This is a genomic window from Paenibacillus dendrobii (assembly GCF_009807035.1).
GTDB classification, from domain to species: Bacteria; Bacillota; Bacilli; order Paenibacillales; family Paenibacillaceae; genus Paenibacillus_AQ; species Paenibacillus_AQ dendrobii.
In genome coordinates this window covers 1-57,671 of the sequence record NZ_WUBI01000001.1, presented here as the reverse complement: position 1 = coordinate 57,671, position 57,671 = coordinate 1, and the positions used below count along the sequence as shown (strand labels likewise).

The 57,671-nt window shown below is 48.7% G+C and carries 43 protein-coding genes, 4 pseudogenes and 1 riboswitch (1 of these 48 running past the window's edge); of the genes and pseudogenes, 16 read left to right on the top strand and 31 right to left on the bottom strand.

Annotation, left to right across the window (positions count from 1 at the left end; genetic code table 11):
- The 5 genes from nth to GRF59_RS29575 form a co-directional block, all read right to left on the bottom strand.
- On the bottom strand, nucleotides 1-528 hold the 5' portion of the coding sequence (gene nth, locus GRF59_RS00245; protein ID WP_160495683.1) for an endonuclease III. Its footprint begins 135 nt before the window's first position; the window shows 528 of its 663 coding nt (coding positions 1-528); its start codon is at nucleotides 526-528; its stop codon lies off the left edge, out of view.
- A 90-nt stretch (nucleotides 529-618) separates the two neighbouring features.
- Nucleotides 619-3,348: an S-layer homology domain-containing protein gene (locus GRF59_RS00240; protein ID WP_160495682.1), complete on the bottom strand. Its 2,730-nt coding sequence runs from the start codon at nucleotides 3,346-3,348 to the stop codon at nucleotides 619-621.
- A gap of 213 nt (nucleotides 3,349-3,561) precedes the next feature.
- Entirely contained in the window at nucleotides 3,562-4,230 is a 669-nt protein-coding gene (locus GRF59_RS00235; protein ID WP_160495681.1) for a GerMN domain-containing protein, read from the bottom strand.
- Between the two features lie 30 nt (nucleotides 4,231-4,260).
- Nucleotides 4,261-5,721: an N-acetylmuramoyl-L-alanine amidase family protein gene (locus GRF59_RS00230; protein WP_160495680.1), complete on the bottom strand. Its 1,461-nt coding sequence runs from the start codon at nucleotides 5,719-5,721 to the stop codon at nucleotides 4,261-4,263.
- Nucleotides 5,722-5,995: 274 nt separating this feature from the next.
- On the bottom strand, nucleotides 5,996-11,200 hold the full coding sequence (locus GRF59_RS29575) for a X2-like carbohydrate binding domain-containing protein (protein WP_237391563.1): 5,205 nt from the start codon (nucleotides 11,198-11,200) through the stop codon (nucleotides 5,996-5,998).
- 253 nt (nucleotides 11,201-11,453) lie between these two features.
- Here GRF59_RS29575 and GRF59_RS00200 point away from each other — a divergent pair, with 253 nt between their 5' ends.
- The 4 genes from GRF59_RS00200 to GRF59_RS00185 are packed head-to-tail and all read left to right on the top strand — an operon-like array spanning nucleotide 11,454 to nucleotide 13,541.
- The gene (locus GRF59_RS00200; RefSeq protein ID WP_160495679.1) at nucleotides 11,454-11,933 is read left to right on the top strand and encodes a GNAT family N-acetyltransferase; all 480 of its coding nucleotides are present in this window, start codon (nucleotides 11,454-11,456) and stop codon (nucleotides 11,931-11,933) included.
- Nucleotides 11,934-11,956: 23 nt separating this feature from the next.
- Entirely contained in the window at nucleotides 11,957-12,457 is a 501-nt protein-coding gene (locus tag GRF59_RS00195; RefSeq protein ID WP_160495678.1) for a phage tail protein, read from the top strand.
- Between the two features lie 29 nt (nucleotides 12,458-12,486).
- Nucleotides 12,487-12,981, top strand: coding sequence for a phage tail protein (locus tag GRF59_RS00190; RefSeq protein ID WP_160495677.1), 495 nt, complete (start codon nucleotides 12,487-12,489; stop codon nucleotides 12,979-12,981).
- 17 nt (nucleotides 12,982-12,998) lie between these two features.
- Nucleotides 12,999-13,541, top strand: a complete 543-nt coding sequence (locus GRF59_RS00185) for a phage tail protein (protein ID WP_160495676.1) — start codon at nucleotides 12,999-13,001, stop codon at nucleotides 13,539-13,541.
- 59 nt (nucleotides 13,542-13,600) lie between these two features.
- Here the strand turns inward: GRF59_RS00185 and GRF59_RS00180 are convergent, their stop codons facing one another.
- The 4 genes from GRF59_RS00180 to leuC all read right to left on the bottom strand — a co-directional run bounded on the left by GRF59_RS00180 (nucleotide 13,601) and on the right by leuC (nucleotide 18,055).
- A complete protein-coding gene (locus GRF59_RS00180) occupies nucleotides 13,601-14,245 on the bottom strand; it encodes a GerMN domain-containing protein (RefSeq protein WP_160495675.1) in 645 nt (214 codons plus the stop codon).
- Nucleotides 14,246-14,276: 31 nt separating this feature from the next.
- Nucleotides 14,277-15,788: an N-acetylmuramoyl-L-alanine amidase family protein gene (locus GRF59_RS00175; protein WP_160495674.1), complete on the bottom strand. Its 1,512-nt coding sequence runs from the start codon at nucleotides 15,786-15,788 to the stop codon at nucleotides 14,277-14,279.
- 228 nt (nucleotides 15,789-16,016) lie between these two features.
- Nucleotides 16,017-16,619, bottom strand: coding sequence for a 3-isopropylmalate dehydratase small subunit (leuD, locus tag GRF59_RS00170; RefSeq protein ID WP_160495673.1), 603 nt, complete (start codon nucleotides 16,617-16,619; stop codon nucleotides 16,017-16,019).
- A 14-nt stretch (nucleotides 16,620-16,633) separates the two neighbouring features.
- Nucleotides 16,634-18,055, bottom strand: a complete 1,422-nt coding sequence (leuC, locus tag GRF59_RS00165; protein WP_160495672.1) for a 3-isopropylmalate dehydratase large subunit — start codon at nucleotides 18,053-18,055, stop codon at nucleotides 16,634-16,636.
- Nucleotides 18,056-18,239: 184 nt separating this feature from the next.
- Between leuC and GRF59_RS00160 the strand changes: the two genes are divergently transcribed.
- The gene (locus GRF59_RS00160) at nucleotides 18,240-19,154 is read left to right on the top strand and encodes a LysR family transcriptional regulator (protein ID WP_160495671.1); all 915 of its coding nucleotides are present in this window, start codon (nucleotides 18,240-18,242) and stop codon (nucleotides 19,152-19,154) included.
- A gap of 78 nt (nucleotides 19,155-19,232) precedes the next feature.
- On the opposite strand, the gene GRF59_RS00155 is transcribed toward GRF59_RS00160, so the two are convergent.
- On the bottom strand, nucleotides 19,233-20,048 hold the full coding sequence (locus GRF59_RS00155) for a carbon-nitrogen family hydrolase (protein ID WP_160495670.1): 816 nt from the start codon (nucleotides 20,046-20,048) through the stop codon (nucleotides 19,233-19,235).
- Nucleotides 20,049-20,243: 195 nt separating this feature from the next.
- On the opposite strand from GRF59_RS00155, the gene GRF59_RS00150 reads away from it, so the two are divergent.
- From GRF59_RS00150 to mtnB, 7 genes are all read left to right on the top strand, one after another.
- On the top strand, nucleotides 20,244-21,452 hold the full coding sequence (locus GRF59_RS00150) for a pyridoxal phosphate-dependent aminotransferase (RefSeq protein WP_160495669.1): 1,209 nt from the start codon (nucleotides 20,244-20,246) through the stop codon (nucleotides 21,450-21,452).
- 355 nt (nucleotides 21,453-21,807) lie between these two features.
- Nucleotides 21,808-22,911 carry a glutamate 5-kinase gene (gene proB, locus GRF59_RS00145; RefSeq protein WP_160495668.1) on the top strand — a complete coding sequence of 368 codons (1,104 nt, stop codon included), beginning with the start codon at nucleotides 21,808-21,810 and terminating at the stop codon, nucleotides 22,909-22,911.
- Between the two features lie 37 nt (nucleotides 22,912-22,948).
- Entirely contained in the window at nucleotides 22,949-24,196 is a 1,248-nt protein-coding gene (locus GRF59_RS00140; protein WP_160495667.1) for a glutamate-5-semialdehyde dehydrogenase, read from the top strand.
- A 48-nt stretch (nucleotides 24,197-24,244) separates the two neighbouring features.
- Nucleotides 24,245-25,105, top strand: coding sequence for a pyrroline-5-carboxylate reductase (proC, locus tag GRF59_RS00135; RefSeq protein ID WP_202128455.1), 861 nt, complete (start codon nucleotides 24,245-24,247; stop codon nucleotides 25,103-25,105).
- Nucleotides 25,102-26,325, top strand: coding sequence for a 2,3-diketo-5-methylthiopentyl-1-phosphate enolase (locus GRF59_RS00130; protein ID WP_160495665.1), 1,224 nt, complete (start codon nucleotides 25,102-25,104; stop codon nucleotides 26,323-26,325). The genes proC and GRF59_RS00130 overlap by 4 nt, the downstream gene beginning before the upstream one ends.
- Nucleotides 26,322-26,999, top strand: coding sequence for a 2-hydroxy-3-keto-5-methylthiopentenyl-1-phosphate phosphatase (locus GRF59_RS00125; RefSeq protein WP_160495664.1), 678 nt, complete (start codon nucleotides 26,322-26,324; stop codon nucleotides 26,997-26,999). The genes GRF59_RS00130 and GRF59_RS00125 overlap by 4 nt, the downstream gene beginning before the upstream one ends.
- Before the next feature lie 3 nt (nucleotides 27,000-27,002).
- Nucleotides 27,003-27,680, top strand: coding sequence for a methylthioribulose 1-phosphate dehydratase (gene mtnB, locus GRF59_RS00120; protein WP_160495663.1), 678 nt, complete (start codon nucleotides 27,003-27,005; stop codon nucleotides 27,678-27,680).
- Between the two features lie 60 nt (nucleotides 27,681-27,740).
- On the opposite strand, the gene GRF59_RS00115 is transcribed toward mtnB, so the two are convergent.
- The 8 genes and pseudogenes from GRF59_RS00115 to GRF59_RS29555 all read right to left on the bottom strand — a co-directional run.
- A complete protein-coding gene (locus GRF59_RS00115; protein ID WP_160495662.1) occupies nucleotides 27,741-28,250 on the bottom strand; it encodes an ankyrin repeat domain-containing protein in 510 nt (169 codons plus the stop codon).
- Between the two features lie 169 nt (nucleotides 28,251-28,419).
- Complete coding sequence (locus GRF59_RS00110) at nucleotides 28,420-29,286, bottom strand: helix-turn-helix domain-containing protein (protein ID WP_160495661.1); 867 nt, start codon at nucleotides 29,284-29,286, stop codon at nucleotides 28,420-28,422.
- Between the two features lie 17 nt (nucleotides 29,287-29,303).
- Nucleotides 29,304-29,747 (bottom strand): NUDIX domain-containing protein, encoded by a 444-nt coding sequence (locus GRF59_RS00105; protein ID WP_160495660.1) that lies wholly within the window; start codon nucleotides 29,745-29,747, stop codon nucleotides 29,304-29,306.
- A gap of 220 nt (nucleotides 29,748-29,967) precedes the next feature.
- The gene (locus GRF59_RS00100; protein WP_341479977.1) at nucleotides 29,968-30,882 is read right to left on the bottom strand and encodes a phosphotransferase family protein; all 915 of its coding nucleotides are present in this window, start codon (nucleotides 30,880-30,882) and stop codon (nucleotides 29,968-29,970) included.
- Between the two features lie 5 nt (nucleotides 30,883-30,887).
- A pseudogene (locus GRF59_RS29570) lies at nucleotides 30,888-31,481 on the bottom strand (cyclodeaminase/cyclohydrolase family protein); the annotation flags it as partial.
- 66 nt (nucleotides 31,482-31,547) lie between these two features.
- A pseudogene (locus GRF59_RS29565) lies at nucleotides 31,548-32,384 on the bottom strand (bifunctional 5,10-methylenetetrahydrofolate dehydrogenase/5,10-methenyltetrahydrofolate cyclohydrolase); the annotation flags it as partial.
- Between the two features lie 67 nt (nucleotides 32,385-32,451).
- Nucleotides 32,452-32,533: riboswitch (ZMP/ZTP riboswitch) on the bottom strand.
- 86 nt (nucleotides 32,534-32,619) lie between these two features.
- Nucleotides 32,620-33,210, bottom strand: coding sequence for a GNAT family N-acetyltransferase (locus tag GRF59_RS29560; RefSeq protein ID WP_237391744.1), 591 nt, complete (start codon nucleotides 33,208-33,210; stop codon nucleotides 32,620-32,622).
- 264 nt (nucleotides 33,211-33,474) lie between these two features.
- Nucleotides 33,475-34,017 (bottom strand): annotated as a pseudogene (locus tag GRF59_RS29555) (aminoglycoside phosphotransferase family protein); the annotation flags it as partial.
- A gap of 452 nt (nucleotides 34,018-34,469) precedes the next feature.
- Here GRF59_RS29555 and GRF59_RS00085 point away from each other — a divergent pair.
- Entirely contained in the window at nucleotides 34,470-36,332 is a 1,863-nt protein-coding gene (locus tag GRF59_RS00085; RefSeq protein WP_160495657.1) for a bifunctional metallophosphatase/5'-nucleotidase, read from the top strand.
- A 129-nt stretch (nucleotides 36,333-36,461) separates the two neighbouring features.
- On the opposite strand, the pseudogene GRF59_RS00080 reads toward GRF59_RS00085, so the two are convergent.
- A pseudogene (locus GRF59_RS00080) lies at nucleotides 36,462-37,378 on the bottom strand (alpha/beta hydrolase).
- Nucleotides 37,379-37,548: 170 nt separating this feature from the next.
- Here GRF59_RS00080 and GRF59_RS00075 point away from each other — a divergent pair.
- Together GRF59_RS00075 and GRF59_RS00070 are read left to right on the top strand one after the other, a co-directional pair.
- Nucleotides 37,549-38,115: a TetR/AcrR family transcriptional regulator gene (locus GRF59_RS00075; RefSeq protein ID WP_160495656.1), complete on the top strand. Its 567-nt coding sequence runs from the start codon at nucleotides 37,549-37,551 to the stop codon at nucleotides 38,113-38,115.
- Between the two features lie 101 nt (nucleotides 38,116-38,216).
- On the top strand, nucleotides 38,217-38,972 hold the full coding sequence (locus GRF59_RS00070; protein WP_160495655.1) for an alpha/beta fold hydrolase: 756 nt from the start codon (nucleotides 38,217-38,219) through the stop codon (nucleotides 38,970-38,972).
- A gap of 66 nt (nucleotides 38,973-39,038) precedes the next feature.
- Here the strand turns inward: GRF59_RS00070 and GRF59_RS00065 are convergent, their stop codons facing one another.
- The 5 genes from GRF59_RS00065 to GRF59_RS00045 all read right to left on the bottom strand — a co-directional run bounded on the left by GRF59_RS00065 (nucleotide 39,039) and on the right by GRF59_RS00045 (nucleotide 42,988).
- Nucleotides 39,039-39,236 carry a hypothetical protein gene (locus GRF59_RS00065; RefSeq protein ID WP_237391562.1) on the bottom strand — a complete coding sequence of 66 codons (198 nt, stop codon included), beginning with the start codon at nucleotides 39,234-39,236 and terminating at the stop codon, nucleotides 39,039-39,041.
- Between the two features lie 40 nt (nucleotides 39,237-39,276).
- Nucleotides 39,277-39,654 carry a DUF779 domain-containing protein gene (locus GRF59_RS00060; protein ID WP_160495653.1) on the bottom strand — a complete coding sequence of 126 codons (378 nt, stop codon included), beginning with the start codon at nucleotides 39,652-39,654 and terminating at the stop codon, nucleotides 39,277-39,279.
- A 15-nt stretch (nucleotides 39,655-39,669) separates the two neighbouring features.
- Nucleotides 39,670-41,190, bottom strand: coding sequence for an aldehyde dehydrogenase (gene adh / locus GRF59_RS00055; RefSeq protein ID WP_160495652.1), 1,521 nt, complete (start codon nucleotides 41,188-41,190; stop codon nucleotides 39,670-39,672).
- Between the two features lie 470 nt (nucleotides 41,191-41,660).
- Entirely contained in the window at nucleotides 41,661-42,029 is a 369-nt protein-coding gene (locus tag GRF59_RS00050; protein WP_160495651.1) for a DUF4180 domain-containing protein, read from the bottom strand.
- Nucleotides 42,030-42,070: 41 nt separating this feature from the next.
- On the bottom strand, nucleotides 42,071-42,988 hold the full coding sequence (locus tag GRF59_RS00045; RefSeq protein WP_160495650.1) for a phosphotransferase: 918 nt from the start codon (nucleotides 42,986-42,988) through the stop codon (nucleotides 42,071-42,073).
- 311 nt (nucleotides 42,989-43,299) lie between these two features.
- On the opposite strand from GRF59_RS00045, the gene GRF59_RS00040 reads away from it, so the two are divergent.
- A complete protein-coding gene (locus GRF59_RS00040; RefSeq protein ID WP_160498041.1) occupies nucleotides 43,300-44,955 on the top strand; it encodes a histidine kinase N-terminal 7TM domain-containing diguanylate cyclase in 1,656 nt (551 codons plus the stop codon).
- Nucleotides 44,956-45,174: 219 nt separating this feature from the next.
- On the opposite strand, the gene GRF59_RS00035 is transcribed toward GRF59_RS00040, so the two are convergent.
- The 7 genes from GRF59_RS00035 to GRF59_RS00005 all read right to left on the bottom strand — a co-directional run.
- Entirely contained in the window at nucleotides 45,175-45,690 is a 516-nt protein-coding gene (locus GRF59_RS00035; protein WP_160495649.1) for an SRPBCC domain-containing protein, read from the bottom strand.
- A 28-nt stretch (nucleotides 45,691-45,718) separates the two neighbouring features.
- The gene (locus tag GRF59_RS00030) at nucleotides 45,719-46,057 is read right to left on the bottom strand and encodes an ArsR/SmtB family transcription factor (protein WP_160495648.1); all 339 of its coding nucleotides are present in this window, start codon (nucleotides 46,055-46,057) and stop codon (nucleotides 45,719-45,721) included.
- Between the two features lie 542 nt (nucleotides 46,058-46,599).
- Nucleotides 46,600-46,902 (bottom strand): thioesterase II family protein, encoded by a 303-nt coding sequence (locus GRF59_RS00025; RefSeq protein ID WP_160495647.1) that lies wholly within the window; start codon nucleotides 46,900-46,902, stop codon nucleotides 46,600-46,602.
- Between the two features lie 34 nt (nucleotides 46,903-46,936).
- Nucleotides 46,937-48,208: an MDR family MFS transporter gene (locus tag GRF59_RS00020; RefSeq protein ID WP_160495646.1), complete on the bottom strand. Its 1,272-nt coding sequence runs from the start codon at nucleotides 48,206-48,208 to the stop codon at nucleotides 46,937-46,939.
- Between the two features lie 20 nt (nucleotides 48,209-48,228).
- A complete protein-coding gene (sbnA, locus tag GRF59_RS00015) occupies nucleotides 48,229-49,224 on the bottom strand; it encodes a 2,3-diaminopropionate biosynthesis protein SbnA (protein WP_160495645.1) in 996 nt (331 codons plus the stop codon).
- A 21-nt stretch (nucleotides 49,225-49,245) separates the two neighbouring features.
- Nucleotides 49,246-53,517 carry a type I polyketide synthase gene (locus tag GRF59_RS00010; protein WP_160495644.1) on the bottom strand — a complete coding sequence of 1,424 codons (4,272 nt, stop codon included), beginning with the start codon at nucleotides 53,515-53,517 and terminating at the stop codon, nucleotides 49,246-49,248.
- Between the two features lie 21 nt (nucleotides 53,518-53,538).
- Nucleotides 53,539-57,671, bottom strand: a 4,133-nt coding sequence (locus GRF59_RS00005) for a non-ribosomal peptide synthetase (RefSeq protein ID WP_160495643.1), incomplete at its 5' end; no start/stop codon positions are given.

The following is a 57,671-nucleotide window of genomic DNA, read 5'->3' as shown; positions in this document are numbered from 1 at the left end:
CGTTAAAGTCCACTCTTCGCGCGGCACCTGCTTCATCAGCTTTTTCTCCACTTCCAGCACGGAATCCTTCCAATTCGCCAGAGCCAGCCGTTTGGACACCCTCTCCACATGTGTATCCACGGCAATCGCCGGCACATCAAAAGCGTTGGAAACGACGACATTGGCTGTCTTGCGGCCAACCCCCGGCAATTTCACGAGCTCATCATGCTCCCGCGGCACTTCCCCTCCGTATTGCTCCATCAGCAGCATACATAAATTGCGGATATGCTTGGCCTTATTCCGGTACAATCCGATTCTGCGGATATCCTGCTCAAGCTCCTCTAAGGGAACGGCCACATAATCCTCCGGGGACTTGTACTTTTGAAACAAATCCTTGGTTACCTTGTTCACCGTTTCATCCGTACACTGCGCGGACAGCAAAACGGCAATCGTCAGTTCAAAAGCATTGCTGTGGTTTAATTCACAATGGGCGTCGGGAAACATTTCCCCAATCGTGTCGAGTATATAACGTACGGTTGCTGCCTTCATCGCTTCTTACCTCCTGCAAAAAAAACGTCCTGATACAGGTAAGACTCCCCGTATCAAGACGGTGTATCTCATGACCATTCCCAAAGCATACTATTGTTTCTGTATCTCGACAATCGTTCCATTGTTTAAATACAGTACAATATTATCATTTTCTTTCAGGGATTGCACGGTCAATATCGTGTCTCCTTGGTGAATGTATGCTGCGTTAGAAAGCGCGAAATGGTTGTTATCATTGACATTCTGGCGTTTCACATATATTTCCTTCGCATAACTGTCATATTTCCAGAAGGTTTGAGTCGAAACATTCAACACTTTAACAACATAATTGCCGTCAGCATCCTTGCGGACTTCTACCCGGTTACCTGCAGCTACATTGCTGAGATTAAGGGCGCTGCCGGTATCATTCATAATTTTGGATGTGCTGTCCAGCTTAAAGGTTTCGGTTGTACCGCCATAATTTTTAACCGTGATGCTAGGCGATCCGGAAGTGGTATTAACGGCAGTCACTTCACCATTCGTTACCTTCACAAGCTGCACGGCTGCAGGATTAATACCATTAAAGGTTACGTTCAGCAGTTGGCCGACGCTCAAATCCTGTACATTGATAGCCTGACCATTCTCGTCCGTGAGGGTGGTTTTATCCACATAAAATTGGCTAATGAGTCCGTTATTTTTCACAGTAACGCGGGAATTGCTAGTATCAACAGCTACCAGTTCGAATTGGACGTTCGATTTCAGCTGGATGGACTGAACTGCATCCTGCGTTGCGTTCAGAACAGCGGCAACGTTGCTGCCGACTTTAATGTCGGACAGGGAGGCATTGCTCTTGCCGTATACCGAAACGGTCGGATTGTTAAAAGGAATCGTCATGCTTTGCCCTTCTGTCGTTAGAAGGGTCAGCTTCTTGCCGGTCAAATCAAGCGCAGACACTTTTCCTTCATATTGATAAATGACCTCGAGCGACAACGCGCGATTCGTCAAATACGTGATATTCACCTTGCGGCCATTCGTCAAGTAAGGCTCAATGCCAGCCAATGTCGGAGTAGCCGAGTTATAAGTCAATTTTGTTTTGTCGTCAAGCGTTACAACATATGGCTTTTTATTCGCATCCACAAGGGTCAAGAGCTTGCTCTTCGGCTCATATCCGACAATGGTTACGCCTTTTTTCTGTTCCATTTGACGGTTTAACACCTGAATCTTGGTCACTTGATCCTGCGGATTCAGGGTAATCTCGACCTGATCCCCATTCACGGAATCCGCGATCAAGTCGCCGACTGTCGGAGAAGCGATACCGCTGATGACCAGTTCAGGCTTGTCCGCAAGCAGCTTCACTTCCAGCTGTCCGCCGTCGCGTTTGTATGTAATGGTGGCATTATTAGCCCCAACCTCATACAAGGAACCGCGAATGGTTCTCTCTACGCCTTGCGTAACTTCGATCGATTCAACCAGATTGTTTTTGACGGTGTAATTAATCACAGCACCGGTTTTCAATTCGGAAGGCGAAAGCAGCTGATTTTGATACTTCACGATCAGGCTGTCATCCCAAGTGTAGCTTTCCACAGCACCGGAAGAATTTTTGATGACGAGTGATTTGGAGGCTGTATCCACGCTTTGAAGGGTACCCGTTCCATTTTTATTGATAACTCCCGATTTAACCTGTACGATGACCGGCTTCTTCGCAGAGCTGAAGGTTTCCTGCTGAATGGTAATTTTGCTGCCGACAACCAGTGCGGACGGTTCAATTTTAGCGCCGTTTTGGTCGAGGAAGCTTGTTCCTGCATCATACGTGAATTCTTTGAATGTATTGCCCGTTTCCACCCACAGGATATTGCCCGGAGACAACTTCTGGAATGTTCCTTCCGTGCTCTCAAGCTGCACTTTAGAGTCCGTCACTTCCACGTAGGCCGTTTTGTTCTGGCTTCCTATGACCATGACCTTGGTATATGGCTTCAGATCAGCAAAGCTTATTTTATTCTCGGAATCGCTGGTGTAATAAACCGTCGAATTATCGAGCACGTAGGTACGAATGCTTCCATCTACGTAGAGATTAAGTTTATTGGTATCCAGCGCTGTCACGATACCCTCGGTGGAGTTATTGTATTTTACATCGTTGAAAGATTCCGCGCGGCTGAAGAACGTCGCCAGTTGGGCACGGGTCACAGAGCCTTGAGGATCAAAGCGGTTTCCGTCCACACCATTGGTCAGTCCAAGCTCCAATGCTTCATTCACGAAACCTCTTTTAGAAGCAGAAATTTTGCTGTTGTCCGCAAATGTAGTCGCTTTGGAAGCCAAAGACGATGCGTCAGCCTCCTTGCCAAGGGCGCGGACCAGTACTTCAGTGATCCATTCCCGACTCGCTTTGCGTTCACCCCAGGTTTGCTTCGAATCCACAGCAGCGTTCTCAGAAGTCTTGTCCAGGAGATTATGCTGGAGAGCCAGGGCCACATACGGCTTGAAGTAGTTGTTAACCTGCATGTTGGCTGGTAAAGAAATGGCCGCATTATTGTTGATTTTATCCTCTAAACCCGCGAATCGGATCGCCATTGTAACAGCTTCCTGCTGGGTTACCGAATCATTAGGACGGAACAGACCATTGTTCCCCAGAAGTATGCCTTGGGAGGCCAGTTTGTAGATATGCTTTTCGGCCCAGAATCCGCTCTTAACGTCGCTGAAAAGCCCGCTTGCCGTAACGCTTGCAGAAGTAGGTGTTGCTGTGTCCGCAAATACGGCGGTACCGGTGCCCAGAGCCATCATGCCTACGATGACAGCCGAGACGACCTTTTTAGAATGTGAAGTAGAATTGCTGCGTTTGGAAACCATGCTTTTTCCCCTTTCTTGAATAAGGATTATGCGCTCATGCATTATCCCGAAAATAAACAGAAAGAACTAAAGAGATTGCACCCCCGCCCGAAAACCTAAAGGTTCCCGGACAGAATCGGAGCGCAAACTTTAGTTCATTTCGTATCATAAAAATCACGCCTATAATGTTGTTCGACAAGAAGGGCTTCAGCTCCTGCTTTTAGCCTAAATTTCTCAATGTCTTGTCAAAGGATGTTCCAAATCGACATGCCCCATCAGACTTTCCACCTTTGCCCCGTCTACCAAGAGCTCTACCGATTTGACTTCGTCAAATTGGAACATCGTCTTGGTCAACGCGTCCAAAGCATACTGTTCGCCGCCGGCTCCCAGTCTTGCTTCGTCAGGCATATGAATGTCCATCGTAATTTCACCGTCTTTGAACTCTAGCTTCTTCAGCTCGATTTTCCCCCAAAGCGGTATCAGTTCGGACTTGTCGCTCGATTGAAGAGCTTTGAAAGCCTGCACGTATTTCTCCACTGCATTTTCGTAACTGATTTCCTTTTGGGACTTCTTCAAATCAAGTTCCTGAGGATCCGTAAAATAAACGTCGATCGTTTCTTTTTTAGCGGTAGGCTCCGTTGTCTGGGAAGATGATCCGGTGGATGAACCGGTAGATGATCCCTTGGAGGAATCACCTTGGGTAGATTCGCCCGCATTACCGTTATCACCGCTGCCCGCATCCTTTTCTGGCGTGGTCTCACTGCCGCTGCCTGTTGTCTGCTGCTCCCCGGAGACTGTCTCTTGCTGTCCGCTTTCCGGCGCGGTTGTCGGCTTCTGGCCGCAGCCGGCCGAGGCAATCATCACCAAAGCCAAAATGCCTGCACACCACAATTTCCTACTCATTCACTGCCGCCTCCTTTAAGGGGACATTCCTTATTGAACACCCAAATATTCTTTAATACCATTCACGACCCCTTGGGCAACACGCTGCTGCACGCTCTCCGTAAAGAGAGTTGCTTCATCCTTCTTGTTGCTGAGGTATCCGACTTCAAGCAGTACTGCAGGCATTTTCGTTTCACGAATGACATGGAAATTGCCGTAACGAACGCCGCGGTCGGATAGGCCGGTAGCTTGTACCAAGTATTTATGCATCACGTTTGCGAACGCCTTGCTTGCATCACGCTGATAGTATGTTTCGCTACCGGAAGCAGCTGATGAACCGGCGCTGTTGGCATGAATCGAAACAAATACATCAGCCTTCAAATCATTGGCAATCTTGACGCGGTCTTTAAGTTCAAGAAACGTATCGTCACTGCGCGTAAGCACAACGTCAATATTAGGTTCCTGTTTTAGCAATTTTTCAACCTTCAAGACGATGGCAAGATTGAAGTCTTTCTCCTTTTTACCCGTGACACCGGTTGTTCCCGGATCATGGGCACCATGCCCTGCGTCAATGACGACGATTTTCTTGCCACCTCCGCCAACCGGAGGCTTCGATGGCGTACTCGTGTCTTCTGTATTCAAATTGATGATATACAAACCATTTTCATTGGTCAGCGTATAGTTTTTGGCACGATTCAAATCGATGACGACACGTACAGTCGAAGGTTTATCGTTGTAAAGCGAATATCTTACTTTGGAAACGTCAGGGTACCCGCTGATGTCCAGCGATCCCGTCGAGTTCTGATCCAGTGAGTTACTGCTGCTGAATGTATTCGAGAAACCCGTGTTCTCAAGATCCACAACGATACGGTCAGGCCCGCTCATTTTGAATGCATTGACCTTGGCTTGTCCGCTTGTAGCGATCATCAGACGGTTATCACTGAAGCTGAGTCCGTTGACTTGAGCTGCTGCGCTTCCGGCATTACCACCTGTATTGCCGCTGCCATTGCCTGTGCCCGGAGTCGCTTCGCCGCCGTTGCCGGCACCTGTTCCTGCTTCTCCGTTTCCATTTCCAAGTTCTTGGGTATATAAGTATACGATCTTCTTATCATTATCCCAGTTCACTTTAAGCCCCATCTGTTCACTCACAAAGCGTATAGGTACGATCACCGTATCTGTACGCAAGATGGGCGCAATGTTCATGGCGACTTTCTTACCGTTTACATCAGCTGTTTTCTGATTGACTACGAGTTTAATTACATCAGAATCTTTTTTTATGGTTACCGTGCGCGTCTTTTGTTCCCATGCGACGTCAAACCCCAGATTCTCTCCGACGACACGAAATGGAATCATGATATTACCATTCACATTTTCCACTTTTGCATTTCCTGACAGACTCAGTTGCTTGTCATCCAGAAAAATTTTGGCACTTCCCGCCGCAGCCTGTCCATTGTGAGGAAACGCCAAAATGAAGACAAATAACAGCACTGCCATAAATCCAAATTTCTTCATCCTTCACCCCTACCATTCTTAAATTTTTGTCACTAGCTCTGACGTTTCGGCTTTGGCTTCCTTCGACATCACCAGACATCTATTAGACGCTCTTAGCTTCGAAAAGTTGCGAATATATTCCTCTTTATGCAAAACTTAATCTGTGTCTAAAGGTAGACAAAGGTAGTCAATTATGCATGCTTATCTTTTGTAAAAGTGAATCACGCGAAGAAAAAAAGGCCTTCCGCAAGCTAAGCTTGAGGAAAGGCCCTTTTGTCATTACAAGATCTGATTTCTAAATGAGATCCGATTGCGATAGCAATCTTTGAATGATCGCTGCCACTTCCGCTCTTGTGATTTCTTCTTTAGGAGCGAGTCTGGATCCGTCTTTGCCATTGACGATGTTTGCTTGCAGGCAGGCTGCAATATCGGCCGCTGCCCAGCCGGCAACGTCGGATGCATCTTTGAACTTGGCAAGTGGAGCTTCCTGCTGGGTATCGGATAGCTTGGATAACAGCCCCGTCATACTCATCGCGTTCGCGATCATATGCATCGCCTGCTCACGCGTCACCATGGCATCTGGACGGAAACTGCCATCCTCATAACCGTTGATCAGCTTGTTTTCCATTGCAGTACGGATAGCTGAAGCATACCAGCTTGAAGAGTTGACGTCGCTGAAGGTACTGCCTTCCGCTTCATTTTGCAGCCCCAGACCCCGAACCAGAATCGCTGCGAATTCCGCGCGCGTGATTTGACGGTCAGGCTCGAAAATGCCTGCGGTTGTCCCCTCGATAACCAGGCGGGAGCCCATATCGTTTATGTCTTTTTTGCCCCAATGTCCGGCTGCGTCTTTGAATTCAACCGGATTCCATACTACGCTATACGTGCCGTTGTACATACTGCTGATCAAGGCATAGTATTGTCTGTCAATCATTACAACCTTGGTTGGTACATGATGGATATTGCCGTTTTTCCCCAAAAATACGCCCGTGGTAATCCGCTTCGGATCTATGCTTTCAGGCATTGCAATCGCGCGCTGCGTGTAGAAAGAGAATCTCGGAATGTCCATCTGCTGGGTACCGTACAAAGCCCGGACATTGAATTGGAAAGCCGGATCAAAAAGCGTGATCTTTTGATTTTCGGCTGCCTTATTCAGTAATGCCTGAGATTCTGGCGAGACCTTCTGGATCTCCACTTGGAATTTCATGTCGGCTAATACGGTGCCTTTGCCGAAGTAATCGGCAATTTGGTTCAAGCCGATCAGGCTCGCCGGAATCGTGAAGAACGCATTTCCGGTTTTCAGACTCAGCGTTGCCTTTTTGTTCTGCAGCAGCTGTATGAGCTGCCCATTCAGCTCGCCAATGACGATATCCGTCGCTTTAGGAACCAAAATGGTTACAACTGCAGACTCACCAAGCTCGGACAGCGCATCTTCCAATGATTTCTGATCGACAATAACCGTTGTTTTGTTATGATCTACCTTCAGAATACCGAAGCTCTTTTCCTTGCCGTTGACAAGGATCTTCACCTTAAGTTCCGGGGCAGGCGTCGATGGAACAGATGGAGCTGGTCCCGGACTCGGATTGGAAGGCGTTTCAGGTACAGTCGGCGTCGTGGAATCTTGTACCTTAACCGTGTAGCTCTGTGAATTGCCCGCATCGAAAACAAACATCAGTGTTGAGGTGCCCACAGACAGCTTGGCCAGGTAAGATTTGCTGATCGTAACCTGATCACCCGTAATCGTGTAATCCGTCCCTTCCTGCAATTCGTAGCTGCCGTTCAGGATTTGAACGAGATGGTTTCCATTCAGTGTCAGCGTCGTCATCAAGTCGGTTTGAGCCGTAGCATTCTTATCAAAGGTGCCAGCTGACGGACTGATTGTGCTGTCCTGAGGTGTTTGTCCGGACGTACTGTCCGAAATGGCGATCGTCAGGATTTGGTCCGCTCCTGCACTGAAATGGAATGTTAATACGAGCGTTCCAAGCTGCTGCTGCAAGAGATAGTCTTTCTTGACCGCGATTTTATTTCCGTCAAGAGTATAATCCGTACCGTCCAGCAATGCCGTACTTGCATTCGTAATATTCAGCAGCGCATTGCCGTTCAGCGTCAAATAGGTGTATACATCCTCAGACACAGATACCTTCTTGTCGAAGGTTCCGGTATTTGGACTGATCATGCTGTCCTGAGGTACGGATCCGGAAGTACTATCCGTTACCGTGATCGTCAGCGTTTGGTCGTTACCCGCGCTGAACTTAAAGGTCAACGTCGTAGTGCCTTCCGACTCCTTCGCTAGGTACGCTTTCAAAATCGTTACTGAGTTTCCGGAAACCGTGTAGTCGGTTCCTTCCACCAACGCCGTGCCGCTGTTACTTATGCTGCTGAGCGTATTGCCCTTCAAATCCAGCGTTACGTTCACATCGGCTTGGTTCGCAACATTCTTGTCGAAGCTTGCTCTCGTTGGCGTGATCCCGCTATTCTTCGGCGTCGTATCCGTCACCGTGATCGTCAGCGTTTGGTCGTTACCCGCGCTGAACTTAAAGGTCAACGTCGTAGTGCCTTCCGACTCCTTCGCTAGGTACGCTTTCAAAATCGTTACTGAGTTTCCGGAAACCGTGTAGTCGGTTCCTTCCACCAACGCCGTGCCGCTGTTACTTATGCTGCTGAGCGTATTGCCCTTCAAATCCAGCGTTACGTTCACATCGGCTTGGTTCGCAACATTCTTGTCGAAGCTTGCTCTCATTGGCGTGATCCCGCTATTCTTCGGCGTCGTATCCGTCACCGTGATCGTCAGCGTTTGGTCGTTACCTGCGCTGAACTTGAATGTCAGCGTCGTGGTGCCTTCCGCCTGCTGCGCCAGGTACTGCTTCAAAATCCTCAGCGTGCTGCCCGAAAGCGTATAGTCGGTTCCATAAGACAGCGCCGTCCCGTTATTACTGATGCTGCTGAGCGTGTTGCCCTTCAAGTCCAACGTCACCGCCACGTTAGCTTGGTTCGCAACATTCTTGTCGAAGTCTGCCGTCGTTGGCGTGATCAGACTGTTCTTCGGCGTTGTATCCGCCACCGTAATCGTCAGCGTCTGATCATTGCCTGCGCTGAACTTGAAGGTCAACATCGTGGTGCCTTCGGACTCTTTTGCCAGGTACGATTTCAAAATCGTCACTGTGTTACCGGAAACCGTGTAGTCGGCGCCTTCCACCAGCGCCGAGCCTCCGTTCTGAATGCTGCTGAGCGTGTTGCCCTTCAGGTCCAGCGTTACGTCCACATCCACTTGGTTCGCGACATTCTTGTCGAAGTTCGCTGTCGTTGGCGTGATCCCGCTGTTCTTCGGCGTCGTATCTGTTACCGTGATCGTCAGCGTCTGATCATTGCCTGCGCTGAACTTGAACGTCAGCGTCGTGGTGCCTTCCGCCTGCTGCGCCATGTACTGCTTCAGAATCCTCAACGTGCTGCCCGACAGCGTATAGTCGATTCCATAAGACAGCGCCGTCCCGTTATTACTGATGCTGCTGAGCATGTTGCCCTTCAGGTCCAACGTCATCGCCACGTTAGCTTGGTTCGCAACATTCTTGTCGAAGTCTGCCGTCGTTGGCGTGATCAGACTGTTCTTCGGCGTTGTAGCGTATACCGTGATCGTCAGCGTTTGGTCGTTACCTGCACTAAACTTGAATGTCAGCGTCGTGGTGCCTTCCGCCTGCTGCGCCAAGTACTGCTTCAAAATCCTCAGCGTGCTGCCCGAAAGCGTATAGTCGGTTCCATAAGACAGCGCCGTCCCGTTATTACTGATGCTGCTGAGCGTGTTGCCCTTCAGGTCCAACGTCACCGCCACGTTAGCTTGGTTCGCAACATTCTTGTCGAAGTCTGCCGTCGTTGGCGTGATCCCGCTATTCTTCGGCGTCGTATCCGTCACCGTGATCGTCAGCGTTTGGTCGTTACCTGCGCTGAACTTGAATGTCAGCGTCGTGGTGCCTTCCGCCTGCTGCGCCAGGTATGACTTGAGAATTTTAACCGTAGCTCCTGAGACTGTATAATCCATTCCAAGAACTAATTTGTAACCGCCGTTGAAGATGTTGCTGATGGTGTTTCCATTAGGTGTTACCGTTGTACTGACATCAGCTTGAAAGGCGATGTTCTTGTCAAACACAGCATTTTGCGGATTAATCAGGCTATCTTTGGGTGTAGAATCGGAAACGTTAACCGTGAATGATTGGCTCACTCCGGCGCTAAACATAAACGTAAGTGTTGTTGTTCCTACAGGCTGCTGTGCCAAATACGTTTTGTTAATCGTGACCGTCGTACCGAAAATGGTGTAATCTGTGCCTTGAACCAGGGTCGCACTTCCATTTTTTATGCTGGTTAACGTGTTTCCGTTCAGGGTTAACTCTGTCGTAACATTGGTTTGAGCCGATGTCTTTTTATCAAAGTTAGCAGAAATAGGGGAAATCGTGCTGTCTTTGATCTCTGTGACGATTGCGGTTTTCATGTGTCCTTGAAGATCTGAAACAACAAATCTGTCTTGGCCATAAGCTACCGTTTTATAATCCGTAGTTGTGGTATTTGTTGTCTCCCTTGTCCATATCTCTCCGTCTGAAGAGGTCAGAATCATTCCTCCATACCCAGCGGCTACAAATTTCCCTCCGCCGAATGCTACGCTTGTCAACTCCTTACTATTGGCTGGGAGAGATTTGGTTATAAAATTGACTCCATCGGTTGAAACTCCAATGTAACCATTATTGTTACCATCGACACCTACGGCTACGAACTTTCCCTGACCGTAAGTAAGACCATTAATATAACCACCGATAGTCCCTGCGTTGAAACTTTGCCCGTCTGTAGAGGTATAAATGAGGCCTTTTACGTAATTGGTATAAGTCTCATCCAGCTTGTAACCTGCAACGACAAATCTCCCGCCGCCATTGGCTACACTTGTAAGAAATGAGTCATCCAATTTGGAGGAGCTGGCGCTCCACGTCGTATCATCTCTCGAAGTAACGATGACTCCATTAAAACCCGCGGCTACCGTGAGGTCATTTCCATTTGCATCTTTTCCGTGGGTGACATCGGTCAGGAAATCCGTTATCCGTGAAACAGGTTTAAATACAGTCCATTCATCTAACGGATTCCCACCGGATTTTTCAATGGAGTCCTGCAATGATACACCTAACCAATGATCTTTCGAGTACGTCAGACCCATCAACGCATCCTTAAGAATCGATTTCGTTTTATCTGGAGTTTTGTTTTCTGTATCCGACCAGTTCCGCCCATCATTGGAGTAAGCTAAAAATCCGTTATTCCCAGCTCCAAGCCACATACCGTTGCCATAAGCAATTTTATAAAACTCAGCAAATGAACTTATACCGCTCGCATTCACATCCTCCCAGCTAATAGCCGCGGCATTAGCAGTACCGGTTAGCTTGCCGAACCCAAAACATTGACTCATCAAAGCAACAATCAACAAGCTTCCAAATATTTGCCTTGTGCGTCGTTTCACTTTGTTGCGCATAGACTTCCTCCAACCTAATGTTATTTTTTTCGTGTTTTTGGGATAAAGATAATCACCTCCCTCTGTAATTTTATGGTTATTAGGTCTTAATTCATATCATAGAGCATTCCATATATTACGGTAAATATTTTTATATACTTTTTCAAAAAAATTGGTATTTTCAGGATGTAAAAATGAATCTTTCGTGCTATAATTTTGTCAAAAAATGATAGATTTTCTCGAATGTTGATGAAATTTTATCAAGGAGGCTGATATGCTACAGACAAAACCCGCACGGGACGAAGATGAAGTTTTTTTGTTTGAGCTCTTCGCCCTGCTCCGAAGCAATGAGTTGGGACTTACGAACTGGGACCCGGCCATGCGGCAAAACTTTCTTCAAATGCAATGGTCTGCTCAGAAACACTCCTATGCAATGCAGTTTCCACTGGGAAATGAATCTATCATTTGGCATCATGGACAGCCCGCCGGACGAATTATTGTACAAAAAGATTTAAACGAACTGCGTCTGATAGATATTTCAATTCACCCAGACTACCAAAATCTCGGTATTGGAAAGGCTTTGATTCAAGAGCTCCAAACCGAGGCTTCCGTATCACAGCTTCCCCTCCGTCTTAGTGTGCTTAAGACGAATCCTGCCTTGAACCTCTACATACGCCTTGGATTCTTCTCGATCGGCGAGAACGAAATGTACATGTTCATGGAAAGTAACAACTCTTGTAACATGAACCAATAATATTCCTTATCGAGGTGACTCTTATGAGTGAAGCCTATTTAGGCGAAATCAGGATGTTTGCAGGAAACTATGCCCCTATTGGATGGGCGCTCTGCAACGGTCAATTGCTAAATATATCAGATAACGAAGCGTTATATGTCCTGCTGGGTACCACATATGGCGGAGACGGTCGTACAACATTTGGTCTACCAGATTTGCAAGGTAGAATCCCGGTACACCCTAAAACCGGATACGTACGAGGTGCTAAAGCGGGCACCGAAACGGTAACCCTTGTTTCGAATCAACTACCTGCGCATACACATATTCCATTGGCTACCGATCCAATAGGGACAGAAACTTCTCCAACTAATAATGTCTGGGCTTCTCGGTCTTTTTCAACATACAGCGACTCAACTACGACGGTTAACATGAATTCCGCCGCTATTTCTTCTGTTGGAGGAAACCAGCCACATGATAACATGATGCCTTCAACCACCATTTCTTTCATCATTTCTGTTCAAGGTTATTTCCCGCCACAACCATAATTTCAAAACAATGATTGGGAGGAGTCCATATGTCAGAACCATTTTTAGGAGAAATTCGATTATTCGCCAATAATTACGCTCCGCGAGGCTGGATGTTCTGTGAAGGCCAAATTTTGCAAATCAGTCAAAATACGGCGCTCTATTCTTTACTGGGAGCTGTCTACGGAGGGGACGGACGTACGACGTTCGCTCTTCCGGACTATCGCGGACGCGTTCCAATTCATGTAGGAGCAAATTTCCCTCTAGGTATGGCAGCCGGTGAAGAAATCCACACCTTAACCATTAACGAAATGCCGCAGCATACGCACCAAGTATCTGCTGCTTCGAGTTCAGATGCTGTTCCCCCTCTGAATAACACCTGGGGAGGGGCTCCTAACGGATATGCACCGGCAGCGAGCCTAACGGCGATGAATGCAAGTGCCGTTTCCACGGCCGGACAAAGTCAGGCGCATTCCAATATGCAGCCGTATTTGGTAGCCAATTATGCGATTGCTGTGCAGGGAATCTTCCCTTCACGCAGTTAAATCAAGGAGGGTCTTCAATGGCAGATGCCTATGTAGGAGAAATTCGAATTTTTGCCGGTAATTTTGCCCCGAGGGGCTGGGCACTTTGTAACGGACAGTTACTGAATGTGAGTCAAAACACCGTTTTATTCTCTATTCTTGGTGCTCAATATGGCGGGGATGGAAGAACCAACTTCGCTCTCCCAAACCTAATGGGCAGCGCCCCTATGCATCAGGGTGCAGGCCCAGGATTAACACCTAGAACTGTTGGACAACAAATAGGGGCTACTACGGAAACGCTCACGACACAACAAATTCCGAATCATAATCATATACCGCAAGCCGTCGATGCTGTAGGAAATTCAAAAAGTCCAGTCGGTAATCTTTGGTCCCAATCTCAGAAGCAAGGTATCCCGCCTCATCAAACCCAAACGAAGCTGTATGACGCGACACCTACTGTACAAATGTCTCCGTTAGCCTTATCCGTTGCGGGCGGTTCGCAGCCGCATAACAATATGCAGCCTTTCATTGCACAGAACTTCATCATCTGTTTAGAAGGCGAATATCCTCCCAGAGGATAGTTCGATAACATTAAAAAAAGCCTGTCCATTCTCAATGAATGGACAGGCTTTTCACTTTGTTATCTTCTTGTAAACGGATGCTCTAAATCGACATGCCCCATCAAGCTTTCTTCCTGCTGCCCATCAACCAGAAGCTCGACCGTTTGAACTTCCTCGAACTGGAACATCGTCTGAGTCAATGCATCGAGTGCATACTGCTCTCCCCCTGCTCCAAGGCGCGCCTCGTCCGGCATATGAATGTCTATCGTCATCGCGCCGTCCTTGACTTCAAGCGACTTCAGCTCGATCTTGCCCCACAGGGGCACCAGGTCACTGCTTCCGCTTTCCTGCAATGCTTTAAAGGCTTCCTTGTATTTGTCGATAACTGAAGTAAATTTGATTTCCTTCTCGCTTTTCTTCAGAACCATTTGTTCCGGATCCGTGTAATAGACTTCGATTTTCTGCGTTTGTTCCTGGGCTTTTTCGGGCTTCTCATCCGGTTTGGCAGGTTTATCCGCCTGGTTGCTGGCCTTGTCCGTCTGGCTGTCCTTTGGCGTATCCGAATTCACGGTGTCATCCGGCTGTGCCGCGTTGACCGTACCTGAATTATCTTCATTTTGTACCATTTCCTGCGCTGCCGGCGCTGCCGCCGGTTTTTGTCCGCAGCCCGAGGCCACAACCATCAACAGAGCCAAAAGCGCAGTACCTAACCATTTTCGATTCACTCTACCGCCTCCCTCTTTGGACGAATAAACTTTATTGAATTCCGAGATATTCTTTAATGCCATTAACGATGCCTTGGGCAACCGAATTCTGAAGACTTTCACTGAATAATGCCGCCTCGTCCTTCGGATTGCTCATGTAACCAACTTCGAGTAGAACGGCTGGCATTTTCGTTTCACGGATAACATGGTAATTACCATATCTGACGCCTCGATCCGGCAGCCCCGTTGCCTTCACCAAATATTTATGCATTACACTAGCCAACGCCTTGCTGGCATCCCGTTGATAATACGTTTCGCTGCCGCTGGCGGCAGTTGATCCTGCACTATTCGCATGAATGGATACAAAAACGTCTGCATTCAGATCGTTTGCGATTCGAGCTCTCTCTTCCAGCTTGAGGAACGTGTCATCGCTTCGCGTTAATACAAAATCTATGTTCGGCTCATTTGCCAGCAGCTGTCCAACCTTTTGCGCAACAGCCAGATTGAAATCTTTTTCTTTTTTCTTCGTGTAACCCAATGTTCCCGGATCCTGATCACCATGACCTGCGTCAATGACAACCACTTTCTTGCCGTTATTGCCAATCGGATTGGTTGGCGTGCTATCCGTTTTATTCAGATCCACAATAACAAGTCCAGAACCCGATTCATCATTATAAACCGAATAATCCTTGGTATAATTCAGATCGATTACGACTCTTACCGTTGAAGGACTGTTGCTGAACAGAGAGTACCTAATGCTCTTCACATCCGGATATCCGCTGACATCCAGCTGACCCTGATTGCCTGTTCCAATCGCCGCGCCGCCAAGGAAATCGGCAGAAAATCCGGCGTTGGGCAAATCTACTACAATGCGATCCGGACCGGACATTTTAAATACTTTAGGGGTAAGCGTCCCCCCTTGGGAAGCAATCATCAGGCGGTTTTCGCTGAAGCTGAGTCCATTGATCATTGCATTTCCGGATACGGGAGGAATCGTGGTCGAAGGGTCAGACACCTCTCCCGGCTCGGAAGTGGAGGTTCCAGGAAAAGGATCAGGTATAGGAACTTCGCCATTGCCCGCGCCTGTTCCGTCTTCCGTTTTTGGTGTTTCTGCAACAGAGGATGTCAGATATACCGTTTGGTTGGCGCCATCCCAGCTAACCTGAATCCCCATTTGTTCACTCACAAAACGAACAGGGACTACCACAATGTTATTTTGCAGCATCGGAGGGTTGTCCAGACTCACCTTTTTCCCGTTCACCGTTGCATTCTTCTGATTAACCACCAGCTCAATGGTTTTGCTGTCCTTGTTAATCAGAACCTTTTTGGTCTTTTGCTCCCATTTCACCTCGAAACCGAGGTTCTCACCAATGACGCGAAAAGGAACCATGACACTTCCATTCACATTGGTAATCTTGGCATCCTTCGATACCTTCAGCTCGTTGCCGTCCAGCACAATCTGAACATTTCCTCCTGGTGCTGCTGCCGCAGCTGCCCGATCCTGCACGGACACCATCATCACGATAAACATCAACAAAAATAATAAAAATCCGGTTCTCTTCATTGTCCACCTCTGCCAAACTAAATTTTTTGCCGATTTCCGGGCATGAAAAACAAATATATCTAAAAAAAATCATTATCATCGGAATATAGGCAATATTCGCCATCAGGAGTCGGTTTTCCTGCTCGAGCATTGCACATTTTTGCCTTTTTCCATTTTCTTCTCCAAAGTAAAAAAAGACTTCCGATTTCCCATCTGGAAATCGGAAGTCTTTTTAATTCATTACATCATTTATGCAAAAAGATGGGAAGAATGCTTCTCCTCGTATGCCGAAATCTCATCCTCATGCTGAAGCGTCAGACCGATATCGTCCAAGCCTTGCAGAAGGAATTGGCGACGGTGTTCATCCAGGTCAAAATCGATGTGAAGTCCTTCGTTGTCAGTAATCGTTTTGTTCTCCAGATCCACATTCAGCTGATAGCCTTCATGAGCCGCAGTGCGTTGGAATAGATCCTCAACCTGCTCTTCGGAAAGCTTAATCGGCAGAATGCCGTTCTTAAAGCAGTTATTATAGAAAATATCCGCAAAAGATGGAGCAATGACGCATTTAAAGCCATAGTCCATAATAGCCCAAGGTGCGTGTTCACGGGAAGATCCGCAACCGAAGTTCGCTCTGGAGATCAGAACTGAAGCACCTTTATAACGAGGCTGGTTCAAGGAGAAGTCAGCGATGTTGTTCCCCTGTTCATCAAATCTCCATTCGAAGAACAGAAATTGTCCGAAGCCTGTGCGCTCGATCCGTTTCAAGAATTGTTTAGGGATAATGGCATCCGTATCCACGTTTACCCGGTCTACCGGTGCAACAAGGCCTGTTAATTTAGTAAAAGCTTCCATGTCTGTTCTCCTCCTTAACTTACCACTTCAGATTTAAAATTCCAGTCGCGCACATCCGTAAAGCGGCCTTTGATCGCTGCAGCTGCAGCCATAGCAGGCGATACCAGATGCGTGCGTCCACCGCGTCCTTGACGTCCTTCAAAGTTACGGTTGGAAGTCGAAGCGCAGCGTTGTCCAGGTTGAAGAACATCCGGGTTCATCGCCAGGCACATACTGCAGCCGGCATCGCGCCATTCAAATCCCGCTTCAATAAAAATTTTGTCGAGTCCTTCGGCCTCAGCCTGAAGCTTCACGCGTCCGGAGCCGGGAACAACAATCGCTGTAACCTTATCGGATACCTTATAGCCTTTGGCTACTTGCGCTGCGGCACGCAGATCTTCAATCCGTCCGTTGGTGCAAGAGCCAATAAATACGTAATCAATGGCAATCTCGTGCATTGGCGTGCCTGGTACCAGACCCATATATTCGATGGCTTTCTCAGCAGCCTTGCGTTCATTTTCAGTTGGCAGCTCGGCAGGAACTGGCACCTTGGCTGTAATATCTGTACCCATGCCCGGGCTAGTGCCCCAAGTGACTTGAGGGATCAGGGATTCCATATCAAACTCGAGTACCAAATCGTAAGAGGCGCCTTCGTCGGTTACAAGCTGCTTCCATTCTTCCACCCGGGCGTCATAGTCGCTGCCGGCAGGTACATGCTGGCGTCCGCGGAGGTATTCGAAAGTAATCTCGTCAGGAGCGATCATACCCGCACGAGCTCCGCCTTCGATGGACATGTTGCATACGGTCATGCGTTCTTCCATGGTCAGCTCACGAATCGCTTCGCCCGTGTATTCAATGACATAGCCTGTTGCAAAATCCGTACCGTATTTGGCAATGACGCCGAGAATCATATCTTTTGCCGTGATGCCGGCTTTGCGTTTGCCTACGAAACGCACTTCCATCGTCTTGGCTTTGGCCTGCTGCAAGCATTGAGTTGCAAGCACGTGCTCAACCTCACTCGTTCCGATACCAAACGCCAGAGCGCCGAAAGCGCCATGCGTCGAGGTATGGCTGTCACCACAAACGATCGTTTTACCCGGGTGCGTAAGGCCCAGCTCCGGTCCCATAACGTGCACGACGCCTTGGTCAATGGTATCCAGGTCAAACAGCGTAACGCCGAAATCACGGCAGTTTTGGGTAAGTGTATCGATCTGCTGTTTGGAGATAGGGTCTTTAATGTTGAATCGATCTTTGGTTGGTACATTATGGTCCATGGTAGCAAAAGTCAGCTCCGGACGGCGAACCTTGCGGCCGCTGAGGCGAAGTCCTTCGAACGCCTGCGGGGATGTTACTTCATGAACGAGATGCAAATCGATGTAGAGGATACTCGGCTTGCCTGCTTCCTGATGAATAACGTGATTATCCCAGATTTTCTCAAACATTGTTCTTTTACTCATCTTTTCACCTCATTATGGGTTTTCGTCCTTGGAAGAGTACCGAAGAATCGGCGTCTCTTGAATGAAATAAATATAGCATTTCGCTCTTCATTGTTCCAAGATATAATATCTATAAAAGTAATAGGAAATAACTATGAGCGTTCAACCGGAACACGACAATAAAAAAACGATAGGACCGATGACAATGGAACTAAGACAACTTCAATATGCTCTGCAGATCGCGTCAGAGCGAAATTTCTCCAGGGCGGCCGAGAAACTGCATATCGCGCAGCCTTCCCTGAGTCAGCAGCTGTCCAAGCTTGAGAAGGAGATCGGCGTGCTTCTTTTTCAGCGGAATACGAGCACCGTAGAACTGACGCATGCAGGCGCGCTGTTTATGGATCAGGCGCAAAAGATCATGGATGCCGTGGAACTGCTGCGTCAGGAGATGTCGGATATTTCCCAGCTGAGGGGCGGCAAAGTCATGGTTGGGAGCATGCCGATAACCGGCGCACACCTGCTCCCACATGTCCTTCCTTCTTTTAAACGAAAATACCCCGAGATTGAAATTGCCCTGCTCGAGGATTCGTCCATGAATCTTGAAAAACTGACTGCCGGCGGGAAAACGGATTTGAGCCTGCTCTCCCTGCCGCTGCAGGAGCCTTCCTTAACCTATGAAATCATTGGGGAAGAAAAGATAGATCTCGCGGTACCTGCCGGCCATCCTCTTACCGAAAGAACCAAAGACGGCAAACATGTGCCTGTACGCATTGAAGAACTGAGCGGCGAATCCTTTATTGTCCTGAAAAAAGGTCAAGGGTTCCGGAAAATTACGTTCGATTTATGCCAAAAGGCTGGTTTCGAACCGAATGTAGTATTCGAGAGCAACAATATGGAGACCATCCAGTCGCTGGTAGCCACAGGAATGGGCATCACACTGGTGCCAAGGTTCATTTCACGCTCTTCACGAAGCGAGTTTGTACCCATTTACCTCCCTCTCTCCGAGCCGGTGCCAAGCCGAACACTCGTGATCGCCTATCGGCGCGGACGCTATTTGTCCAAAGCCGCCGAAGCTTTTATTGATACCTTTAAAGAGACCATGCAGGATTTGGTAAAATGAATGATAGACTAGCTGTTTGAAGCAATGAAGTTACAGCGATATAAAAAAAGGAAAGGGCTGCAGCAGCCCTCTCCTTTTTTATTTATCCCTGTATAGCTCCGGACGGCGGTCCGCAAATACCGGTATTCGCCCTCTAACCTCATCAACCAGCCCCGGCGAAATGAGTCCTGTTACGATTTCCTCCGATTCGCTGCCTTCAGCAATAATTTCTCCCCATGGGTCGATGATCAAAGAATGGCCGAAAAAGTCCGTGCCCCGACTGCTGCCGACACGGTTACAGGCAATCACGTACATTTGATTTTCGATCGCCCGTGCCATCAAGAGCGTGCGCCAGTGATGAAGACGGGGATGCGGCCATTCAGCGGGAACGATCAGCATCTTGGCACCCCCAAGCGCCAAACTGCGGGCTAACTCAGGGAAACGGATATCATAGCATATCGAAGCTCCCGCCTGAAAACCACCAAGATCAAACGAGACCAACTCGGTTCCTGCCGTCAGATGCTTTTCCTCATCCATGAGCCGAAACAGATGCAGTTTGGAGTATTCCCCGATCTGCTGACCGTTCTGATCGAAGGCGTACATCGTATTATAAATTTGCCCGTTCTGCTGAACAGCAACCGATCCTCCAACGATCATTACCCCGTGCTTTTGGGCAAAAGCAGACAACCAAGCCTTGGAATCCCGACCTTCGGGATCAGCAATATCCTGAATTTGCTCGAGCGCATAACCGGTATTCCACATTTCAGGCAGTACCAGAAGATCCGGCTTCGAATCTCTCAGAACCGCCTTTTCCATTAATTCCTCAAGATGTTTTTTATTCGCTATCGGGCTGCCGATTTCGATATCTGCCTGAATCAGGGCGACAGCCAGCTTGTTCTCTTCCTTATATCCCATGTTTTATTCCTCCTAGCCATCATCACAATCTCATTCATGGACCTCTTTGGACCATCTTTTTGTACTCCATCATAAATGCAGGAAGAGGATCGGGCAAGAGTTCTCTATCTCCTTTATCCCCTCTATACAGCCCTGATAAATCATGATAGATTAAATCTATTCTATTTTGAAGCAAGAACCGGAGTGATGAATATAATGAAGCAGACCGAACATCCGCTGTATCAATCCGCTTTTCATATTGAACCTGCCGAAGTCATGACGCAGCTGCCGACGCAGTTTTTTGCCACACTCGTGCAAAAGGTAAACCGCGAGATTTCCGCAGGCCATGATGTGATTAATTTGGGACAAGGGAATCCAGACACCCCCACCCCGCAGCATATTGTAAAAGCCTTGCAGGAGGCGGCGGCCAATCCGCTCTATCATAAATATTCGCCTTTTACAGGCTTCAGCTTTCTGAAGGAAGCCATCGCGAAGCGTTACTTGGAAGATTACGGCGTCGTACTGGATCCTGAGACCGAAGTAGCCATATTATTCGGCGGCAAAACCGGACTTGTGCAGATTCCACAGATTCTGCTCAACCCCGGAGACCTCTGCCTGGTCCCTGATCCAGGCTATCCCGATTATTGGTCGGGCGTTGCGCTCGCCAAGGCGAAAATGTCCTTTATGCCTCTTCGTAAGGAAAATGCGTTCCTGCCCGACTTCTCTACCATTTCCGAGTCGGAACGCGAACGGGCGAAGCTGATGTTCCTGAATTACCCGAATAATCCGACATCCGCCACAGCTCCGCTGTCTTTCTATGAGGACACCGTCAAATTCGCTGCGGAAAACGGCATTGTCGTTGCCAGTGACTTCGCATACGGCGCTATCGGCTTCGATGGTCAGCGTCCCGTAAGCTTTCTGGAGGCTCCAGGAGCCAAGGAAGTCGGCGTTGAATTCTACACCCTTTCCAAAACCTATAATATGGCTGGATGGCGCGTCGGCTTTGCCCTTGGCAACCGTGAGATTATTTCCATGATCAACCAGCTGCAGGATCATATCTATGTCAGCTTGTTTGGCGGAATTCAGGCTGCAGCCGCAGAGGCTCTTACAGCTCCTCAGACCTGCGTAGAAGAGCTTGTTAAGCGTTATGAATCCCGCAGAAACGCTTTCTTCAGCGGACTTGCGGATATCGGATGGAATGCCGACAAGCCAGGTGGATCCTTTTTCAGCTGGCTGCCTGTACCGAAGGGTTATACCTCGGTTTCATTCGCCGACCTGCTGCTGCAGGAAGCCAAAGTGGCCGTTGCGCCGGGGAACGGTTTTGGCGAACATGGTGAAGGCTATGTACGTGTCGGTCTGCTGACTTCCGAAGAAAGGCTGCAGGAAGCGGCAAGACGGATCGGCGAATTGAAAATTTTCAGATAACTTTTTGCAAACCCGGTAATTCCGTGGTATTCTATGTGGAATAACGGGTTTCTCATACCTATAAAACGTGACGACGGGACCAGTACGAGCGGCAAATCGCGCAAAAAGAGAGTAAATTCCACCGGCTGAAAGAATTTACCCGATTCCCTCCGAATCCTACCCCTGAACGGCCCGCATGAACCTGCGGGACAGTGCCTTCTGTTACAAGGCCTCAAGCCGGATGATACACATCATCAATAAAGGTGGTACCGCGGAAGTCAAGCTTTCGTCCTTTACACATAAAGGATGGAAGCTTTTTTTGTTTTATCGTAATCCATCTTCGAAAGCCTATACTATGAAATGGAAGTGATGAAATATGTCGACGCGCGTCGTCGTCAAAATCGGAAGCAGTTCGCTCACGTCCGTCGAAGGCGGACTCAGCCGAGATGCGGTTGCTTTTTATGCTAACGAGATTGCGGCTTTGAAACGAGCAGGCTGCGAGGTTCTGCTGGTAACGTCCGGAGCCGTGGCAGCGGGATTCCGTGCTATCGGGTACAGCTTCCGTCCCAAGCTTCTGCACGAAAAGCAAGCCGCTGCAGCTGTGGGTCAAGCGCTGCTCATGCAGTCCTATCAGGAGGCATTTGCCTCCCATGGCATTACTGCCGCACAAATTCTTCTCACACGTACGGATTTCGGAAACCGCAAACGGATGAACAATGCGGGAATGACCATTGAAGAGCTGCTGAAACAGGGATCCATTCCGATCATCAATGAAAATGACACCGTCTCGATCGATGAGCTGAAGTTTGGTGACAACGATACGTTATCCGCACTGGTGGCCAATCTGGTTAAGGCGCGGCAACTTCTCATTTTGACCGATATGGACGGTCTTTACACCGGAGATCCGCGGAAGCATCCGAATGCGGTTCGGTTCGAGCATGTCGAGGAGATCACCGAAGAAATATACTCTATCGCCGGAGGCGCAGGTTCATCCGTAGGTACCGGAGGCATGCGTTCCAAAATCGATGCGGCCAAGATTGCCACGCGGGGCGGCGTTCCGGTGTTTGTCGGCAAAGTGGATTCGACCGGAGACCTGCAGAATGCCGTATCGGGCCATGGCAGAGGAACCTATTTTGATACCCGCCTCCACTCTCTGTCGATGAAAAAGCAGTGGCTCGGATTCATGTCGACGCCTCTGGGTTTTCTCAAGGTAGATCCTGGAGCGGAAAAAGCTTTGGTAAATGGCGGGCATAGCTTGTTGCCTGTAGGCATCAAGGTGGTTGAGGGACATTTTCAAACTGGAGACGTTGTAGAGGTGCTTAGCCTGGAAGGAACGGTGCTTGGGCGAGGCATCGTCAACTATGACGACGAGCAGCTCCGCCGTATTCAGGGTATGAGCAGCTCCGAAGTGATTCAGACATTGGATATGGTTCACCGTCTCGAAGTGATTCACAGGGACGAATGGATTACCTTAAAATAAATATTCTGGAGCCCTACGATAAAAAGGAGGCTTATATATGAGCGAAGTAAAAATGAAAGCCGGAAAAGCACAGTCTGCCTCGAACGTACTGAACAGGCTAAATACACACCAAAAGAACGATGCGCTTCAGCGGATGGCTGACAGCTTAAGAAATCATCAAGATGAGATTATCACGGCTAATCAGGAAGACCTTGAACGCGGGCGCGCCCAAGGAACCTCTTCCTCCCTACTGGACCGACTCGCTCTCAATCCGCAGCGCATTGAAGCCATTGCCGAAGGATTAGAGCAAATCATCGCCCTTCCCGATCCTGTCGGTGACGTGCTTGATCGCATCGAACGCCCCAATGGGCTGCATATTACTAAAGTCCGCGTTCCTCTTGGCGTTATCGGCATTATATATGAAGCCCGTCCCAATGTGACGGTAGATGCAGCCGGACTATGCCTCAAAGCAGGCAATGCCGTCGTGCTAAGAGGCGGTTCCTCCGCACTTTCGTCGAACCGCAAAATCGTGGAAGTTCTCCACTCCGCACTGGAATCTCTATCGCTCCCTGCGGATGCGATCCAGCTCATCGAAAGCGCCGATCGATCTTCCGTCGATGAAATGCTAAAGTTGAACGGCCTGCTCGACGTGATTATTCCGCGCGGCGGCCAGTCCCTGATCCGCAATGTCGTGGAAAATGCCACCGTTCCCGTTATTGAGACAGGCGCGGGCATCTGTCATACTTATGTGGATGAAACGGCTGATTACGCAATGGCTGAAGCGATTGCCATCAATGCCAAGGTACAGCGGCCCTCGGTTTGCAATTCCATGGAGACACTCCTCGTCAACAGCCGTTTTGCTGCCCAGCATCTGGAGCAGCTTGCAGGCCAGCTGCGCAGCGCAGGAGTGGAAATTCGCGGATGCACGGAAACGGTTAAGCTCGTCCCTTGGGCTGTTCCTGCCCAAGAGCAGGATTTTGCCACGGAATACAACGACTATATTTTAAACGTGAAATTGGTCCATACTCTGGATGAGGCCCTGGATCATATTTCCCGATTCAGCACGAAGCATTCGGAATGCATCGTGACCGAGATCAAGGCGAACGCGGAACGCTTCCTTCAGGAAGTCGACGCCGCAGCCGTATACCATAACGCTTCCACCCGCTTCACTGACGGCTTCGAATTCGGCTTCGGTGCCGAAATCGGAATCAGCACGCAAAAGCTTCACGCACGCGGTCCGATGGGACTTCCTGCATTGACGTCAACCAAGTACATCATCCATGGCAATGGACAAATTCGCGGGTAGCTTTCGCTGTCAGTCTATACGAAGCACCTGCTGGGAGGATTGAACAAAATGAGTCAACAACAAGCGATGATCACAGAACCCATTACCTTCTACGGCGCCGGATCGATGGCCGAAGCCATCGTGAAAGGGCTGATCGCCAAAACCGTCGTACAGGCATCCGACATTACGATGCTGAACCGCAGCAACAGCCGCCGTTTGGATGAGCTTCAGCAGCTATACAGCGTTAAGGTGAGCAATGACAGTGCCGCTGTGCCTGAAATTCTCCAAAATTCTCCGGTGATCGTACTCGCCATCAAACCGAAAGATGCGGCTGAAGTTCTGCGAAGCCTGGGCCCGCTGCTCTCCGAGGATACCCTGATCGTTTCGGTCATTGCCGGCCTGACCATCCGTACCATTCAAGATCTGCTCGGTCGCAAGCAGCCGGTTGCGCGCACAATGCCGAACACCTCCAGCTCCATCGGACTGGGTGCCACGGGCATTTCCTATTCCAAGGAAATCAATGACCGGCAGCGCCAGACCGTCATGACCCTATTCGGTGCCGTCGGTACCGTCACGATCGTGGAAGAAGACAAACTGGAAATACTCACGGGCATTTCCGGCAGCGGACCGGCCTACATCTATTACATGATGGAAGCCATGATGGCCGCCGGAATTCGTGGAGGCCTGACTCCGCAGCAATGCCGGGAGCTCACCGTGCAAACGGTTCTAGGTGCTGCGCGTATGGTCCAGCTCACGGGCGAAGAACCGTCAGCTCTCAGAGCTAAGGTCACCTCCCCTAACGGCTCTACCCAAGCAGCGATTGAGACGCTGGATAAGGGCGATTTCTTCGAAACGGTCATCGCTGCGGTGGCTCGCTGCGCGGAACGCTCCAAAGAAATGGGAGCCGCACTAAAGGAGGGAATTTCATGAATAGCTGCACAGCAACGTACCGTTTATATGACGATAAAGCGGATTTCCGCAAAAAAGCCGAATCGATTGCCGTCGGCATGACCGTCGGAAGCTGGACGGAGCTGCCGCAAGCCAAGCGGGCATCCATGCAAAAACATCTGGGACAAGTGCTTCAGGTAGACGTGCATGAGCCGGAAGGATTTCAGCCGGGTGAACGTTACGCCGATGTGACCATTGCTTACCCGGACGTCAATTTCAGCAAGGATATTCCGGCGCTCCTCGTGACCGTATTCGGCAAAATCTCGATGGATGGCCGCATTAAGCTGAACCGTCTCGGTTTCTCGGACGATTATCTCTCCGCGTTCCTGGGACCCAAGTTCGGCATTTCCGGCATCCGCGATCTTCTGGGCGTACATGACCGGCCGCTGCTGATGAGCATATTCAAATCCGTGATCGGCCTCAATCTGGACGAACTGAAGGACCAATTTACGAAACAGGCGCTCGGTGGGGTCGATCTGATCAAGGATGACGAAATATTGTTCGAGAATGAACTCACTCCCATCGAAAAGCGTGTTGAAGTGTGCATGAAGGCTGCCGAGGCGGCCAGCCGCGAAACCGGCAAAAAACTGCTGTACGCCGCTAATCTGACCGGACATACCTCAAGCCTGAAGTCGCAGGCCGTTAAAGCGATTCAGGCCGGAGCCAACGCCCTGCTCTTCAACGTTCTGTCTTACGGCTATGATGTCCTGCATGAGCTGAGCTCCGATCCGGAGATTACCGTTCCGATTGCCGCCCATCCAGCTCTGGCAGGAGCCTATTACCCATCGCAGCATTACGGCATTTCCGCTTCCGTCCTGCTCGGGCAGCTGATGCGCCTGGCAGGCGCTGACCTGGTCCTGTTCCCGTCGCCGTACGGCTCGGTGACGATGCCGCGTGAAGAGAACATGGCCATCCGCGACGAACTGATCACGAGTGCTCTGCCTATTCAAACCAGCATGCCGGTTCCATCTGCTGGCATTCATCCGGGCCTTGTGCCGCTGATCCTACGTGACTTTGGACAAGACGTGGTTGTCAATGCAGGAGGCGGTATCCATGGTCATCCAATGGGTACCGAAGCCGGCGGAAAAGCGTTCGTGCAGGCGATTGAAGCTGCGCAGCAGTCCATCCGTCTGGCGGATTACGCCAACGCCGGACATCCGGAGCTGCAAGCAGCGCTTGAGGCTTGGGGGGGAGAACGATGACAGCAGGCAAGAAGCCCGTTATTTTTTGCGACTTCGACGGAACGATTACGCTCTCGGACAATATCGTAGCGATTATGAAAGAATTTAAGCCCGAAGGTTACGAACCGATCATGAAACGGACCGTGGATCAGGAAATCAGCCTGCGCCAAGGTGTCGGCGATATGTTTGCGCTTCTGCCATCCAGCCGTAAAGATGAGATCGTGGATTTCGTGATCAAAAGGGCCGGTATCCGGGAAGGCTTCAAGGAGTTTCTGGCATATGTGAGACAGGAGAACATCGAGTATTACGTGACCAGCGGAGGCATGGACTTTTTTATCGATCCGCTGCTCGCCCCGTTCGATATTCCCGCAGACCATATTTTCTGCAACAGCGCTGACTTCAGCGGAGAGCATATCGAGATTCTCTGGCCGCATCCTTGTAAAGATCCGTGCAGCAACGGCTGCGGGATGTGCAAGACGACCGTCATGCGCCGCTTCCCTGAAGAACAGTACGAACGGATTCTGATCGGCGACAGCCTGACCGATTTCGAGGGTGCCAAAATTGCCGATTTGGTATACTCCCGCTCCATCTTGACCGATAAATGCGCCGAGCTCGGTGTCAAGCATGTGCCGTTCCAGAACTTTTTTGATATTATGAACGATATGAAACAGAAACGACAACAAGGAGTGCTGTAATCAATGACGTTTGCAAGCATCAGCTTGGAGCATAAGCAGCAGGTGCTGGACGAGCTCCGGCAAATCAAACAGCAGTTTGCGGCCAAGAATTGGTTTCCCGGAACCAGCGGCAATTTATCTATGCGAGTGGGCGATTTCAGCCCTGAAGAATTTCACTTTGCCATTACAGCCAGCGGAAAAGACAAATCGAAAAGCACGCCCGAAGACTTTCTGTTCGTGGACAAAAACGGCCAAGCCGTGGAAACGACGAGCCTGAAGCCAAGCGCGGAGACGCTCATTCACTGCGAAATCTACCGCCTGACGGGATGCGGGGCCGTTTTTCACGTCCATACCGTTTTCAACAATGTCATCAGCGAGTGGTTTGGGGAGCAAGGCGCCGTCCCGGCTCAAGGGATCGAGCTGATCAAAGCCTTTAACATCTGGGAGGAAAATGCGCCCGTCTCTATCCCGGTGTTGCCGAATTTTGCCCATATCCCGTCCATTGCCGAACTGGTTCCCGATGTTCTCGACGCCCGTATTCCCGGAATTCTGCTGCGCGGACACGGCATTTACGCTTGGGGCCAAGACGCGTTTGAAGCGAAAAAGCATCTCGAAGCCTTTGAATTTATTTTTGAGTACTTATACCACAGCATCCTGCTGAAAAACAGCGTCCCTCAAGTAACCCTCGACGGCCGCCGCTAAAAGAATGCGAAAAGCCCTGCTGCATACCTTATGCAGTAGGGCTTTTGTCATTATTTCGGTTCACGCCGTCCTAAGAAGCTCCGCTACTTTAAAGTTCCCCTGGTTTTCTGCGATCATTAGCGCCGTGTCCCCATCACCCGTCTGCGCATTCACCACCGCCCCATGCTCCAGCAGCAGCCGAATCAACTCGACGTTGTCATCATGATAAGCTGCGGTATGCAAACAGGTATGTCCATTGCTGTCCATGATGCTTGTTCCTGCTCCATGTGCCAACAGCAGGCGGATCGCGCTCAACTCCCTCTCCCCGGCAATCGCTGCATGAAGCGCCGTGTTGGACGGGATATAGGATACCCTCGAATGCGAAACGGCATTAACGTCCGCCCCCGTATCGAGCAGCACCTTCACGGCTTCTGGCTGACCGTAATGAGCGGCATAGCCAAGCAGAGTCAAACCCTCCGCGTTCTCCATATTCGCGTGTTCCGAGCGGCCTTCCAAAAGTTCCTGAAGCCTTGATCCCTCTCCCATCTTAGCGGCCTGAAATAACTCCTCCATTAACTGATGTTTCTCCAATGAAAGTCCTCCTTCTCCATGTGAATCGTATATGACCAAGCTTAATATGTAATAAAACTTTAAACTTCTTCAAAATCACTTTTTTATTAATACCTGCCTCTGCTCCGACTTCCAAGACAACAGCAATTCATAGAAAAAATCAACCAAATCATGCTGCAACAATGCCTATTCATGAAAAATGCCTTCGGTATGATGCCGGGCTCGTCCCATACCTTCTAGCAAACAAGCTGCTGAAAGAACCAAGGCTCTGAAACCCGACCTCCATGCAAATATCCGTCACGGGCATATCCGTCATCCTTAGCCGTTTTTCGGCTTCTTGCAGTCTCTTCTCTTGGAGGAACTGGTGCGGACTCACGCCAAACAGCTCTTTAAAGCACCGGAGAAAATGGTTCGTCGAGAGGCAAGCAGCTCCAGCCGCTTCGGTGATTGAGATGGGTTCGTTGAAATAGGCATTCACATATTCGAAGCCTATATATACGCGCCGGTACAACTCTTGACGGGTTGAGGCTTTGACCGAATGAAGTTTAAGCATATCACGGCATACCTTCCCATGTTCCAGAAGCAAGCCTGATGCCAGTGCATGCAGCTGTTCTCCCATCCGTACCTCATCATGCACTTTGTGCAACGAATCCAAGCGCATTTGCTCCAGAACACGGGATAGCGCCGCGGTAGGCTCATAGGTTTTCATTACAAAAGGAATGTCGCTGCTCACCGGGTTAAAGGGCTCATTCAGGAGCTCATCCGCTGGAGCATTCCAGTTTCGCCACACATCCTGCATCCATCCCTCTGGAAAAAACACGCAAAAGGATTCAATGGGCTTATCCGCTTCGATCGTGATGCTGTACTCCTGCCCCTGATTCAAAAGCAAATATCGGTTATCTTCTACCGCATAATGCCCGTGACCCGCTTGGTAGAGCGCTTTGCCGCCGCGGAAGGTTTTGATCGATAATGCCCCCGTCCCTTTCCAGTAATATTCGGCGCTTTGCTCATGCAGGACGGGATTCAAGGGGATTGATCGATTTGTTTTGCTGCTCATATCTCCAGCCCTCTTCCCTAATCAACTTCGGCATGAAGCTCCTTGCGCAGCAGCTCCGCCCGTTTCACGCTCTCGATTGTCCATGGGGGCGCCTTAGGATGATGTACGATTTCCTCTGCCGTCATCCAGTACACGGCCGCGACTTCCTCCGGACTTTTCGGATGAGCGATGCCCTCTTTATAATCACAAATAAAAACCACGTTGATCACATGATGTCCTTTTTCAGTGACAAAAGATGAACTATGCACAAAATGCATCTTCTCCTGGATCTCAACACCAACTTCCTCCAACAGTTCTCTTCTCACGGTCCGTTCCAGGATTTCCTCTGCCGCTCCTTCCTGCTCGACGGTTCCGCCCGCGAAAGACAACGTTCCTGCCGCATGCTCCTCTTCTGCTCCGCGCTCGATCACCAGCCATTTATTCCCCTGCATAACGGCACCTTCCACGTTAACTATGAACACGCTCATCATCCCCCCACAGCAAATTCCGTATAAACCTGTATTTTCCTGTTTTCATTGTAATCGCTGTTCCCAGAAAAGAAAATAACCGGCTTATCGCCGGTTATCTAGATATAAAGATGATTACAAGACTCCAGATACTATCATGCTGCTGCCAAATCAAAGATTCCCATAGCATTAGTAGTATGGTTACTTTTTTCCGGAAATCTCTATAGATGCTCTATTAACGGGCTTCAATCCGCGCAAATGCCTGATCGGTAAACCAGCGATGCCTCTGCCTCATATTCTGTTCCGTCTCCGGTTCCAAACCCCAGTCAGATAAACCGGACGCCGGCTTAAGCGCAGCAAAGAGATCCCAATGCGAAAGCCCAGAAAAGTCTGTTTGCGGATTACGGGAAATATAGTGCTGCGTAAACTCTTCCATCGCTTCCTTGCCGTATGCCCACAATATCTCAAGCCTGGCGTTCGCAAGATCAAAAAGCGGATCTCCCAGAGCGGCATCTTCCCAATCGATCACCGCAGCAATCCTGCCCTGGCTCCATAGAACATTTCCGGGCCAAAAGTCTCCATGCAGCAGCACATCCCGGTTCGCCTGCCGCAGCGGCCACGCCGATTCCAAAACCTCGCGGATGCGGCTTTCGCACAGCGATTCATCCGGCTCCGCAGGGCGATTCTCCAGCTTGGCGGAACACCAATCCGTTTGTTCGGGGAGGAATACCAGTGAACGCCGTTTCCAATCAGCCTGATGAATATCCGTTAAAACATTTGCTAATTGGTGCATCGCATCATGCACATCACGAGGAGCGAGCTCTACCTGTCCTTCCACAAAATCGGTGACGATATAAGGCACAGCAGAACCTCCGCCGGAATCCCCATAAGCATATGCCTGCGGAACCGGCAGTCCTGCTTCTGTCAGACCCTGCAGCAGTTTGTATTCGTCCCGGGCGATATTCTGATTGCGGGTCCGATCCGCGGCGCCGTGCTGCCGGACGACCAGCTTTTTCATGCTGCCATCCGCTTGTTCGATTTCCAGCATCGTCACTTGAGCCGAAACTCCGCCCTTGAGCTCCACGGAACGAAGCAGTCTGGCTCCCGGTTCGGTTAAGCAAGCGATTTGCTCCCATTGATCCTGAGTCACTATTTTTACACCAACTTCTCCTTAATCTGTTGCAATACTTGAAGCTTCAGAGCGGCTGACCGGCTCGACAGCTCTTCACCCGTCGTTTCGAAAGAGCTGCGGACGGCCGTATCCTTAATGCTGCCCAGATTGATCTCCACCGTAATCCAAGCCGATTGGACAGCCGCATCGAGCATGATAAGCGCAATCCCAAGGTCCGAAATGACATTTTTATTCACCTGTTCCGTAACCTGGCCAAGAGCTGTCATGATCTCATAGCTGCGTTTCATAAGGTGAAGCGGAACGGACGCCGCCTGCACCGCAGCCTTTTGCAGAGCCGTAGAGCGGGCTTGCTTTTCCTCATCCGTGCTCTTAGGCAGACCCAATGCGGCCATATAACCGCTAAAGGATTCCATATCCTTTCTCAAGAAACTTTCCGATTCTGCGATTGCCGACTGCATCAGCTGAACGATTTCAGCCATCTGCTCCTGTACATGTTCAAACTTCGGACCGCTCGTAATATTCGCCACCATGGAGCCCATCGATGCGCCAAGCGCGGCCGATAAAGCCGCAATGCTGCCTCCTCCCGGCGTTGGGGAGCTGGAAGCGGCATCTTTCAGGAAATCGCGAATTCTATGATCGAATACTTGCCCCGGCACGCTTCTTCCTTGAGCCGAATCAGTTGTCTTCTGCAGCTTCGCGGCCAACATCAGGTTCTCAAACAGCAAAACGGTCGTAAGTGTACCTACGCCTCCTGGTACAGGCGTAATCGCTTGAACGGCTTCTGCCGCTTCACGAACTACGTCCCCTGTAATGCCGGTTTCCGTCTCATTAATGCCTGCATCGATAACCACTAGATCGGGATGGAGCATGTCTGCGGTGATCAGTCCGGCATGGCCTGCTGCAGTCATGAGAAGGTCGGCGCTCGCGATATGCGCGGCCAGATTCTGCGTGTGGGAATGACAGACGGTTAAGGTGGCATTCTCGCGAAGCAGCAGCTGCATCAGCGGTCTGCCTACCGTTTCTCCCCGCCCTACCAGCACGACATGCTTGCCTTTGAGCGTGAATCCAAAATGCTTCGCAATGCGGATGCAAGCCTGCGGCGTTGCCGGATAAATGCCAGTTCCTCCCGTCATGCAGGCCAGCTTGTTCGCCGACGAAATCCCGTCCACGTCTTTGACGGGCGCGATCGCGTCCGAACATTTTTGCACGCTGATATGCTTCGGCACGGGAAACTCCAACATGATGCCATGCACTGCAGAGTCCTGATTCAAACGCTCGATTTCCTCCAGCAGACGCTGTTCCGTAACCTCAGGCCCAAACGTGATCAGGTCGAAAGCGATCCCCAATTGATGCGCCTTCTTCTCTTTTGCCTTGGCATAGTACTCCGATGCGGGGTCCCCTTGGACTAAGATGGTCGCCAGACGCGGTTGAATTCCTTTTTCCTTCAGCCCGTTGGCCTCGTTCATGATCGATTCTGAAACCTCTTTTGCCAGTTCTTTGGTTTTTAGCAGCATGCTCATTCCAGTCGCCTCCGATAGATGGTAGTTAAAAAACACAAAAAAGCATTTGGAGGATGGTAGCCACCAAATACTTTGCCCAGGCGTACGGCTGTTATGATCCATGTGCTCCCTCGTGGTATCCCCACGTTACGCCAGTTACACACGGCCGATCAAGTCACGTTTATTGTAGCATAAATCCGCGCCGAATACAGACAGAAATCAGAGTCTTCCCTCCCTGATTTCTGTCTAGCACGAATCATCGTCTTAGGTGCTGCGTTGCGGCTTCTTCGTCCCCTTTCAGGAGGCTGTAGATTTCGAGATCCACAATTCCTTTTCCCGACCATATCGCCGATTGCCTTAGAAGTCCTTCTTTCGTAAAACCATTTTTAAGCAGCACCTTTTTGGAAGCTTCATTTACCGGCATCACCTCGGCTTGAATCCGGTTCACGTTTGCTTCCTTCAGCAAAAAACCGGTCAGGAGCTGCAGCGCGGCGGTCGCTATTCCTTTTCCAAAATGCCGTTCCGCCAAAAAATAGCCTACGGTCAGCGAATTCACCTTCTGGTTCACATCGAAAACTTCGATGATGCCGAGCAGCCGGTCAGGCTCCTGCGCCGCAAAAATGCCCCACTTGATCCTGGATTTTTTCAAAAAGTCGCGCTCGAAATGCCCGATCATGTTCTTAACCGTATCCTTGTTATGCTTTGGAATCATGCCGCAATATGTAAACACACGTTCGTTATCATAGATTTCAAAAACCCCTTCGAGATGCTTGTCTTCCACTTGCTTCAGATGAATACTTGCAGACTCCAATACAGGAAACCGTCCAAACAACGCTTCCATATTCATGCCATCACCGCTCCATGTCTTTTTATGATTCGTTATAACCGCAAATACTTGAGTTTTCAAGAAAGGATTCTTGTCCATCATCAAGGCTACCTTCATCCGAATAGCCGATTCCTGCGGCACGCCGCCCATGCGGCTGAGAAGCATCCACCGGATCAGGGCCAAGGCCTCGAAGCATTCGAGCTCCTCCTCAGTCACTGGCACTTCCTTACGGTAGTCCGAAAGAAATGACGCAGCATGGCGTTCGGACAATAAGATATTCATCACTATGACAGACCATGCCAGATCGAATCTGCTGTCTCCAGCCTGCGCGTTCGTCCAATCGATCACCGTCAACTCTCCGTCTGCTTCGACCACATTATTGAGATGGTAATCGCCATGAATGCACCGGTCCTGACGCATGGACATCTGGTCAGTGAGACTTGTAAGTACAAGCTGCAGATCCGCATGATGCTGAATACCGGGAAAAAAGTACTGTGTAAAATCATGAGCCAACAGTGGAAGGCCAGCGAAATCTTGAATCGGTAACCGATGTATCCGTGACAATAGCAAAGCCATCCCGGCAATGATCTCCGAATCGACCTTATGGATCGCTTTCCCGTTGAAAGAAGTCAGCAGCACCGAGGCTGTGCCGGAATTGCGTCCATAAGCGATAGGCTGTGGAACAGGAATACCTTGCTTAATCATCGTATCCAGCAGACGATACTGGAAGCCGACGTCCGGCCTTGATTCTTTGTTCCATGTTTTCAGGCAGTAGTTTCCCTGCTCCGTAGCGATTTTCACCACTTCTGCTTCAAAGCCTTGGTTCATGGCATGTACGGTTAGAGCAGCATGCTCCATTTTCAATAATTCATTCAGCATGGGTTTGGATTGTGTCCACTCGATTGCCTGCAGCGGATTTCCTCGCCAAGTATGGTTTTCCGTGTTCATTCTGCCCCCCTTTTCTTCACCGGAACGTACAGATCGGCTTTGCATTTGCCTTCCGGCAAACTTCGAGGCAACCGATGATCCGCTGAAGCGCATTCCCTTACTATAATTCAATTATTTTGTTTACCAGAATTATACACTCAAAACGGAAAATGAAATACTAGGATATTCATGTCATAGCACCGAAACATTCTCGGCTATCTCTAGTACGTCATAATCCAATTTGTTCTATTTCATACTTGACCGTCTTTGTATTCAATAGGTATACTTTTTGGCGGAACATCGGTTCATCGTTTTATATATTATAAAAGGGAGCGATTTTTTTGAATTTTAAAATGAAAGCGAAAACAATGGTAGTAACTGGCTTAATCTCAACCCTGTTTGCCACTTCGGCATTCGCGGCACCTCTGCATCCCGTGCAGCATAGCGAATGGATGCAAGAGAAACACATCGTGACAGGATATCATTCCGGAGATTTGATGCTCTCGCAACCGATTTCCCTTGGGGAAGCCGTAGCTTTAATTGCTAGACTGCAAGGTGAACCATCGACGGCATCCACAGGATACTGGGCAACCGGATATTTGAACTGGGCATTTGGCAAAGGAGCTATTACCAAGGAAGATGCAGCTGCAGGAAGAACCATTCCAACGGCAGACCAGTTGACGAAAATCGCTAAAGGGCTGGGTGTAGATCTGAAATTGTCCTCGAACGCTCAAGTCACTCGCGGCGATTATATCAATGCGCTTGGCGAAGCGATTACGGAACATGTGACGATCGCGCATACCAATGACGTGCATGGACATATTCAAGAAAATTCGAAGGACAAAGAGTTCGGATACGCCAAAATCGCCACACTGGTGAAGCAATGGCGCGAAGAAAACAAAAACTTCCTCCTGATGGATGCGGGCGATACGTTCCAAGGAACGATATACACCAACCAATTCAAAGGGGAGTCCCTGCTTCCGATCCTGAATTCGCTTGGCTATGGGGCCATGGCAGCAGGCAACCATGAATTCGATTTTGGTTACGAGCAGCTTCTGAAACTGCGTGACCAGCTCAAATACCCGATGATCAACGCGAATGTGTACAAAGCGGATGGATCGAATCTGCTTATTCCTACATATACCGTTACGATTGACGGAGAAAAATATGCGTTTATCGGATTCGTAACGGAAGAAACGCCGATCGTTACCCATCCGAATAACGTGATTGGATTGACGTTCAAAGATCCGGTCGATATTGCGAAGAAATTGGTGCCGGAATTGAAAGCAGAAGCAGACCATGTCATCGTCGTATCTCATATTGGCGTGGAAAAAGACCGTGAAATCGCCAAAAACGTGGAGGGCATCGATCTGATTATCGGAGGCCACTCCCATACCCCGCTTCGGACGCCTGAACAAGTGAACGGCACGTATATTGTCCAAGACTGGGAATACGGAAAATCTCTCGGACGCGTCGACCTTTACTACTATAACAAGGAATTGGTAGGATTCAGCGGCGGATTGGTAGAATACGACGAGAATGTCAAAGCGGATCCAGAGATCGAAAAAATGGTTGATGAAGTCGTGAAAAAAGTGGACGAAGCCATGAATGTCGTAATCGGAAAAACCGAAGTCGATCTGCACGGCGAAAGAACGGAAGTCCGCGCCGTAGAAACGAATCTGGGTAACTTTATCGCAGATGCCATCATCGACAAAACCAAAACGATCAAAGGCCATGAAGCGGACATCGCTCTAGTTAATGGCGGAGGTATCCGTGCAAGCAAGAAAGTCGGAGATTTGACGAAAAAGGATATCTACGCGATGCTTCCTTTCTCTAATACGCTGACGATTGTGAAAGCAACCGGCGCGGATATCAAGGCAGCCTTGGAAGTATCCGTGAAAGGCGTAGAGAAAACGGATGATCTGCCTGGTTCTTTCCTTCAAATCGGCGGCATGTCGTATTCCTATGACATTACGAAGCCGGTAGGACAGCGTGTCCTGGAAGTGAAAATCGGCAGCCAGCCGCTTGATCCAGAGAAAACCTATACCGTTGCGACGAATGACTTCATTACTTCCGGCGGCGACGGTTACTCGATGCTGAAGAAAGAAGAAGTCCTGAATACCGGATACACCTTCTATGATGTCGTCGAAGAATATTTGCAGAATCATAAAGTGATCAATCCGAAACTCGAGGATCGTATCATTGTTAAGAAATAAAAGAATAGGTATGTTAAAAAGGAACCGGCAGCTATGCCGGTTCCTTTTGTTGTCTATTATAAAAAATGTCTGTCTCTCATTGGTCTTTCTGACATGACTCTCTCTTTAAACCGGAGATCTAAGCATTTTTCAAAGATTTTCTTTATAGAAAACTGCCAATTTTGCAACAGCCTGTCCAACGGGTTCTGGTACGTCGTATAGATCGTAATGGCTCGCGCCTTCAACGATACACAGATCCTTTTTCTCTGAAGCTGCTCTATCATACAGTTCATGACCATCTTTAAATGAACCGAATGCTCCTTGTACGTCACCTACAATGATTTGCAGTGGCTGTGTTAGCAGCTCCTCCACTAAGTGGAACGCATCAAAACCTATTACGGATCCTAAGCTGGTGAATTTCAACTTATTTGGCGAGTTCGGGCTTTGTCCTCGTGGCGTTGTATAATAATCAACCGCTTCTACAATGTCAATATCCGTAATGCCAGCCTGTTCTCTTTCCTCTTGAGTATTCGGAATCCAATTCGTAATCATGGCTTCAGCTCCACGAGCTTCGGCAGTACGTTGTTGGCCAATGGCCTCCAACACTTTAATTGGATCGCCTTCACGATTGACGCGACCGATATTAGCAGCAACGACTGTACCAACCGCTTTGATTCGACGCTCTGTCATGGCGGCATTCACTGCATAACCCCCCCTGCGCAAACGCCTAATACACCAATACGATTTTCATCTACGCAATCTAGAGTAGTGAGATAATCTACCGCACAACGAATGTCTTCAACCCGAGCGGCAGGTTCTTCTATATATCGAGGTTCGCCTTCGCTTTCTCCCTGGTAGGATGCATCAAATACAATGGTTACAAACCCTTGTTCAGCCAGTTTCTCGGCATAAATACCTGCAGTTTGATCTTTGCAGCTACTGCCTGGATGAACGCAAACAAGCGCAGGATATTGTTTATTTTCTTCCGCATGTTCAGGTGAATTTAGAATCCCTGCTACTTGCAGCCCATGCGCATTAAATTCTACATTTTTTTTAGTCACTGCCATATTTACAACCACCTTTGCTGGTTTCATATTATACACTAGAGTGTTTTAATACCCTCGTGTGTATTTATGGTATAATACAAGCAAAGTCATTTCAATGACCATAACCTTAGATTCGTGTAGTAATACACATTTTCTAAAATATGCGTATAAAATAAAGGGGCGCTTCCTGCATGGACAACGTAGATAGAAGGATCATCAAATCACAAAAGGCCATTCAATCAGCATTTTTAACCATGTTGATTGAAGATGGTTTTGATGAAATTTCCGTTAAAAAAATAACTGAAACCGCGGATGTAGGCCGAAAGACATTTTACTTGCATTACATAGATAAATATGACTTGCTGGATACCATCGTCAATCAACGGCTGGAGGAATTAGCAGAAATCTGTGAACAAAAAAAAGATAAAGGCTTTATCGAAGGCACAATTATTTGGTTCCATTATTTTGAACAGCATAAAGCATTCTTCTCCGCTTTGTTCGCAAGTAAAAGCACAGTCTCGTTCAGGGATCAGCTGCTTGGTTTCATTATGGATCAACTAATCAAAAAAATAGATAAGAGCGACCCTGAAAAGGACAATGAAATACTTTTGAAATTTTTAAGCATGGCTACTTTAGGCATTGTGGAGTCTTATGTATTGAATCAATTAAAGGGCAGCATGGAACTCGTAGCCACCGAAGTCGGAGAGTTGATCATGCAAACGATCTCCCTGGCGGGCCAGAAAAATTCTTCAACGTAAGTCATTTTTCATCCAGTGCTGACTCTAAGATTCATGTGACAATATATGGAACCAGGCTTACAATAGACGTAAATTAAATCCTTTTTCACGGGAGGTAGGCAATGCCATATATTCAGCTACAGGATCTGGCAGTCTATTATGAGAAGATGGGATGCGGTGATCCCGTCTTGTTTTTGCACAGCGGCTATTCTCGGGGGATTCTTGCCTTTGCTGGCCAACTGCTGGATTTTCAACAGAACTATACGTGCTACTATCCGGATTTCCGGGGACATGGGCGGACACGCTGCGAAAGCCTGGAATGGAGCACACCGCAGCTAGCGGCGGATACGATCGCTTTGATGGATACTCTGGAGCTTCCCAAGGCCCATCTGATCGGCTACAGCCTGGGAGCCAATGTCGGCTTATACTGCGCGGTAACGCAGCCGGAGCGGGTAAGTACGCTTACAACCATCGGTACGAGTGGTTTTGCCGATCCTACGGGCGTAGAGGAATTCGAGCCGGAGTGGCTTATCGGGCATGACAGGCAGGATACCATCCAACAGATGACGGAGCGGCATGAAGAGGCACACCTCGGCAACTGGCAAGAGCATATGCGGCAGTCGGCGCAAGATTGGCGGCTGTATCCCAAGCTGTCGGAGAGTCAGTTGAAGAACATCTCCTGCCCCTCCCTGCTGATCACCGGAGAACATGATCCCTTTGTGGGCGAAGAGAAAATACGCCGATTAGGCTCCCTGATCCAGCACTCGGAGATCATGGTGGTTCAAGGGGGCAGCCACAGACCGCATATGGTCCGGGAACAGCCCGTTCAGGTGAACGACCGCATCCTTCAGTTTCTGGCGGATCATCCGATCAGGTGAATGAAAAAGGTACAGGACGCAGCCCGGCCATGTTGCTGCCGGACAAGCGTCTTCTGTACCTTTATTTTATAATAACGCTATGAAGCCTTGTCTTAATTGGTCGCTGATTCGAAAAAACTCTTCTCGCAGACCGGAGAGCCAGTCCGGGACGTTATCCATCTTGCTGTTGTCGAGTGACCTTAGCAATCTGGAGAATCCGTACAAGTTCTCGAACCCTTCATCCAGCGGCATAATGCTGCGGCAGCCTTTGATGAAGGCCTGCATCCGCGTATTCCGATCCCGCGAATCGTCCGCGGATCAACGATTATTTCAGATTCAGCCTCTGAAGCTCCTCTTCACTAAAGACGCGTGAACGTGTCAGAAACCTCTTCCCTTCAGGACCTTCCAAGGAGAACATGCCTCCACGACCGGGAACCACATCAATGATAAGCTGCGTATATTTCCAGTATTCGTATTGGGCTCTGCTCATGTAAAAGGGGGCTTCGCCGATCTCTCCCATCAACACGTCGCTGTCCCCGACAAGGAATTCTCCAAGCGGAAAACACATCGGGGAGCTTCCGTCGCAGCAGCCTCCCGATTGATGAAACATCACCGGACCATGCTTCGATTCCAGCAGCCCGATCAGCTCGAGTGCCGCATCCGTAGCGATGACTTTCCGAACCTCATTGTCTTCCTGATTCATAGGGATGTCTCCATTTTAGAAGAATCCCAGTTTGTTCGGACTGTAGCTGATGAGCAAGTTTTTCGTTTGCTGATAATGGGAGAGCATCATCAGATGGTTCTCGCGGCCAATGCCGGAGGATTTGTATCCGCCAAACGCAGCATGCGCAGGATAGGCGTGATAGCAATTTGTCCATACGCGTCCGGCTTGGATTTGACGCCCTACCCGGTAAGCCGTGTTCACATCTCGCGTCCATACACCGGCACCAAGTCCATAGAGCGTATCGTTCGCGATCGCAAGCGCCTCCTCCTGGTCCCTGAAGGTGGTTACGGCAACAACCGGTCCGAAGATCTCTTCTTGGAAGATCCTCATGTTATTTTGCCCTTTTAACACGGTCGGCTGTATGTAATAACCGTCCGAGAAGTCTCCTTCAAGGGAGGCTCTTGCCCCGCCAATCAAGCATTCTGCGCCTTCCTGTTTTCCAATGTCGATGTAGCTAAGGATTTTCTCCATCTGCTCCGTCGATACCTGGGCACCGATCATGGTGGATGGGTCCAGCGGATTGCCCTGCTTAATGGCCCCAACGCGCTTCAAGGCCCGTTCCATAAACTCGTCGTATATCGATTCCTGGATCAGAGCGCGGGAAGGACATGTACAAACCTCACCCTGATTGAGCGCAAACAGCGTGAAGCCTTCCAGCGTTTTATCGAAGAAGGCATCATCCTGGGCCATGATGTCTTCGAAGAAAATATTCGGGGATTTGCCGCCAAGCTCCAGCGTTACCGGAATCAGATTCTGTGAGGCATACTGCATAATCAGGCGGCCCGTGGTTGTCTCTCCTGTGAAAGCGACTTTGGCCACCCTGCTGCTCGATGCGAGCGGCTTGCCTGCCTCCAGTCCAAAACCATTCACAACATTCACGACACCCGGGGGAAGAAGATCCTCGATCAGCTCCATCAGAACCAGGATGGATGCAGGCGTCTGCTCTGCCGGTTTGAGTACGACGCAATTGCCTGCCGCAAGCGCCGGAGCCAGCTTCCATGTCGCCATCAGCAGCGGGAAGTTCCATGGAATAATCTGGCCGACGACCCCAAGAGGTTCATGGAAGTGATATGCCACTGTGTCATCGTCAATTTGACTGAGCGATCCTTCCTGCGCCCGAATACAGCCGGCAAAATAACGGAAATGATCGACCGCAAGCGGCAAATCCGCTGCCATCGTCTCCCGGATCGGCTTACCGTTGTCCCATGTCTCCGCGACTGCGAGCATTTCCAGGTTTGTTTCAATCCGGTCCGCGATCCGGTTCAGGATGACCGCACGTTCAGCGGGGGATGTGCGTCCCCAAGCACCCTTGGCCTCATGTGCGGCATCGAGCGCCAGCTCAATATCATCCGCGGTCGAGCGAGGAACCTCGCAAAAAGCCTTGTTGTTGACAGGCGATACGTTTTCGAAATATTGACCTTGAACGGGGGCAACCCACTTGCCGCCGATATAATTTTCATAACGCTTCTTAAAAGTTACTTTCGATCCATTCTGTCCTGGTTCAGCATATACCATAAAAGAACAGCCTCCTCTAATAAAGATATTGTCATCTCATCAGCCTGGGTTCATTGAAGGAATACGTAACCACAAAAAAAGAAAGCGCTGTCATTTTTGATGAATTCAATCTTATATACATTGGCACAGACGATCAAGCAGTAGCTGCAACAGATATAAAGAGACCTTGTTACCTCCTTTCCGTGATGTAACGATACCGCGATTCAAGCATCGCTTTCATAAATTCTGTTCACCAATATGATAAAAATTAGTGCGTGTGATGTCAATCATTGGTTTAATTTCTAAATAAAATTATATTAATGTAATGTTTATCGATCCACCGTGCTCCACAGCAACCCAGTGAGACATCGGCTTGTCTTAATCTGCGTTACTGTTGTTCGTTTTCCGCATTCCTTTAGTGCTACCAATGAAAAAAGCCTCCCATTCTGAAATGGAAGGCTTCTTGTTCGGGTTGAATTTGATCTGTAATTTTAGACGTGAATACGATGGAGTGCATCCAGCGCCTCTTCTTCTGTATTCTTAAAAAACACTCTGCTGCCCTGGTTGCATTCATAGATGAAGTCGTTCAGGCTTTTGCTGTTATAGCCGCTGAAATCACCTACAATGGCAATTCTCATCTCATAATTCGTGTATTTCTGCAGAATTTCGCCTGCCAGTCTCGTTTTGAGCTCAAAAAAATCTTCGGTGATCTGATCTTTTCGCAGCAGCATTTTGTCGACATCGTTGTATCGAACATTGGCCATAAGATCCAATGCGTCGTTCAAATTCCCGATGACGATTGCTTCGCTTGAAATAACGGCGACTTTAGAGCTGCCTCTTTGGTCTATAATGATGTGCATAATAAAACTCCCCTTTTAATGAAAATAACAATGCTATAAAATTATTCGTCAGCAAGAGCTCTTCTGATATTGCCTTTTGCCTCTTCGGCCATTTCGGTATTCCGGTCGGTTACAGCTTGCAGAAGGATTAGCATAGGTATATATACGGCTATTAATCGTGCAAGAATGTGGGTCTCCTTGTCCACTTCTCCATACTCTTTGAAAAAATCTGACCGCGCACTTGGCGGCAGGAAACTGTATGCAACACTCAAATCGCATGCCGGATGGCCGATATTCATATCGCCCCAGTCAATAATACCTGCGATGTGGCCGAATTCATCCACCAGCATATTTTTAAAATGAAGATCACCGTGGAGGAATACCTCCTGGGAACGAACCTCTGTAAGCGTCAGTTGATGTATGTAGTCTTCAATAAGGCAATATTCGTCTTCCTGCAGGTGAGGCTTAAGATCCTCCAAGAACGTCAGCATTTTCGCCTTGCGGGATGCGATGTCAGTAAGATTCCGATGATCACGCGGTGCTCCGTTTTGCTCGGCAACCTGTATTGGAAATGCATGCAGACTTTTCAGGAATTGCGCAAGGACAGTTACGGATAAACAGCGCTGTTCATCCGATAATCCTAGCGGAAACTTCCCGGGCAAGTACGTATAGCCCAGAAAAGGTGACGGATACTCCTCATTGCCCTCTCCATAAAATACGGGTTTTGAATATGGAATATTGATCTTGTCCGCAAGCATCGGCAGCAGCCTGCCCTCCATTTCCAGTAATGAAACAGCGACTCCCCTCCTCGGAAAACGAAAAACAAATTCATTCCCCGCCAGATATACAGTATTATCCCAGCCATGATCTAATCTCTTAATCCGTTTGGATGCCAGCTGCGGGAACTGGCCATGAATCAGAGCAGAAGCTAACTCCTCCGAAACATCCCATTCTGCATCCCACAGATTTGTTGGTTCCATTTCATTTCCTCCTTATTATTGATCCATTCCAATCGATTTGGGATCTAATGTAACCTGAAAAAGAACAATAGCTTTTTTAATTTCTTTACAAGCATCCTATACGTAGAGTATGTTTGCTATATGAATGTGTAAATTTGGAAAACAATCATTTCCAAAGCGACTGTACGAAGACGCAGCCTATTTTTTTGCTAGCCCTAAGAGCAATAATGTATCGAACCGAAAAAATCATGGAAACGAAGAAACCGATTATCCGTATTTTAACTTTAGCTTGTCAGTTTCTACTTTTACATAAGAGGTGTACATTTAGCGTGATGGCATGGATAGACTTCGTATTATTTATCCTTTTATTTGCTTTATGGGTATATGTATTTGTATCCGTTACGATTACCAAATTGCATAAGGCTTACTTGATCTTCCACTTTTTTATGATGTTTTGGCCCTTCTGTCAGTTTGCCATAAAAGCAACCGAGAATTCAACAGTTCAATACTTCTACGTTTTGCTTGCTTTTGTGGATATGGGACTCCTTGCCGTCGGCTGGTTATTTTTCACGCTTTTGTTAACAAACCATTCTCTGCCAAGCAGGAAAACATCCCTCCTGATTCCATTACCGGCATTGATCGGAGCCTTGGCGTCCATCATCAATCCGAATTCCTGGTTCGTTCAGCCTGTAAACGGCGGCTACTTCCAGCGGACTTATGGACCGATTTTTTGGATTACGGCTCCCATTCTGATCGGATATGGAATCGTTTCGTTGTACATTATCTATCAGACGTTGGTATCGGACAATGCCCCGCGAATCAAAAAACAGGTAAAACAGGTACTCCGGGGAATTGTGGTCGTGATCGCATTTATCTGCGCGGATATTTTAGTGAACGTGGTTTTCCCATTCTCTCAGCAGGTTATACCGGGATTGACATCGCTTGGCATTTTGTTATCCGCGGTCTATTTCGTTATTGCCATTCATCGGGATAAGGTATTTGATCTGGTGAACATCGCCCATCAAGATATTATTAATACGATTTCAAACGGAATTCTGGTGCTTGATGATAATGAGAGAATTGTTGAGATCAACCGTACACTAGCGCCGTTTCTTAAACTGAATATCGGCGATCGATTCGAAATATCCAATATTTTTCCGGAACGAGGGACCGCAGAGAAGTGGGAGATTTTTATTAACACTTACCTGGAGTATCCTATGAAGCGCGCAGAGATAGATATCCTTTACCTGCAAAATGATCCCTGTTACGTCCAAATTCAGGTCTCTCCAATCCTGGTTAGCGGTACAAGAGTCGGACGAATCGTCACGTTTCAGGATATGACCGAGATTCGGCGCCTCATTGATGAGACGTCGCTTCAGAATGAGATTCTACAGGAGCGGAACCAATCCCTTATTACGATTCAGCAGGAGCTCCATCTGACCAACCAAAAACTTCAGGAAATGGCGGTAACCGATGGCTTGACAGGCTGTTATAACCGACATTATTTAACGCAGCAGCTGGAACATGAAGTGAACAAAAACATAGAGAATCAAATTCCTTTCTCCATCTTGCTGCTGGATATCGATTTTTTCAAGCTGATCAACGACAATTACGGGCATATGGTCGGTGACGAGGTGATTTGCGGCACGGTGAGCTTGATCAGGCAGACGCTGCGTCCGTCAGATATTCTAGCCCGTTTTGGCGGTGAAGAGTTTATCATCTATTTGCCCGATACAGCATCGGAGGGAGCCAGCCGACTGGCTGAACAAATCCTAAATACCGTCGAATCGAACGCGATCAGAGTTCCCCATAGCATACAAACCTTATCCATTACGATCAGCATCGGATTGCTCTCCATTCATCAATTTCCGGTGGACAATCCTCTGAATTCCAAAGATACGCTGAACGACATGTTCCAATCGGTCGATCAAGTCCTGTATCAAGCCAAAAGAGAAGGACGCAACCGGATTGCAAGTCTAGTGAAATAAGGTTATACCCGGCAATCACTTCATAAAATGTCGGGGGAGCAAGCACATAGTCGCTTTAAAAGCCGCCAAAATGGCGGCTTTTTTATATTAAAAAAGACCAAGATCTTGTCCCGGGTCGAGGACAAGATCTTGGTCTTTTTGTCGGCTGGTCAGGTTCTCCTCCTCATATGGAATGCTTTCCGGTTCTGGTCCGAAACTAGCCAGCTTATGGGGTCGTCTTTACTTAAGTGACTCCAACAGCTCGCCCAAGCGATTCCAAGTTTCGGTGATTCCTTGCATCATACCCATGTCCAAGACGGTTTTTAAGGCCTCTGCCGACGCATATTCAGAACGATTTACCAATTTGGTCTTGCCGTCCAGATCGATAAATTCTATCGTGATTAGGGACCCTGGCATGGACTCGTTGATATTGCCCTCGGCATCCGAGAAGTAATCGGTGTAGATAATCGTCTCCGGCTCGACAATTTCCTTATAAATGCCTTTTCCCCAAGATTCCATGCCGTAAAATTGACCCTGATTCTGATCAACACACTTCATGCAGTAATGCCATACCCCGCCAGGACGGAAATCGATGGTACACACCGGTATCTCCCAGCCTTTTGGTCCCCACCAACGCTTGAGATGCTCAGGTTCCTTAAACATCCGGAATACGAGATCACGCGGCGCATCAAATACGCGCTCCAGCACCAGGACTCGATCGTTCTCTACGTTCGATACCATTTCGTTGTTTGACATTGTTATTACTCCTCCTAATGAAATGATGTTATGGTTTTTCCTTGTTCTGTAGTTCCCGCAGGTAATGGTCCAAGTTATCCAATCGTTCTTCCGTCATGTGCCGGAAGGACTGCAGCCAGATATCCATCGCTTGGAATGGCTCAGACCGGAGTGTGTAGATCCGACGGTTCGCATCGATTCGAACTTCCACAATCCCGCTATCGCTAAGTACTTTCAAATGCTTCGACGCTTGTGGTTGGCGAAGACCCAGCCGATCGGCGATTTCTCCCACGGACAGAGGACCGTCGCGCAACAGTTGAACGATATTCATACGATTCGTTTCAGCTAATGCGCTCAGCGTCGTTATGTCCATTCCGGAGTTCTTCATGACATGATGGTCACCTCTGTATTTAATGGTTTCTCGTTTATTCCCCTCCTATATTTAGGATAACTTCCATCCTGATGAAAATAATATACCCAATAAGGAATATTCTCGTCAAGGAATATTATAAATGGACTTCTTCGTTACAATTACCATGAGGTTTGTATCTGACTTGTCATCGCCTAGCGTTTCAGGGAGGGGACATAGTAAAACCTGAAGCTTGGAGGAGTAATTTGCTGCTTTCGCTGCCGGAATAAGCCTATATGATCTCGTCATTGATGTCCTGATTTTTAACCAAATCAAGTTGGACCAGGTTCTTGTCTTTTACATAAATAGGTACTTTAAACCAAAAAAGCCGCAACGATGCGGCTTTCAAACGCTAATGTTCTTGTCATCCTGCAGTAGCTCACCTTGTGTTATCGTCTCATTGATCCAACGAACGACATCAGCAGGATTTTCCGTAATAAAGAAATGTCCGCCAAGGAACCCTTTCATTCTGTAATCGTAGCGTGTATATGATTCCCATTCATTCAAAAAGCTCCGGTTCTCTAGGAGATCATCATGACCATAAAGATTCTGGACAGCTCATAGGCGAGTACTGCCCCTAAACTATGCCCAAAAATAGCAAAAGGTGACTCGTTAAGTTGGGGCCGGATTTTTTCAAATAAATCCAATACAGCCTCCCGAAGATCGGAATGTAACGGTTCCCTAAAACGCCCCCTTCTTCCCGCTAACTCTAGGGGGATAAGCTTAATGGCAGGATCTAAACATTCCTGCCAAGACCGATATGCCGAAGAAAGACCTCCGGCATAAGGAATACAAAATAAATTGACGGACGTATCCTTTTTCATTCGTATCCCCCCACTTTTCAGACAGTTTTACGTTTCAATGCTGCTGAGTGAGCGAAGGGTTTGGAGTCGAAGCCAGCTGGCTGGCTCTTCCCTCTAGCCTGTTCATGATACTCAGGAACAAACCCGCCGCTACAATTCCTGTCCCAAGGAACAGTAGTCCCATTAACCACGAGGGGAACCAATGTCCGATCGTAATCGCGGCACCCCCCAGCATGGTAGAGGCTCTGCCTACAAGACTGTTCACCGCCATATAGACACTTCGACTTTCCACTGGGGCAATATCTGCCAGATAGGCTTGTTTGACGGGGTAGAACATGAGCTCTCCTATCGTGGCTGGTACCATCATGATTAACAGAAGCCAGGCATTATTGCCAATGGCTACAAAGTAATATCCTACCGCATTCAGCAGAATCCCAGAAATTAATAGCCACCGATCTTTAATTATTTTGCTAAGTATTCCAACTGACAAAGAGAAAAGGATGACGATGATCGCATTCTCTGACCGCAGTAAACCGAATAACTCCACACCACCTACCGATAGGTGGATATTGCCTGTGTCCCATAATCTAAAATGATCCGTAATATTGGATAACCTTACTCCGGTGTAGTTCATAACTTGAAATTCCATCGATAGTGCGAGGGTAGAAGCCAGCACATATATCATAAAAATCTTATCCCGCAACACGATTTTGTAATCCGGAAATATCTTGGTAAGCTTTACGCGTTCTTGGATCGCTGGAAAGAAAGTCTCCTCTATACAAAATCTCACGATAAAAAAGGAGAGCAAGGACCCCACAGCCGCTATGATTAGCAATTCAAAAAAATGACTGGAGAACAGGACCCCGCCGATTCCGACACCAACCGCTAATGCCATATTGGAAGACCAATACTCTAAACGGTAAATCAGTTTCCGATTATCTGTTGTGCTCACATCTACAACCATGGCTTGGGCAGCGGGAAGTGCAAGCCCGCTGCCAATGTTAAGTACAAGCATCATGATAAACGTAAGACTTGGCCATATATGCCACGGAGAATTAGAGAATATTAAAACAACCAAGGAAATAAACCGGAGACCCTCGGAGAAGAGCATGATTTTTTTTCGTCCCAACTTGTCTGCCAATTGGCCTCCATACAGGCTTGCAACTAACCCGACAATAACGTTAACGACAATTAAAATCCCCGCAAGCGTCTCACTGAAGAATTTAGCATAGTAAATGGCCATGTAAGGCAAGAACATGAATGTAATGAGTGATGTGAAAAAAGACTCTGTAAGCCGGATTTTGATATTGAGATGAAGTTTGTTCATGAAGATCCTCATTTCAAGTTTTAAAATTGGATTTGCGTAATATAATCGCTTTCTTCTTCTTGATTCAATTGAATGTCATGTTCCTGCAGCCAACTGTCCGAGAAAATCGTATCGTAGTATCGTTCTCCACGGTCGGGGAGAATAACGAGTACCTTTTGTGAAGCAGGAAGTGAATTCGCCAGTTTCAGTCCGGCATGAACAGCGGCACCTGATGATCCGCCCGCCAGAATTCCTTCTTCAAGGGCAAGCCTCCGGGTCGTATGAAAAGCATCTCGGTCGGTGACATGAACCACTTGGTCAAAAAGTTCACGTTGCAGATTACCAGGCACTACCGCTGCCCCCAGGCCTACCTGGAGCCGCGGACCCGGAGGTGTCCCAAAAATAACCGAACCTACCGCATCTACAGCCAAAACCTTGATATGAGGAATCAGTTCCTTAAGTCCCAAACTGCAGCCCGTCGATAACCCCGCGGTTCCCACCGGTGTAACTACCCAATCGAGCTCTTGCCCGAAATCGTTGAAGATTTCCCTTGCAGTTCCCAGACGATGCGCTTCGGGATTGGATGGATTATTATACTGATTCGGCCAAAAGACGTTGTCCATCGTTTCGCTAATCCTCTTAACGATCTCCAGTCTTGCGGATAAGAAATTGCCGTTCTCGTCCGGTTTATCTACCATTTGGATTTCTGCTCCATACGCCTGCAAAATCCGCAGGTTAACTCGATTGATTTTGGGATCGACTACCGCAATCATCTTGTAGCCCTTGAGGCAAGCAATCATAGCCAGCCCAATCGCTAAATTTCCGGAAGACGACTCAACAATAACTCCCCCTGGTTTTAGATCACCGCACATTTCAGCATGCCGGATAATGTTTTGAGCCGTTCGGTCCTTCATACTGCCACCGGGATTATAGCCTTCCAATTTCACGTAGACTTGGGCCCCGTCAGGAGAAGCCATTTTATGAATCGGAACAACCGGCGTTCTTCCGATTAGATCGATTACAGATGAATAGATCATATGCACATCCCGCTTTCTTTGCTATAGTCTTGCGGCAAAGGGACTCGTTAGGAACCCGCAATCAACCAGGTAATCAAAATATTTTCTTAACAAGGAGTCATCCACTTTAGGGCAAACGATCGAACTGGATTGGAGCATTTCAATTGCGTTTTGCGAATCATATGTTTTACCTTGAATGGGTACTTCGTCTTCTGTGGAGTGTGGTTCTTTTTCCGGAGCAAAATAGAATAAAAAGGGAGTCAGTGCATTGTCCTGCGATTCTTGGATGGCTTGCTCCAGCTTTTCGTTCCACTCATTTACCGAAATTAGATCAAGATGATAACCATATCCTCGAATCCATCCCAGCAGAGCAAGCCAGGTTGAGGTTTCCTGGTTGGTAATGTGATATACAGGATGCTTGGATTCCTTTTGTCTAGACAAATAAACAATTGATCTTGCCACATAATCGACCGGAGTAATATTGACATACAAATCGGTGTAAGGAGCGACCCCCATTTGAATACAACCTTTGACCATACGGAAGACAAAGTCATTCGTATTGCTTCTTCCATGCAAGCTGCTGCCCGTAACATAGGCCGAGCGGTAGATGGATACCGGCAGACCTTCAGACCGCGCCTCCAACAGCAGCTGCTCCGATGCCCATTTGGATTCCGCGTAACCCGTTTGGAACGTTCTGTATTGCCGGGTATTTTCATTTTCATAACAGTCATATGTTAAAGGCAATTCCGGAGAGTCGAACACGGCAACCGAAGACATAAAGTGAACGGGCTTTAAGGAAGTGTCGCAAGCCAGCCGAATTATCTCTTTCGTTCCCAGAACATTTGCACCCCTGAGTTCGGAATAAGGATAAATCCAGTTCACCCACGCGGCCATGTGATAAATAACGGAGATTTTACTGGCAATCTCGTCAAACTGCTCCTCCGTCATCCCCAGATTATCCTCTTCCAGGCTCCCAAGCACAGGAATAATGCGGGAAGCTGATTCCTCCGGCCAAATCCAGTATTGCAACATATTGTCACGAATCCGGTCTTTAGCTTCTTCCGCAGTCTTCGCCCGGACGAGACAATAAATGTCCGACCCGGTTTCCCTAAGCAGGTCATAAAGAACATGCGAACCGATAAAACCTGTGGCCCCTGTCAGGAAGATTCCCTCTACTGATGAACTCCGGCCGTCTGTACTTTGAGTGTCAGCAAGAGCATGGATACTGTCCCTCAATTCCTGATCCAACTGAATATCGTCAAGAGCGCTAATCGCTGGAGAATTCATAGAAGTATCCTGTTCCCGGATACGATTGACCGCATTCGCGATTCCCTGCACGGTCGGAGCAGCAAAAATGACATCTAGGGAAAAATGGGACTGAAACGCTTTGTTCATTTTAGATAATAACTGTGCAGCAACGAGTGAGCTTCCGCCCAGATCAAAAAAGTTATCTTGAGGACCGGGATTGTTGACACCCAGAATTTCGGCAAATATTTCCGCAATGATGTGCTCAGAGCTGTTCTTTGTTGCGGGACTTATCGCGCGGCTGCTTGTTTCACCGGTCTCCACCTTGTTTTTCGCAGCCGATGGAGATTCGCCCCCTTCTTTCGCTCCGCGGCCGAAAATGGCGGAAAGATCTGGATCGATCCAATAGCGCTTTCTTTCAAACGGATACGTCGGCAGCGGAACACGGCGGCGCGCTGTCTCACCACTCTGCAATTGCTGCCAATCAATCGTTTGCCCATATAGCCAGTGCGTCCCTGCCAGCGACAGAAGCAGGAAAACATCAGATTGATCCTGATTGGACCGTTTGAGCGTGTTCAGTACGACGGGACTCTCGCCGATTTCTTCGTACAAACTTTTAATGCATGCGCCGAGACTTTGACCAGGGCCAACTTCGCTGAACAGGAAGTGGGGATTTTGACGGATCAACTCCTTAATTCCGGCTGCAAATCGCACGGTGCCCTGGAGATGCCGTGACCAATAAGCGTGATCCGCTGCTTCATCTGCGGTCATCCAAGTACCGGTTAAGGACGAGACATAAGGGATACGAGGCGAATTTATTCTCAAGTTTCTAACGGTACGTTCGAATTGATGCACACCCGACTCATCAAGTTCATTGGCTGCAATATAATGGGAACTTTGCAGCGACCTAAAATTGACGCCCTGTTCCTCAAGTCGAGAGCTCAACCGCCGTATCTCTTCTTCCTCTCCCGCTACCACGCAAGAACTAGCTCCATTGACGGAAGCGACTCGTATTCTTCCGTCAAGTTCAGGCGTAAGTTCATCTTCTGAACGTTCAACATAGATCACAGATGCAGGCTTAAGCGTTTGGAATAGACGGACGCGCGCCGCGACAAGCGCAGTGGCATCTTCGAGACCGATCATGCCGGATATGCAGGCCGCCGCGTATTCTCCCGTTCCATGACCGATTACTGCTGCAGGTTGAATGCCCCATGAGAGCAAAAGAGAAGCAATCGCATACTCGACGGAAAAGATAACGGGCAAACTAGAGAAGGAGTCCAATGTCCGACTGGAATCTTCGTTAGATTTCCATGAACCAATTTGTTCACGAATGTCAATGTTGAGATGAGCTTTGAACAGGTCGGAGCATCTGTCAACTTCCTTTTTAAATAACGGAAACGCCTCATACAACTCTCTCCCGATGCCTTTGTACTCCGCTCCCTGTCCAGGGAACATAAAAATGCTGGCTCGTGCTTCGTCGGAGGAACCTGACGGGTCATCCAAAAAAGTGCCTGCACGTTTATCTCCTGGATGCTGCAGAAGATCGACCGCATCGCTCTTGTCACGGCAGACGAGCATTCTGCGATTCTGGAAATTCTTCCTTCCATGCTGCAGCGTATACGCTACATCGGATAATTTCGCCGTTTCGTTTTCCCGAAGGTACGTTTGTAAATTGTCTGTCATTCGCTCCAAGGCATTCGGCGTCTTTGCGGAAAGAGGAAGCAGCTCCCAGCGTTCTGACTCCTGCGTTTCCGCTAACGGCGGGGTCTCCTCCATAATAAGATGGACATTGGTACCCCCTACGCCAAACGAGCTGACAGATGCCCTTCGAGGCATATCGCCTCGCTCCCATTCCATGAGCGAAGAATTTACCATAAAGGAGGAATGCTCCAAATCAAGCCGGGGATTGGGAGCGGTATAGTGCAGCGTTGCCGGAATCTGACCATGTTTCAATATCAGTATCGTTTTTATGAGTCCAGCTATTCCCGCAGCGGTGTTCAGGTGCCCCATGTTCGTCTTGACCGATCCCAGTACAATTCTTTGACCATCCGGTTCGGTATGATAGCATTGCTTCAATGCCTCAATCTCGATCATGTCGCCAAGTTTGGTGCCCGTTCCGTGGGTCTCAATATAGCCGATACTCTCTGGAGCCGTTGCGGCCATGCTCAGCGCTTCCGCAATGACTTTCGCTTGGCCTCTGGCGCTAGGGGCAGTGAATCCGATTTTCGTATTCCCATCGTTGTTCATTGCTGATCCTTTGATCACGGCATGAATCGTGTCTCCGTCCTCCAAGGCATCCTCCAGACGCTTCAAAAGGACAACGCCAACACCGTCTCCAAATACCGTCCCATCCGAGTCCTTGTCAAATGCCCGGCAATGTCCATCCGCGGAATAAATATTACCTTCTTCATATAGATAGCCCGACTTATTCGGCATTGCAATGGAGGCCGCACCAGCCAACGCTGTATCGCACTCTCCATTAAGCAGGCTTTGACAGGCCAAATGCACGTTAACCAATGCTGTCGAGCATGCGGTCTGCACCGTCATGCTGGGACCTTGAAGATTCAATTTGTAAGATACACGAGTACTGAGAAAATCTTTGTCATTTAGGAGTTTGCTCTGCATTTTTCCAAGCTCTTCCATCACGTCGGGGCGGCTGAATATATGAAAAAGAAAATAAGTGCTCTCTCCCACGCCTCCAAAGACACCGATCCGGCCATCGTAACCTTCCGCATGGTAACCCGCCATTTCAAGGGCCTCCCAGGCGCATTCTAAAAAAATGCGCTGCTGAGGGTCGGTAAGACTCGCTTCTTTAGGGGTGAATTGAAAAAAATCGGCGTCAAAAAGATCGATCCCCTCCAAAATCGGCTTAGCTCTTACATATTCGGGAAGTTCATACACGGAAGATGGAATTCCGGACCTTTTTAAATCTTCCTCTGAAAAAAACGTGATAGACTCGACACCATTCCGGAGGTTATCCCAAAACTCCTCCACTGTTTTCGCACCGGGAAACCGGACGGACATTCCCACAACCGCTATGGCATTATCCTGCTCTATCTCGTAATTCACCTGAACGCCTCCTATTCCGGGTTATTTTCGTGAACCGCGCGCCTGTTTCCGTTTCTTCATCATTTCTTTCCGCTGCTCGGCTCGTTCCATGATCTCCGTCAGCTCTTCCTGGTTCCGTTTGTCCTGCTCCTCTGCATCCTGAAGCAGCATCGTCAGCGACTTCACTGTCGGGTATTTGAATAAATCTGCGATTGCAATCTCGCAGTCCAGTTCTTGCTGAAGTCTACTGTGCACCTGCATAAGCCGGAGCGAATCTCCCCCGATTTCAAAGAAATTATCTTCAATTCCAATTCGGTCTTTTTTGAGAACCGCCTGCCATACGTCAGCAATAGTCTGCTGGAGCTTGTTCTCCGGGAGATGTATAGGTTCTTCCCTTTGCTCCTGACACTGATCTGGACGGGGCAGTTTTTTTCGATCCAGCTTGCCATTGGGTGTTAAAGGCAAAGCGTCCAAGACGATGAACTGCGAAGGTATGCAGTAATCGGGTAAATGCCTCTTCAAATCTGAACGTAATTCCTTGACCGATACAGCCATTTCAGAATAGGGGACCACATATCCCACCAGATATTTCTCTTGGTCATCGTTTTCCATCGCGACCACTACGCTCTCCCGTATTGCCGGGATGCGAGCGAGCGCAGTCTCGATTTCACCGATTTCGATCCGGTGGCCACGAATTTTTACTTGATGGTCGATTCGTCCGAGAAATTCCAGATTACCGTCTTCCAAATAGCGCACCAGATCGCCGGTCTTATACAATCTAGCCTCCGACGAAGTGTGAAAAGGATTAGACAGGAAGACCTCAGTCGTTTTTTGAGGATTGTTGATATACCCTCTTCCTACTCCGATCCCACCAACATACAGCTCACCCGGTACACCAATAGGAACGAGGTTTAAGTGCCGGTCCATCACATACATGGACATATTGGCTACCGGACGTCCGATTGGCACGGTATTCCAAGGTTCGGACGGCTCCTGATAAATAGGATAATGCGTCACATCATCGGAGCACTCCGTCGGGCCGTAAGCATTCATCATGGGAACATGGGCATATTGTTTAAACCACTGCCCCACCAAATCCGGCGGAAGAGCCTCCCCAGTAGGTACCATCCAACGAAGAGAATGTAATGCGAGCTGCTCTTCCAACAAGCCGGTTTGGTCTAACATGGTACGGATGACCGAAGGCACCATTTCAAGAATGGTAATCCCTCTTCGTTCAATAACCTGCAGCATAGCGGAAGCGTTATAAACCAGTTCTTCCTCGCAAATATGCACGCTGCCACCTACTAATAGGCCGGCCAAAAATTGCCATACGGAAATATCAAAACATTGAGATGCATTTTGCGCGATAATGTCGTCCCCGGTAAGATGCAGGTCTGATATTTTTGCATACAGGTGATTCATCAACCCTTTGTGCTCGACCATGGCCCCTTTCGGCTTACCCGTAGACCCGGATGTAAAAATGATATATGCCAGCTGTTCTCGGTCCGGAAGCTTTTGAAGAGGCTCGGTAGAGTGCGACGCCTGAAGCAGAGCAGTCATCGAAACCATATCGCAAATACGGTGTCTGGACGGGCTCTCCTTCTTCTGCTGAAGAGAGGTAACAAATTCTTCCGCAGCGATCACCATCCTGCTGCCGCTTGTTACGATCATCTCCTGAATCCGTTCGTCAGGGTAGCGTGGATCCAAAGGAACATACACTCCTCCTGACTTCAGAATGCCTAAAAGAATGACTAGGAAATCTAGATTTCGTTCGCCCAGAACAGCGACGCATACTTCCGGCCCGGCTCCTTGTTTCATCAGCTCCCGTGCGACTTTATTCGATCGTTCATCCAGTTCCCGATAAGTAATATGTTGATCCAGATACGTTGCAGCTATCCTGCTTGGGTATAGAGCGGCCCGCTTTTCGAATAGCTGAGGGAACGAAGATTCTGTAAACTCCGAATCCCTGGCAGGTTCTTTATGGTTCCATCGGTACAGCAGCGTCTCTACTTCCTCTTCCGACAATAGATTTTGTTGCATAAACGGACTCTCCGGATCGTTCAGCAAGTTAGAGAACGCCTTCTGGTAATAGCCTGCTATGTTACGAACCCGACTTTCGGGAAGAATACCGGCATCATAATGCAGCTCAAAGCGAATGTTCCCTGCAGCAATTTCACGCCCAAACTCAGCACGAAGTGGAAAATCCGTCTCAAGCACGGCATCCATATCAACTAGGCTAAGATCCGCCAAATCCAGCAGTTTTTCCGCCACGTGAAAGTGAGTATAATTAAAGACCGTCTCGAATAACCTCTGTCCTCCCAAGCCTCTTTGAATCTGGGCCAGTGGATATCGGCGGTATGGCAATAAAGCGGTCTCCGTTTTGTAAGTTTCCCGAATTAAACCGCTCCAGGAACCTTCTGATAAGTTAAGATTTAATCTGAAAGGAACCGTGTTTAAGAATAAGCCCAACATGCTTTCCCCGCCGGGCAGTTCAGGTCTTCCGTTATGCTCCAGCCCCGTCAATACATCCTCCGTCCCGCCAAGGAGGCCCATGATTCGCAAGTGGACCGCCAGCAGAATGCTTTTTAACGGAACGCCCATCTGTTCTGACAGCTTAATTAGCCCATCCGAAACATGCTGGGAGATATCCACTTTCAAATAACGTATCAGTATTTCTCGGGTGGCATCTGATGGAGATGAAACACGCGGTACAGCACCGAATGTCATCTCCTCCAGCGTCTCCTGCCAGAAATGTTTGGCTTCATCTGAAGCCAGTGCCTCTCTCTCCAAAGCCACATATTCCCGGAATGGTACCGGTTCTGTGCTCTTCGCACGGACTGTCCCGGCAATCCGGTTCGAATAATCCGTAAACAGCTCAGTGATTAATGAATTTACGCTCCAGCCGTCCAGCATGGAATCATGAAAGCTAAGCGTTGCACAGTACATCTCATCGCTCAAGATGTGGACAAAGAACCGAACCAAAGGCTGGCCCCAATCGAACCGCAGCTGACGCTCGCTCTCCTTAAATAATCTTAGAGCCTCCTCCTGCTCAACTACCGTTAATGCTCTGAGATCTGTGATCGTCAAAATCTTTTGCATCTCCGGATGAATCATTTGAATCGGCTCCGTGTAAGTCGCCAAATCAAATGTGGTTCGCAGGATCGGATGACGCCGAACCAAATGCCGAAGGGCCGCTGCAAAAGGCTCGGAGTAAAACCGGCTATTGATTGTAAAGCTCATCATATCGTGATAAATCGCCGTGTGCGGACGCAGCTCGCTATGATAGACAAGACCGGCTTGAAGCGCGGTCAGAGGGTATGCATCCTCAATAGCAAGCTCCCTTAATCTACTTGCATCAGCGGGCGATAGTAGCGAAAAGGCTTCAATAGGGTCCAGGTTTTCAAGGCTATCTGCGGCTTCGATTTGGCCGAGCAGAGAGTAGATCGTAGGGTATTCGAAAAGTTGCTGCAAAGTGAACAATATCCCCTCGTGGCGTGCCTTGGACAAAACGGATATACTGCGAATGGAATCTCCGCCCAATGTAAAAAAGTTATCATGAACGCCAACCTGCTGTACGCCAAGCACCTCTTTCCAGATCTCCGCCAGCTGCCGTTCAGCAGGGCTTTCCGGGGCTACAAAAGCTGCTTCTACCTCCGACCTAACATCCTGTGGCATAGGCAACTTCTTGCGATCCGTTTTCCCACTCGGGGTCAGCGGCATCCGTTCCAGCTCCATCCAAGCCACCGGCACCATATACTCCGGCAACCTCCCTTTCAAGAAGTTCCGAAGCTCCGCCGCACTGGTGATTCCCGGCTCCTGGCTTACCCAGTACCCGATCAGCCGCTTGCCGCCCCGCTCCTCATCCCGGGCGATTACCGCGCTCTCCAGAACTTTCGGATGCTTCAGCAGCGCCGCTTCGATTTCTCCCAATTCAATCCGGAATCCTCTCAGCTTGATTTGGTCATCGCTCCGTCCTGCGTACTCCAGGCTTCCATCCGGTAAGTACCGTGCCAAATCTCCCGTTTTGTAGATTCGGCTTCCCGCTTCATCTGAAAACGGATCAGGAAGAAATCGCTCTTGCGTCAGCTCGGGCCGCACGTGATAGCCTCTGGCCAACTGTATGCCGCCGATGTACAAATCCCCCGTCACTCCAACAGGCACCGGCTGCATGGCCG

Coding starts and splice junctions, on each gene's coding strand:
- GRF59_RS00240 (WP_160495682.1), bottom strand. CDS start 3,348: ATGGTTTCCAAACGCAGCAATTCTACTTCACATTCTAAAAAGGTCGTC.
- GRF59_RS00235 (WP_160495681.1), bottom strand. CDS start 4,230: ATGAGTAGGAAATTGTGGTGTGCAGGCATTTTGGCTTTGGTGATGATT.
- GRF59_RS00230 (WP_160495680.1), bottom strand. CDS start 5,721: ATGAAGAAATTTGGATTTATGGCAGTGCTGTTATTTGTCTTCATTTTG.
- GRF59_RS29575 (WP_237391563.1), bottom strand. CDS start 11,200: ATGCGCAACAAAGTGAAACGACGCACAAGGCAAATATTTGGAAGCTTG.
- GRF59_RS00200 (WP_160495679.1), top strand. CDS start 11,454: ATGCTACAGACAAAACCCGCACGGGACGAAGATGAAGTTTTTTTGTTT.
- GRF59_RS00195 (WP_160495678.1), top strand. CDS start 11,957: ATGAGTGAAGCCTATTTAGGCGAAATCAGGATGTTTGCAGGAAACTAT.
- GRF59_RS00190 (WP_160495677.1), top strand. CDS start 12,487: ATGTCAGAACCATTTTTAGGAGAAATTCGATTATTCGCCAATAATTAC.
- GRF59_RS00185 (WP_160495676.1), top strand. CDS start 12,999: ATGGCAGATGCCTATGTAGGAGAAATTCGAATTTTTGCCGGTAATTTT.
- GRF59_RS00175 (WP_160495674.1), bottom strand. CDS start 15,788: ATGAAGAGAACCGGATTTTTATTATTTTTGTTGATGTTTATCGTGATG.
- leuD (WP_160495673.1), bottom strand. CDS start 16,619: ATGGAAGCTTTTACTAAATTAACAGGCCTTGTTGCACCGGTAGACCGG.
- leuC (WP_160495672.1), bottom strand. CDS start 18,055: ATGAGTAAAAGAACAATGTTTGAGAAAATCTGGGATAATCACGTTATT.
- GRF59_RS00160 (WP_160495671.1), top strand. CDS start 18,240: ATGGAACTAAGACAACTTCAATATGCTCTGCAGATCGCGTCAGAGCGA.
- GRF59_RS00155 (WP_160495670.1), bottom strand. CDS start 20,048: ATGGGATATAAGGAAGAGAACAAGCTGGCTGTCGCCCTGATTCAGGCA.
- GRF59_RS00150 (WP_160495669.1), top strand. CDS start 20,244: ATGAAGCAGACCGAACATCCGCTGTATCAATCCGCTTTTCATATTGAA.
- proB (WP_160495668.1), top strand. CDS start 21,808: ATGTCGACGCGCGTCGTCGTCAAAATCGGAAGCAGTTCGCTCACGTCC.
- GRF59_RS00140 (WP_160495667.1), top strand. CDS start 22,949: ATGAGCGAAGTAAAAATGAAAGCCGGAAAAGCACAGTCTGCCTCGAAC.
- proC (WP_202128455.1), top strand. CDS start 24,245: ATGAGTCAACAACAAGCGATGATCACAGAACCCATTACCTTCTACGGC.
- GRF59_RS00130 (WP_160495665.1), top strand. CDS start 25,102: ATGAATAGCTGCACAGCAACGTACCGTTTATATGACGATAAAGCGGAT.
- GRF59_RS00125 (WP_160495664.1), top strand. CDS start 26,322: ATGACAGCAGGCAAGAAGCCCGTTATTTTTTGCGACTTCGACGGAACG.
- mtnB (WP_160495663.1), top strand. CDS start 27,003: ATGACGTTTGCAAGCATCAGCTTGGAGCATAAGCAGCAGGTGCTGGAC.
- GRF59_RS00110 (WP_160495661.1), bottom strand. CDS start 29,286: ATGAGCAGCAAAACAAATCGATCAATCCCCTTGAATCCCGTCCTGCAT.
- GRF59_RS29560 (WP_237391744.1), bottom strand. CDS start 33,210: ATGAATATGGAAGCGTTGTTTGGACGGTTTCCTGTATTGGAGTCTGCA.
- GRF59_RS00085 (WP_160495657.1), top strand. CDS start 34,470: ATGAAAGCGAAAACAATGGTAGTAACTGGCTTAATCTCAACCCTGTTT.
- GRF59_RS00075 (WP_160495656.1), top strand. CDS start 37,549: ATGGACAACGTAGATAGAAGGATCATCAAATCACAAAAGGCCATTCAA.
- GRF59_RS00070 (WP_160495655.1), top strand. CDS start 38,217: ATGCCATATATTCAGCTACAGGATCTGGCAGTCTATTATGAGAAGATG.
- GRF59_RS00065 (WP_237391562.1), bottom strand. CDS start 39,236: ATGCAGGCCTTCATCAAAGGCTGCCGCAGCATTATGCCGCTGGATGAA.
- GRF59_RS00060 (WP_160495653.1), bottom strand. CDS start 39,654: ATGAATCAGGAAGACAATGAGGTTCGGAAAGTCATCGCTACGGATGCG.
- adh (WP_160495652.1), bottom strand. CDS start 41,190: ATGGTATATGCTGAACCAGGACAGAATGGATCGAAAGTAACTTTTAAG.
- GRF59_RS00050 (WP_160495651.1), bottom strand. CDS start 42,029: ATGCACATCATTATAGACCAAAGAGGCAGCTCTAAAGTCGCCGTTATT.
- GRF59_RS00045 (WP_160495650.1), bottom strand. CDS start 42,988: ATGGAACCAACAAATCTGTGGGATGCAGAATGGGATGTTTCGGAGGAG.
- GRF59_RS00040 (WP_160498041.1), top strand. CDS start 43,300: ATGGCATGGATAGACTTCGTATTATTTATCCTTTTATTTGCTTTATGG.
- GRF59_RS00035 (WP_160495649.1), bottom strand. CDS start 45,690: ATGTCAAACAACGAAATGGTATCGAACGTAGAGAACGATCGAGTCCTG.
- GRF59_RS00030 (WP_160495648.1), bottom strand. CDS start 46,057: ATGAAGAACTCCGGAATGGACATAACGACGCTGAGCGCATTAGCTGAA.
- GRF59_RS00025 (WP_160495647.1), bottom strand. CDS start 46,902: ATGAAAAAGGATACGTCCGTCAATTTATTTTGTATTCCTTATGCCGGA.
- GRF59_RS00020 (WP_160495646.1), bottom strand. CDS start 48,208: ATGAACAAACTTCATCTCAATATCAAAATCCGGCTTACAGAGTCTTTT.
- sbnA (WP_160495645.1), bottom strand. CDS start 49,224: ATGATCTATTCATCTGTAATCGATCTAATCGGAAGAACGCCGGTTGTT.